The sequence below is a fragment of the Kitasatospora sp. NPDC015120 genome, from assembly GCF_043080305.1.
In the GTDB taxonomy this organism is placed as follows: Bacteria; Actinomycetota; Actinomycetes; order Streptomycetales; family Streptomycetaceae; genus Kitasatospora.
The window spans coordinates 1-56106 of the sequence record NZ_JBIBVJ010000006.1; the positions used below are offsets into that span (position 1 = coordinate 1).

Annotated in this window: 56 protein-coding genes and 1 riboswitch (1 of these 57 only partly in view); of the genes, 38 read left to right on the plus strand and 18 right to left on the minus strand. The window is 74.1% G+C overall.

Annotation, left to right across the window (positions count from 1 at the left end):
• Positions 1-187 precede the first annotated feature (187 nt).
• The 9 genes from mltG (ACF1AK_RS16565) (at position 188) to ACF1AK_RS16605 (ending at position 9649) form a co-directional block, all read left to right on the plus strand.
• Positions 188-1429 (plus strand): endolytic transglycosylase MltG, encoded by a 1242-nt coding sequence (mltG, locus tag ACF1AK_RS16565; RefSeq protein WP_391499471.1) that lies wholly within the window; start codon positions 188-190, stop codon positions 1427-1429.
• Between the two features lie 153 nt (positions 1430-1582).
• Positions 1583-3454 (plus strand): endolytic transglycosylase MltG, encoded by a 1872-nt coding sequence (gene mltG / locus ACF1AK_RS16570; protein ID WP_391499472.1) that lies wholly within the window; start codon positions 1583-1585, stop codon positions 3452-3454.
• A gap of 37 nt (positions 3455-3491) precedes the next feature.
• On the plus strand, positions 3492-4322 hold the full coding sequence (locus ACF1AK_RS16575) for a shikimate dehydrogenase (protein WP_391499473.1): 831 nt from the start codon (positions 3492-3494) through the stop codon (positions 4320-4322).
• Positions 4323-4508: 186 nt separating this feature from the next.
• On the plus strand, positions 4509-5693 hold the full coding sequence (gene aroC, locus ACF1AK_RS16580; protein WP_391499474.1) for a chorismate synthase: 1185 nt from the start codon (positions 4509-4511) through the stop codon (positions 5691-5693).
• Entirely contained in the window at positions 5690-6211 is a 522-nt protein-coding gene (locus ACF1AK_RS16585; RefSeq protein WP_391499475.1) for a shikimate kinase, read from the plus strand. The genes aroC and ACF1AK_RS16585 overlap by 4 nt, the downstream gene beginning before the upstream one ends.
• Positions 6204-7292 carry a 3-dehydroquinate synthase gene (aroB, locus tag ACF1AK_RS16590; protein ID WP_391499476.1) on the plus strand — a complete coding sequence of 363 codons (1089 nt, stop codon included), beginning with the start codon at positions 6204-6206 and terminating at the stop codon, positions 7290-7292. The genes ACF1AK_RS16585 and aroB overlap by 8 nt, the downstream gene beginning before the upstream one ends.
• Before the next feature lie 8 nt (positions 7293-7300).
• Positions 7301-7729, plus strand: coding sequence for a type II 3-dehydroquinate dehydratase (gene aroQ, locus ACF1AK_RS16595; RefSeq protein ID WP_391499768.1), 429 nt, complete (start codon positions 7301-7303; stop codon positions 7727-7729).
• A gap of 175 nt (positions 7730-7904) precedes the next feature.
• Positions 7905-8732, plus strand: coding sequence for an AAA family ATPase (locus ACF1AK_RS16600; RefSeq protein ID WP_391499477.1), 828 nt, complete (start codon positions 7905-7907; stop codon positions 8730-8732).
• A gap of 86 nt (positions 8733-8818) precedes the next feature.
• The gene (locus ACF1AK_RS16605; RefSeq protein WP_391499478.1) at positions 8819-9649 is read left to right on the plus strand and encodes an Fpg/Nei family DNA glycosylase; all 831 of its coding nucleotides are present in this window, start codon (positions 8819-8821) and stop codon (positions 9647-9649) included.
• 97 nt (positions 9650-9746) lie between these two features.
• On the opposite strand, the gene ACF1AK_RS16610 is transcribed toward ACF1AK_RS16605, so the two are convergent.
• Positions 9747-10121 (minus strand): ArsR/SmtB family transcription factor, encoded by a 375-nt coding sequence (locus tag ACF1AK_RS16610; RefSeq protein ID WP_391499479.1) that lies wholly within the window; start codon positions 10119-10121, stop codon positions 9747-9749.
• Positions 10122-10203: 82 nt separating this feature from the next.
• Positions 10204-10397, plus strand: a riboswitch (cobalamin riboswitch).
• Positions 10398-10428: 31 nt separating this feature from the next.
• On the opposite strand from ACF1AK_RS16610, the gene ACF1AK_RS16615 reads away from it, so the two are divergent.
• The 6 genes from ACF1AK_RS16615 (at position 10429) to ACF1AK_RS16640 (ending at position 15949) form a co-directional block, all read left to right on the plus strand.
• A complete protein-coding gene (locus ACF1AK_RS16615) occupies positions 10429-11541 on the plus strand; it encodes a HoxN/HupN/NixA family nickel/cobalt transporter (protein ID WP_391499480.1) in 1113 nt (370 codons plus the stop codon).
• A gap of 80 nt (positions 11542-11621) precedes the next feature.
• Entirely contained in the window at positions 11622-12728 is a 1107-nt protein-coding gene (locus tag ACF1AK_RS16620; protein ID WP_391499481.1) for a M24 family metallopeptidase, read from the plus strand.
• A 65-nt stretch (positions 12729-12793) separates the two neighbouring features.
• On the plus strand, positions 12794-13357 hold the full coding sequence (gene efp, locus ACF1AK_RS16625; RefSeq protein WP_380628305.1) for an elongation factor P: 564 nt from the start codon (positions 12794-12796) through the stop codon (positions 13355-13357).
• 4 nt (positions 13358-13361) lie between these two features.
• The gene (nusB, locus tag ACF1AK_RS16630; RefSeq protein ID WP_380294598.1) at positions 13362-13799 is read left to right on the plus strand and encodes a transcription antitermination factor NusB; all 438 of its coding nucleotides are present in this window, start codon (positions 13362-13364) and stop codon (positions 13797-13799) included.
• A gap of 166 nt (positions 13800-13965) precedes the next feature.
• A complete protein-coding gene (locus tag ACF1AK_RS16635) occupies positions 13966-14811 on the plus strand; it encodes a thioesterase family protein (RefSeq protein ID WP_391499482.1) in 846 nt (281 codons plus the stop codon).
• 217 nt (positions 14812-15028) lie between these two features.
• Positions 15029-15949 carry a hypothetical protein gene (locus ACF1AK_RS16640; RefSeq protein ID WP_391499483.1) on the plus strand — a complete coding sequence of 307 codons (921 nt, stop codon included), beginning with the start codon at positions 15029-15031 and terminating at the stop codon, positions 15947-15949.
• A 127-nt stretch (positions 15950-16076) separates the two neighbouring features.
• Here the strand turns inward: ACF1AK_RS16640 and ACF1AK_RS16645 are convergent, their stop codons facing one another.
• The gene (locus ACF1AK_RS16645; protein ID WP_031072501.1) at positions 16077-16580 is read right to left on the minus strand and encodes a transcriptional regulator; all 504 of its coding nucleotides are present in this window, start codon (positions 16578-16580) and stop codon (positions 16077-16079) included.
• Between the two features lie 328 nt (positions 16581-16908).
• Between ACF1AK_RS16645 and pyrR the strand changes: the two genes are divergently transcribed.
• The 14 genes from pyrR to ACF1AK_RS16715 all read left to right on the plus strand — a co-directional run bounded on the left by pyrR (position 16909) and on the right by ACF1AK_RS16715 (position 33445).
• A complete protein-coding gene (gene pyrR / locus ACF1AK_RS16650) occupies positions 16909-17532 on the plus strand; it encodes a bifunctional pyr operon transcriptional regulator/uracil phosphoribosyltransferase PyrR (RefSeq protein ID WP_380294595.1) in 624 nt (207 codons plus the stop codon).
• A 5-nt stretch (positions 17533-17537) separates the two neighbouring features.
• Positions 17538-18515, plus strand: coding sequence for an aspartate carbamoyltransferase catalytic subunit (locus ACF1AK_RS16655; RefSeq protein WP_391499484.1), 978 nt, complete (start codon positions 17538-17540; stop codon positions 18513-18515).
• Entirely contained in the window at positions 18512-19816 is a 1305-nt protein-coding gene (locus ACF1AK_RS16660) for a dihydroorotase (RefSeq protein WP_380294593.1), read from the plus strand. The genes ACF1AK_RS16655 and ACF1AK_RS16660 overlap by 4 nt, the downstream gene beginning before the upstream one ends.
• Positions 19813-20409 (plus strand): hypothetical protein, encoded by a 597-nt coding sequence (locus ACF1AK_RS16665; protein ID WP_391499485.1) that lies wholly within the window; start codon positions 19813-19815, stop codon positions 20407-20409. Before ACF1AK_RS16660 ends, ACF1AK_RS16665 begins: the two co-directional genes overlap by 4 nt.
• Positions 20406-21563 (plus strand): glutamine-hydrolyzing carbamoyl-phosphate synthase small subunit, encoded by a 1158-nt coding sequence (gene carA / locus ACF1AK_RS16670; protein ID WP_391499486.1) that lies wholly within the window; start codon positions 20406-20408, stop codon positions 21561-21563. Before ACF1AK_RS16665 ends, carA begins: the two co-directional genes overlap by 4 nt.
• Positions 21556-24864, plus strand: coding sequence for a carbamoyl-phosphate synthase large subunit (gene carB / locus ACF1AK_RS16675; protein WP_391499487.1), 3309 nt, complete (start codon positions 21556-21558; stop codon positions 24862-24864). Before carA ends, carB begins: the two co-directional genes overlap by 8 nt.
• A gap of 66 nt (positions 24865-24930) precedes the next feature.
• Positions 24931-26043 (plus strand): quinone-dependent dihydroorotate dehydrogenase, encoded by a 1113-nt coding sequence (locus ACF1AK_RS16680; protein WP_391499769.1) that lies wholly within the window; start codon positions 24931-24933, stop codon positions 26041-26043.
• 31 nt (positions 26044-26074) lie between these two features.
• A complete protein-coding gene (pyrF, locus tag ACF1AK_RS16685) occupies positions 26075-26908 on the plus strand; it encodes an orotidine-5'-phosphate decarboxylase (protein ID WP_391499488.1) in 834 nt (277 codons plus the stop codon).
• Between the two features lie 358 nt (positions 26909-27266).
• A complete protein-coding gene (gene mihF, locus ACF1AK_RS16690) occupies positions 27267-27593 on the plus strand; it encodes an integration host factor, actinobacterial type (protein ID WP_030056187.1) in 327 nt (108 codons plus the stop codon).
• Positions 27594-27642: 49 nt separating this feature from the next.
• On the plus strand, positions 27643-28200 hold the full coding sequence (gmk, locus tag ACF1AK_RS16695) for a guanylate kinase (protein WP_391499489.1): 558 nt from the start codon (positions 27643-27645) through the stop codon (positions 28198-28200).
• A 36-nt stretch (positions 28201-28236) separates the two neighbouring features.
• On the plus strand, positions 28237-28503 hold the full coding sequence (gene rpoZ / locus ACF1AK_RS16700; RefSeq protein WP_030056185.1) for a DNA-directed RNA polymerase subunit omega: 267 nt from the start codon (positions 28237-28239) through the stop codon (positions 28501-28503).
• Positions 28504-28660: 157 nt separating this feature from the next.
• A complete protein-coding gene (coaBC, locus tag ACF1AK_RS16705) occupies positions 28661-29896 on the plus strand; it encodes a bifunctional phosphopantothenoylcysteine decarboxylase/phosphopantothenate--cysteine ligase CoaBC (RefSeq protein ID WP_391499490.1) in 1236 nt (411 codons plus the stop codon).
• A gap of 152 nt (positions 29897-30048) precedes the next feature.
• The gene (metK, locus tag ACF1AK_RS16710) at positions 30049-31257 is read left to right on the plus strand and encodes a methionine adenosyltransferase (RefSeq protein ID WP_391499491.1); all 1209 of its coding nucleotides are present in this window, start codon (positions 30049-30051) and stop codon (positions 31255-31257) included.
• 100 nt (positions 31258-31357) lie between these two features.
• Complete coding sequence (locus ACF1AK_RS16715) at positions 31358-33445, plus strand: primosomal protein N' (RefSeq protein ID WP_391499492.1); 2088 nt, start codon at positions 31358-31360, stop codon at positions 33443-33445.
• 107 nt (positions 33446-33552) lie between these two features.
• Here the strand turns inward: ACF1AK_RS16715 and ACF1AK_RS16720 are convergent, their stop codons facing one another.
• Positions 33553-34215, minus strand: a complete 663-nt coding sequence (locus ACF1AK_RS16720; RefSeq protein ID WP_391499493.1) for a hypothetical protein — start codon at positions 34213-34215, stop codon at positions 33553-33555.
• A 255-nt stretch (positions 34216-34470) separates the two neighbouring features.
• Between ACF1AK_RS16720 and def the strand changes: the two genes are divergently transcribed.
• From def to ACF1AK_RS16735, 3 genes are all read left to right on the plus strand, one after another.
• Complete coding sequence (gene def, locus ACF1AK_RS16725; protein WP_391499494.1) at positions 34471-35016, plus strand: peptide deformylase; 546 nt, start codon at positions 34471-34473, stop codon at positions 35014-35016.
• Positions 35017-35059: 43 nt separating this feature from the next.
• Positions 35060-36001, plus strand: coding sequence for a methionyl-tRNA formyltransferase (fmt, locus tag ACF1AK_RS16730; RefSeq protein ID WP_391499495.1), 942 nt, complete (start codon positions 35060-35062; stop codon positions 35999-36001).
• A gap of 89 nt (positions 36002-36090) precedes the next feature.
• A complete protein-coding gene (locus ACF1AK_RS16735) occupies positions 36091-37563 on the plus strand; it encodes an RsmB/NOP family class I SAM-dependent RNA methyltransferase (protein WP_391499496.1) in 1473 nt (490 codons plus the stop codon).
• Between the two features lie 144 nt (positions 37564-37707).
• On the opposite strand, the gene ACF1AK_RS16740 is transcribed toward ACF1AK_RS16735, so the two are convergent.
• Entirely contained in the window at positions 37708-38688 is a 981-nt protein-coding gene (locus ACF1AK_RS16740; RefSeq protein WP_391499497.1) for a LysR family transcriptional regulator, read from the minus strand.
• Between the two features lie 267 nt (positions 38689-38955).
• Here ACF1AK_RS16740 and ACF1AK_RS16745 point away from each other — a divergent pair, with 267 nt between their 5' ends.
• Positions 38956-39792: a DUF6597 domain-containing transcriptional factor gene (locus ACF1AK_RS16745; RefSeq protein WP_391499498.1), complete on the plus strand. Its 837-nt coding sequence runs from the start codon at positions 38956-38958 to the stop codon at positions 39790-39792.
• Here ACF1AK_RS16745 and ACF1AK_RS16750 read toward each other — a convergent pair.
• The 8 genes from ACF1AK_RS16750 to ACF1AK_RS16785 form a co-directional block, all read right to left on the minus strand.
• Positions 39768-40706: a hypothetical protein gene (locus ACF1AK_RS16750; RefSeq protein ID WP_391499499.1), complete on the minus strand. Its 939-nt coding sequence runs from the start codon at positions 40704-40706 to the stop codon at positions 39768-39770. The two genes, ACF1AK_RS16745 and ACF1AK_RS16750, sit on opposite strands and share 25 nt — an antisense overlap.
• On the minus strand, positions 40703-41650 hold the full coding sequence (locus ACF1AK_RS16755; RefSeq protein WP_391499500.1) for a carbohydrate deacetylase: 948 nt from the start codon (positions 41648-41650) through the stop codon (positions 40703-40705). The genes ACF1AK_RS16750 and ACF1AK_RS16755 overlap by 4 nt, the downstream gene beginning before the upstream one ends.
• A 46-nt stretch (positions 41651-41696) precedes the next feature.
• Positions 41697-42050 (minus strand): DUF6204 family protein, encoded by a 354-nt coding sequence (locus ACF1AK_RS16760; RefSeq protein WP_391499501.1) that lies wholly within the window; start codon positions 42048-42050, stop codon positions 41697-41699.
• A 124-nt stretch (positions 42051-42174) separates the two neighbouring features.
• On the minus strand, positions 42175-43446 hold the full coding sequence (locus ACF1AK_RS16765; protein ID WP_391499770.1) for an MFS transporter: 1272 nt from the start codon (positions 43444-43446) through the stop codon (positions 42175-42177).
• An 88-nt stretch (positions 43447-43534) separates the two neighbouring features.
• Positions 43535-44149, minus strand: coding sequence for a GNAT family N-acetyltransferase (locus ACF1AK_RS16770; protein WP_391499502.1), 615 nt, complete (start codon positions 44147-44149; stop codon positions 43535-43537).
• On the minus strand, positions 44150-45355 hold the full coding sequence (locus ACF1AK_RS16775; RefSeq protein ID WP_391499503.1) for a type III PLP-dependent enzyme: 1206 nt from the start codon (positions 45353-45355) through the stop codon (positions 44150-44152). It abuts the gene before it with no gap.
• Complete coding sequence (locus tag ACF1AK_RS16780) at positions 45348-46751, minus strand: DUF6271 family protein (protein WP_391499771.1); 1404 nt, start codon at positions 46749-46751, stop codon at positions 45348-45350. Before ACF1AK_RS16780 ends, ACF1AK_RS16775 begins: the two co-directional genes overlap by 8 nt.
• A 14-nt stretch (positions 46752-46765) precedes the next feature.
• Positions 46766-47824, minus strand: a complete 1059-nt coding sequence (locus ACF1AK_RS16785) for a phytanoyl-CoA dioxygenase family protein (protein ID WP_391499504.1) — start codon at positions 47822-47824, stop codon at positions 46766-46768.
• Between the two features lie 827 nt (positions 47825-48651).
• Here ACF1AK_RS16785 and ACF1AK_RS16790 point away from each other — a divergent pair.
• A complete protein-coding gene (locus ACF1AK_RS16790; protein ID WP_391499505.1) occupies positions 48652-50016 on the plus strand; it encodes an FAD-dependent oxidoreductase in 1365 nt (454 codons plus the stop codon).
• Between the two features lie 9 nt (positions 50017-50025).
• Here ACF1AK_RS16790 and ACF1AK_RS16795 read toward each other — a convergent pair whose 3' ends face one another.
• The gene (locus ACF1AK_RS16795) at positions 50026-50484 is read right to left on the minus strand and encodes a hypothetical protein (RefSeq protein WP_391499506.1); all 459 of its coding nucleotides are present in this window, start codon (positions 50482-50484) and stop codon (positions 50026-50028) included.
• A gap of 109 nt (positions 50485-50593) precedes the next feature.
• A complete protein-coding gene (locus ACF1AK_RS16800; protein ID WP_391499507.1) occupies positions 50594-51652 on the minus strand; it encodes a threonine/serine dehydratase in 1059 nt (352 codons plus the stop codon).
• Positions 51653-51812: 160 nt separating this feature from the next.
• Between ACF1AK_RS16800 and ACF1AK_RS16805 the strand changes: the two genes are divergently transcribed.
• The gene (locus tag ACF1AK_RS16805; protein ID WP_391499508.1) at positions 51813-52025 is read left to right on the plus strand and encodes a hypothetical protein; all 213 of its coding nucleotides are present in this window, start codon (positions 51813-51815) and stop codon (positions 52023-52025) included.
• Positions 52026-52047: 22 nt separating this feature from the next.
• On the opposite strand, the gene ACF1AK_RS16810 is transcribed toward ACF1AK_RS16805, so the two are convergent.
• Both ACF1AK_RS16810 and ACF1AK_RS16815 read right to left on the minus strand, forming a co-directional pair.
• Positions 52048-52413 carry a hypothetical protein gene (locus tag ACF1AK_RS16810; protein WP_391499509.1) on the minus strand — a complete coding sequence of 122 codons (366 nt, stop codon included), beginning with the start codon at positions 52411-52413 and terminating at the stop codon, positions 52048-52050.
• An 83-nt stretch (positions 52414-52496) separates the two neighbouring features.
• Positions 52497-52907, minus strand: coding sequence for an SSI family serine proteinase inhibitor (locus ACF1AK_RS16815; RefSeq protein WP_391499510.1), 411 nt, complete (start codon positions 52905-52907; stop codon positions 52497-52499).
• Positions 52908-53061: 154 nt separating this feature from the next.
• On the opposite strand from ACF1AK_RS16815, the gene ACF1AK_RS16820 reads away from it, so the two are divergent.
• A complete protein-coding gene (locus ACF1AK_RS16820) occupies positions 53062-53988 on the plus strand; it encodes a GNAT family N-acetyltransferase (protein WP_391499511.1) in 927 nt (308 codons plus the stop codon).
• Positions 53989-54040: 52 nt separating this feature from the next.
• On the opposite strand, the gene ACF1AK_RS16825 is transcribed toward ACF1AK_RS16820, so the two are convergent.
• Both ACF1AK_RS16825 and ACF1AK_RS16830 read right to left on the minus strand, forming a co-directional pair.
• Entirely contained in the window at positions 54041-54274 is a 234-nt protein-coding gene (locus ACF1AK_RS16825) for a DUF397 domain-containing protein (RefSeq protein WP_391499512.1), read from the minus strand.
• Positions 54271-55125: a helix-turn-helix domain-containing protein gene (locus ACF1AK_RS16830; protein WP_391499513.1), complete on the minus strand. Its 855-nt coding sequence runs from the start codon at positions 55123-55125 to the stop codon at positions 54271-54273. Before ACF1AK_RS16830 ends, ACF1AK_RS16825 begins: the two co-directional genes overlap by 4 nt.
• 183 nt (positions 55126-55308) lie before the next feature.
• Here ACF1AK_RS16830 and ACF1AK_RS16835 point away from each other — a divergent pair, with 183 nt between their 5' ends.
• Together ACF1AK_RS16835 and ACF1AK_RS16840 are read left to right on the plus strand one after the other, a co-directional pair.
• Positions 55309-55743: an ATP-binding protein gene (locus ACF1AK_RS16835; protein ID WP_391499514.1), complete on the plus strand. Its 435-nt coding sequence runs from the start codon at positions 55309-55311 to the stop codon at positions 55741-55743.
• A 126-nt stretch (positions 55744-55869) separates the two neighbouring features.
• Positions 55870-56106, plus strand: partial view of an alpha/beta fold hydrolase gene (locus tag ACF1AK_RS16840; protein ID WP_391499515.1) — the beginning only. 573 nt of this gene lie beyond the right edge of the window; 237 of the gene's 810 nt are visible here — the first part of the coding sequence; its start codon is at positions 55870-55872; the stop codon falls past the right edge of the window.

Below are 56106 nucleotides of genomic sequence, written 5' to 3' on the forward strand. Positions count from 1 at the left end.
GGGGGGGGGGGGGGGGGGGGGGGGGGGGGGGGGGGGGCGGGGGGGGGGGGGGGGGCGGGGGGGGGGGGGGGGGGGGGGGCGCCCCGCCCCCCCCCCGGGGGGGGGGGGGGGGCGCCGGCCCCCCCCCCCACCCCTCTGCCGTTGCCGTCGTGCCGCGTGCCACGCGGACCGCCGAGGGGACGCCGCCGTGACCGACCTGGACCTCACACCCGGCCTGAGCCCCGGCCACCTCGGTGCGCCGGTGACCGAACCGGAGGGCCGCCCACCGGGCGCGCCCGCCCCGCGCCCCGATGCGCCCGATCCACGCCGACGGCGCAACGGGCTGGCCTGCCTGCTGACGGCGCTGTCGCTGTTCGGGGTGTTCGGCGGGATCGGGCTGGCCGGGTTCAGCTGGATCCAGGGGCAGCGCCGGCCGCCGGCCGCCGCCGACTACGCGGGCGACGGCTCCGGCTCGGTGCAGGTGTCGGTGCCCGAGGGCGCCGGGCTCAGCCAGATCGCCTCGGCCCTGGTGCGCAACGGCGTGGTGGCCAGCTCGCTGGCGTTCACCCGGGCCGCCCGGGGCAGCGCGGCGGCGGCCGGGCGGATCCAGCCCGGCACCTACACCCTGCGGCAGAAGATGTCGGCGGCCGCCGCGCTCGCCGTGCTGATCGACCCGGCCAACGCCAACGGCCTGACCATCCCCGAGGGCTGGCGCGGCAGCCAGATCTTCGCGGCGATCGACAAGAAGCTCCAGCTCCCGCCGGGCACCGCGGAGCAGACGGCCAAGGACCAGGCCGCCGAACTGGGCCTGCCGGAGACCGCCAACGGCGTCCCCGAGGGCTACCTGTTCCCCGCGACGTACGCCGTCACCGACGACACCACCGCCGCCGACCTGCTGAAGCAGATGGTCGAGCGGGCCGGCAAGGAGTTCGCCCGGGACGACGCGGAGGTGGTCGCGACCAACCTCGGGCAGTCCCTGTACGGGCTGGTGACCATCGCCAGCATGGTGCAGGGCGAGGCCGACAACCCCGAGGACATGGCGAAGGTCGCGCGGGTCATCTACAACCGGCTGGCCAAGAACATGCCGCTGCAGCTGGACTCCACCATCAACTACGCGATGGGGCGCTCCACCCTGAACACCAGCGTCACCGACACCCGGCTCGACTCCCCGTACAACACCTACAAGCACGCGGGGCTGCCGCCGACGCCGATCTCCAACCCGGGGCGGCAGGCGATCATGGCTGCGGTGGACCCGGCGCCGGGGGACTGGCTCTACTTCGTGACCGTGAAGCCGGGGGACACCCGCTTCACCGACAGCTTCGACGTGCAGCAGAAGAACGTCGCGGAGTTCAACGCGAACCGGGCGGCGGCCGGTGCCTCGGCCGCGGCGAGCGCCTCGGCGTCCGCCGCCGCGTCCGCCGCGGCCACGCCCTCGCCGGGGGCGCCGTAGCGGCGGTCGGCGCCCCGGCCGGGTGGTCGACTGCGGTACGGTAGCGTCTCCGTCCAGGTGTTGCGCTAGCACGCCGGTTCGACAAGCAGCCGGGACGCCGTCCCGGGCGACCGGGCCGATCCTCCGGTCGTCTCCGTCGGTATAAGGGGATCAATGACCGATCTGGGTCGGGGCTACGGCCCCCAGGGCTCCGAGCCGTGGCATCCGGGTGACCCCGGGTACGGCGGCCAGCAGCCGGTCCCCGGCCAGCAGGACGGGCAGTGGCAGCAGCATCCCCAGCAGCAGTACGGCGGTCAGCAGGGCTACCCGCAGCAGCAGATGCCGCAGCCGGGCATGGGTCAGCAGGCGATGGGCGGACAGCAGGGGTACCCGCAGGGCGGCCAGGGCGGACAGCAGTACGACGGCCAGCAGTACGACGGTCAGCAGGGGTACCCGCAGCAGATGCCCCCGCAGGGGTATCCGCAGCAGCAGGGTTACCCGCAGCAGGGCATGGGCGGCCAGCAGGGCTACCCCCAGCAGCAGATGCCGCAGCAGCAGATGCCCCAGCAGGACCTGGGCCGGCAGGACATGGGCGGGCAGGGCGGGGACCGGCAGCAGTACGGCGGCCGGCAGCAGGGGTATCCCCAGCAGGGCGTTCCGCAGCAGGGCGCCCCGGCGCAGCAGGCCCAGCGGCCGGCCGCCGGGCAGCAGCCCTCCGGTCCCGGCCCGGACGGCATCGACTGGGAGGCGGAGGCCGCCGCGCTGGAGGCCGGCGCCGGTCCGGCCGGGGCCGACGGCGGCGCTGAGCAGCACGCCGAGGACGAGTGGGACGGCCACGAGGGCGAGTACGCCGAGGACGAGTACCACGAGGACGGCGCGGACGACGACGGACGGGGCGGCTTCCTCGGCGAGGAGGACGACTCCCGCGAGGCGAAGAAGAAGCGCAAGGAGAAGGGCAAGAAGTCCGGCCGGCGCAACGGCGGCGCCTGCCTGGTGGTCGCCCTCGTGCTGCTCGGCGCCATGGGCGGCGCCGGCTACTGGGGCTACGGCTTCTACAAGGACCACTTCGGCCCGGCGCCGGACTTCCCCGGTCCGGGCACCGGCTCGGTCAACGTCGAGATCAAGCCGGGTGCGGCGGGCAGCCAGATGGGTGCGGCGCTGAAGGCGGCCGGCGTGGTCAAGAGCATCGACGCCTTCAACGCGGCGTGCGACAAGAACGCGAAGTGCTCCACCATCCAGCCCGGCGCCTACGCCATGCCCAAGGAGATGTCGGCCGAGGGGGCCGTGCAGTTCCTGGTGGAGGCCAACGGCGGCGAGAAGCTGATCATCCAGGAGGGCCTGACCTCCGTCGCCACCTACGTCAAGATCGACGAGAAGCTGGGCCTGCCCAAGGGCACCACCGCGAACGTCGCCAAGGAGCAGGTCAACAACCTGGGCCTGCCCGCGTACGCCAACGGCAACATCGAGGGCTTCCTCTGGCCGACCCGCTACTCGATCACCCCGGGCATGAAGCCCGAGGACCTGCTCAAGCAGATGGTGAAGAACGCCGCGGACCGCTACGCGGGCCTGGACGCGGAGGCGTCGAAGATCGGCCTCAAGTCCGGCTACGAGGTGGTCATCGAGGCGAGCATCCTCCAGGCGGAGGGCAACAACAAGGACGACTTCGCCAAGATGGCGAAGACCATCCAGAACCGGCTGGCCGACAAGGGCAAGGTCAACGGCAAGCTGGGCATGGACACCACGCTGCAGTACTCGCTGGGCCGCAAGAACCTCGACAAGCGGGACATCAACGACGGCTCCAACAAGTACAACACCTACATCAACCCGGGCCTGCCGCCGACGCCGATCTCCAACCCCGGTGACGACGCGCTCAAGGCGACGCTCAACCCGGCGGACGGCAAGTGGCTGTACTTCATCGCGATGTCGCCGACCCTGACCCTGTTCGCCGAGACGGACGCGGAGCACGCCAAGAACACCGAGGAGTACTGCAAGTCGATCGGCGCCAAGTTCGACGCGGCGGCCGTCCACTGCACCAGCAAGGGCTGACCGGCCGCCCGGCGGCAGCACAGGGAGAGACACCAGCGTGACCAGCAAGCACCGGGCGGCCGTCCTCGGCTCGCCGATCGCCCACTCGCTGTCGCCCGCCCTGCACCGGGCCGCCTTCGCGGCGCTCGGGCTGGACGGCTGGCGCTACGACCGCTTCGAGGTCGACGAGGCCGCGCTGCCCGGCTTCGTCGCCGGGCTGGACGAGGCCGAGTGGGCGGGCTGCTCGCTCACCATGCCGCTCAAGCGGGCGGTGATCCCGCTGCTCGACGAGGTGAGCGCCACCGCCCGGTCGGTCGAGGCGGTGAACACCCTGGTGTTCACCGCCGACGGACGCAGGGCCGGCCACAACACCGACGTCCCCGGCCTGGTCAACGCGCTGCGGGAGCGCGGCATCACCGAGGTGCCGGCCGCCGCGGTGCTCGGCGCCGGGGCCACCGCCTCCTCCGCGCTGGCCGCGCTGGCCCGGCTCGGGGCCCGCGAGGTCACCGTCTACGTCCGCAGCCCCGAGCGGGCCCGGGAGATGACCGGGCTCGGCGAGCGCCTCGGCGTGGTGGTGCGGACCGCGGACTGGGCGCGCGGCGCCGAGGCACTGACCCACCCGCTCACCGTGGCCACCACGCCGGCCGGGGCGACCGACGGCTTCGCCGACGGCCTCACCGCCGGGCCCGGCGCGCTGTTCGACGTGCTGTACCACCCGTGGCCGACCAGGCTGGCCGGCGCCTGCACCGAGCGCGGGGCGACCGTGCTGGGCGGGCTCGACCTGCTGGTGCACCAGGCGGTGCTGCAGAGCGAACTGTTCACCGGGCGCACCCCCGGCCCGCTGGCGGCCGTCCGCGCCGCCGGTGAGGCGGCCCTGGCCGCGGGCTGAGGGCGCCCCCGGGCGCGCTCCGGACCAGGGCCGTCCGGCCCGTGCCGTCCCGCCGGTCGGCCGCGGGCTGTCCGGTGACCGGACTCCGCGGCCGGTCGACCGGTCCGGCATGAAAGGATTCGGGGACAAGGCACGTCCGGTCGGGCGGCGGCAGCGCCGCTCCGGTCCGCTGATGAAGGAGCTCCGTTGGGTACGTTGCGCTGGCTGACGGCGGGGGAGTCGCACGGCCCCGCACTCGTCGCGACGCTGGAGGGCCTGCCCGCCGGTGTACCGGTCACCACCGCCCTGGTGGCCGACGCGCTGGCGCGCCGCCGGCTCGGCTACGGTCGCGGCGCACGGATGAAGTTCGAGCAGGACGAGGTGACCTTCCTCGGCGGTGTGCGGCACGGCCTCAGCATGGGCAGCCCGGTCGCCGTCATGGTGGGCAACACCGAGTGGCCGAAGTGGGAGCAGGTCATGTCGGCCGACCCGGTCGACCCCGAGGTGCTCGCCGGTCTCGCCCGCAACGAGGCGCTGACCCGTCCGCGCCCGGGCCACGCCGACCTGGCCGGCATGCAGAAGTACTCGATCGACGAGGCCCGCCCGATCCTGGAGCGCGCCAGCGCCCGGGAGACCGCCGCCCGCGTCGCGCTCGGCGCCGTCGCCCGCTCCTACCTCAAGGAGACCTGCGGCATCGAGATCGTCAGCCACGTGGTGGAGCTGGCCGCCGCCAAGGCCCCGGCCGGCGTGCTGCCGCTGCCCTCCGACGAGGCGAAGCTGGACGCCGACCCGGTGCGCTGCCTGGACGCCGACGCCTCGAAGGCGATGGTCGCCGAGATCGACCAGGCCCACAAGGACGGCGACACCCTCGGCGGCGTCGTCGAGGTGCTCGCCTACGGCGTCCCGGTCGGCCTCGGCTCGCACGTCCACTGGGACCGCCGGCTGGACGCCCGCCTCGCCGCCGCGCTGATGGGCATCCAGGCGATCAAGGGCGTCGAGGTCGGCGACGGCTTCGAACTGGCCCGTGTCCCCGGCTCGCAGGCCCACGACGAGATCGTGCCGACCCCCGAGGGCGCCAAGCGCGTCTCCGGCCGCTCCGGCGGCACCGAGGGCGGCCTGTCCACCGGCGAGCTGCTGCGGGTGCGCGCCGCGATGAAGCCGATCGCGACCGTGCCGCGCGCGCTGCGCACCCTGGACGTGCGCACCGGCGAGCCGGCCAAGGCGCACCACCAGCGCTCGGACGTCTGTGCGGTGCCGGCGGCCGGCATCGTCGCCGAGGCGATGGTCGCCCTGGTGCTCGCCGACGCGGTCAACGAGAAGTTCGGCGGCGACCACGTGTCGGAGACCCGGCGCAACGTGCAGAACTACCTCGACCACCTGATCGTCCGATGACCACGCCGGTCGTCGTGCTGGTCGGCCCGCCCGGCAGTGGCAAGTCCACCGTCGGGCGGGTCCTCGCCGAGCGCCTCGGCCTCGGCTTCCGCGACACCGACGCGGACATCGAGGCGCAGGCCGGCAAGCCGATCCCGGACATCTTCGTCGACGAGGGCGAGCCGCACTTCCGGGCCCTGGAGGCGGCCGCCGTGCGCGCCGCCGCCGGCAGCCACGGCGGCGTGCTGGCGCTCGGCGGCGGCGCGGTGATGGCCGGGCCCACCCGTGAGCTGCTGCGCGACCTGCCGGTGGTGTTCCTGGAGGTGCCGCTCGCCGACGCGGTCAAGCGGGTCGGCCTGGACGCCCCCCGCCCGCTGCTGGCGGTCAACCCGCGGGCCCGCTGGCGCGAGCTGATGGAGGCCCGCCGCCCCCTCTACCTGGAGGTGGCCACCGCCGTCGTCGACACCGCCGGCCGCACCCCCGAGCAGGTCGCGGACGCCGTACTGGAAGCACTGGAGCTGAAGACCCCCCATGACTGACATCGTCAGGATTCACGTCGGCGGCAGCGCCGGCCACGACCCGTACGACGTGCTGATCGGGCACCAGCTGCTCGGCGAGCTGGCGCCGCTGATCGGGAGCCGGGCCCGGCGGGTGGCGATCATCCACCCGGAGGCGCTGTCCGCCACCGCGGACGCGATCCGCGAGGACCTGTCCGGCGAGGGCTACGAGGCCATCGCCCTCCAGGTGCCCAACGCCGAGGAGGCGAAGAGCGCCGAGGTGGCCGCGTACTGCTGGTCCGTGCTCGGGCAGACCGGGTTCACCCGCACCGACGTGATCGTCGGCCTCGGCGGCGGCGCCACCACCGACCTGGCCGGCTTCGTCGCGGCCACCTGGCTGCGCGGGGTCCGCTGGATCTCCGTGCCCACCACGCTGCTCGGCATGGTCGACGCGGCGGTCGGCGGCAAGACCGGCATCAACATCGCCGAGGGCAAGAACATGGTGGGCGCCTTCCACCCCCCGGTGGGCGTGCTGGCCGACCTCGCGACCCTGGAGACGGTGCCCCGGCACGACTACGTCTCCGGCCTCGCCGAGGTCATCAAGTGCGGGTTCATCGCCGACCCGGCGATCCTCGACCTGGTCGAGGCCGACCCGGAGGGCGCCAGGACCCCGGCCGGGCCGCACACCGTCGAGCTGATCCGGCGGGCCGTCCAGGTCAAGGCCGACGTGGTCTCCGGCGACCTCAAGGAGGCCGGCCGGCGCGAGATCCTCAACTACGGCCACACCCTCGGCCACGCCATCGAGCGCAATGAGCGCTACAAGTGGCGGCACGGCGCGGCGATCTCGATCGGCATGGTGTTCGCCGCCGAACTCGGCCGCCTCGCCGGGCGGCTGGACGACGAGACCGCCGACCGGCACCGCACCGTGCTGGCCTCGGTCGGCCTGCCGCTCAGCTACCGGGCGGACGCCTGGCCCAAGCTGCTGGACGCCATGAAGACCGACAAGAAGTCGCGCGGCGACCTGATCCGCTTCATCGTCCTGGACGGCCTCGGCAGGACCTCCGTGCTGGAGGGCCCCGACCCGTCCCTGCTGGTGGCCGCCTACGCGGAGGTCTCCGCGTGACCCGGGTGATGGTGCTCAACGGCCCCAACCTCGGCCGCCTCGGCAGCCGCGAGCCCGACGTCTACGGCTCCACCTCCTACGCCGGGCTGGTCGAGCGCTGCACCGCGCTCGGCGGGGAGCTGGGCTTCGAGGTCGAGGTGCGCGAGACCAACTCCGAGCAGACCATGGTGGAGTGGCTGCACGAGGCCGCCGACGGCCGGGTACCGGTGGTGATCAACCCGGGTGCGTTCACGCACTACTCGTACGCGATGCGCGACGCCGCCTCGCAGCGCACCGCGCCGCTGATCGAGGTGCACATCTCCAACCCGTACGCCCGGGAGACCTTCCGGCACACCTCGGTGATCTCCGCGGTGGCCTCCGGCACCATCGCCGGGTTCGGGATCGGCTCGTACGAGCTGGCGCTGCGCGCGCTGGCCGACCGGCTCACCACGGGCTGACGGCCCGGCAGCGGGCCGCCCGGGCGACGCCGGGCCGGTGACCAGCGGCGGCGCGGCGGCGGACTGTGTCCACCGCCGCGCCGCCGTGTAGTGTCCCGCTGAAGGAAGTCGGGAGGTGACCGTGACGCAGTACCCCGGGGGCGGGCCGGTTCCCCCGCGTCCCGTCGCTCCGCCGGTGCCCGCGTATCCCGCCGCCGCGTCCGCCGGGCAGCCGGCCGGCCGGCCGGCCGGGCCGCCGACGGTGCCGGTGCCGGTCGTCCCGCCGGGGCCGCCCGCGCCCGCCCCGGCCACCGCTCCCGCGCCCGCTCCGGCGCCCGCGCCCGCTCCGGCGCCCGCGCCCGCTCCGGCGGCGCCGGTGCCCGCCGGATCCACCGGCCACTTCGTGCTGCCGTCCGGTGCGCCCGTCCAGCTGCCCGCCCGCCCGCCGCAGCGGCAGCACGCGGCCACCGGCCCGATCGCGGTGCTGCTGATCGGCCCGGCCGGCGCCGGCAAGACCACCGTCGCCCGCCACTGGGCCGAGCGGCGCCCCACCCCGACCGCGCACATCAGCCTCGACGACGTCCGCGAGTGGGTGCAGTCCGGCTTCGCCAACCCGCAGTCCGGCTGGAACAACGCCTCCGAGGCGCAGTACCGGCTGGCCCGCCGGACCTGCGGCTTCGCCTGCCGCAACTACCTCGCCAACGGCATCTCCTGCATCATCGACGACGCCGTCTTCCCCGACCGCCCCGCCATCGGGCTCGGCGGCTGGAAGCGGCACATCGGCCCCGGCATGATCCCGGTGGTGCTGCTGCCCAGCCTGGACTCGGTGCTCAGCCGCAACGCCCGGCGCAGCGGCAACCGCCGGCTCGACGACGAGGAAGTGGCCCGGATCCACGGCCGGATGGCCGGCTGGTACAACTCCGGGCTGCCGATCATCGACAACTCCCACCTCGACGTGGCCGCCACGGCCGCCGAACTCGACCGGGTGATCCTGGCCCGGCTGATGGGCATCCCGGTGCGCTGAGCGGCCACCGCCGGCCCGGCCGGACTGTCGGTGCCGGCTGCGATGATGGACGGGTCCTGAACGACCCACCGGGGGGAGCCGCGCCCGTGCCGGAAGGCCACATCATCCACCGCCTCGCCGCCGAGAGTCACCGCGCCTTCGGCGGCCGGCCGGTCCGCGCCAGCAGCCCGCAGGGCCGCTTCGCGGACGGCGCCAAGCTGATCGACGGACGGGAGCTGGTCGCGGCCGAGGCCACCGGCAAGCACCTCTTCCTCGGCTTCGGCGAGGACGCCTGGGTGCACGTCCACCTCGGCCTGTACGGCGGCTTCACCTTCGGCGACACCGCCGACGGCCCGGTGCCGGAGCCGGTCGGCCTGGTCCGGCTGCGCCTGGAGAACGACGAGCACTACGCCGACCTGCGCGGCCCCCACACCTGCGCCCTGATCACCGACGCCGAGAAGGCCGCCGTCGCCGCCCGCCTGGGCCCGGACCCGCTGCGCGCCGACGCCGACCCGGAAGCCGCCTGGCGGCGGATGGCCGGCAGCCGTACGACGGTGGCCGCCCTGCTGATGGACCAGAAGGTGCTGGCCGGCGTCGGCAACGTCTACCGCGCCGAGGTGCTGTTCCGCCACGGCATCGACCCCCGGCTGCCCGGCCGCTCCCTGCGCCGCGCCGAGTGGGACGCCCTCTGGGCCGACCTGGTCGCCCTGATGCGCGAGGGCACCGTCGCCGGCCGCATCGACACCGTCCGCCCCGAGCACACCCCCGAGGCGATGAACCGCCCCCCGCGCGTCGACGACCACGGCGGCGAGGTCTACGTCTACCGCCGCGCCGGCCAGCCCTGCCTGGTCTGCGCCACCGGCATCCGCACCGAGGAACACGCCTCCCGCAACCTCTTCTGGTGCCCCACCTGCCAGCCGTCCCGCACGACGGCCTGATCCGGCCCCGGCTGCGCCCGTGGGCCCGGCCCGGGGCGGCCGGCCCGGGCGCAGGGAGCGCACGGGCCGCGGGGGCGCCGAGCGGCCCGCCCGGCGGTCAGCCGGCCGCTGCGGCGGGGGTGTCACCGGCGCACTGGTCGAGGAGGGGGCGCAGGGTGGCGTCCACGAGCCGGTAGCGCACGACGCGGCCCTCCTTCTCGCCGGCCACCACGCCGGCGGTGCGCAGGAGGCGCAGGGCCTGGGAGACGGCGGGGTCGCGCATGCCGGTGGCGACGGCGAGGTCGGTGACGGCGAGGGGGCCGGTGCGGTGCAGGGCGAGCAGGAGGGCGAGCCTGCCGGGGTCCGCGAGCAGGGCGAAGCGCTCGGCCCAGGAGCGGACGTGGGCGGTGTCGCCGATCGCGGCGATGGCCTCGCAGACCCGGTGGCCGTCGATGGTGCGGTGGCCCGCGCGGTCGGCCGGTACGAGATGCATGCGGCCCATTCTGGCAGGCAGGGGGTTGTGATCCTGAACACCTGCGTAGGTGCGCAGCCTTGCATGGGTCGCCCCCGGCCCCTACGGTGTTGCCCGCCGTGGTGCTCGGGAAGACCGGTGACGGACCCTCAGGGGTCCCAGTCCGGAGCGGCCCTCGCCACTGTGATCGGGGGAGAGTGTCCGTACCCAGGACGCCACTGGGCGCTTCGCGCGCCTGGGAAGGCGGGTACGGGAGCCCCGTAAGCCAGGAGACCGGCCACGGCATCTCACGACGTCATTCCACGAGGTGCTGGAGCGTGATCCCCAGATGACCCTGCCCGAAACCGCCGCCGCCGCGGCGTCGCCCGCCGCCCTGCCCGCCTTCCGCTGGCGCCGGGAGGACACCCTGCGCACCGCCGGGCTGCTGGGCGTGATCCTCGCCATGCACGTGGTGGCGTTCGGCACGCTGATCTTCCTGGTGGCGCCGGAGGAGTACGAGGTGGGCACCCAGGTCTTCGGGGTGGGCCTGGGCATCACCGCCTACACCCTCGGCATGCGCCACGCCTTCGACGCCGACCACATCGCGGTGATCGACAACACCACCCGCAAGCTGATGGCGGACGGCAAGCGCCCGGTCTCGGTGGGCTTCTGGTTCGCGCTCGGGCACTCCTCGATGGTGGTGCTGATGGCCGCGCTGGTGGCGGGCGGAGCGCAGCTGGCCAACACGCTGATGGACGACGAGTCGTCCACCCACCAGTGGCTGGGCATGGTCGGCACCTCGGCCTCCGGCGTCTTCCTGTACCTGATCGGCGCGCTCAACCTGGCGGCGCTGTTCGGCATCCTCAGGGTGTTCCGCTCGATGCGCGCCGGCCGCTTCGACGAGGCCGAGCTGGAGGCGCACCTGAACGCGCGCGGCCTGCTGGCCCGGGTGCTGAACCGGGCGACCCGCTCGATCACCCGGCCCGGGCAGATGTTCCCGGTCGGCATGGTGCTGGGCCTGGGCTTCGACACCGCGACCGAGGTCACCCTGATGGTGATGGCCGGCTCGGGCGCGGCCTCCGGCCTGCCGTGGTACGCGATCGTCTGCCTGCCGCTGCTGTTCGCGGCCGGGATGAGCCTGTTCGACACGCTGGACGGCACCTTCATGAACTTCGCCTACCAGTGGGCGTTCTCCAACCCGGTGCGGAAGGTGTACTACAACCTGACGATCACCGGGCTGTCCATCGCGGTGGCCTTCGTCATCGGCACCATCGAGCTGGTCGGCGTGCTGCACGAGAAGCTGGACCTCACCGACCCGGTGACCGGCTGGATCGCGGACATCTCGCTGGACAACGTCGGCTACGCGATCGTCGCCCTGTTCGTGGTGGTCTGGGCCGCCGCCATCGCCTACTGGCGGCTGGCCGGGGTGGAGCGGAAGTGGAGTCCGGAGCCCGCGGAGTAGCGGTCCGGGCGGGCGGCCGGGGCTGCCCGGGTGGGGGCGTTCGGCGGGCGGATCGGGGGCCGGGTTCGTAGGCTCGACGCATGGCTGATGCGTACGCGGGCCGCCGGGAGCGGTTGCGGGAGCACTGCGGTGCCTCCGGGGCCGACGCGGCGCTGATCACCCGGGCGGCGAACGTGCGGTACCTGACCGGCTGCCCGCCGTGCGGGGCGACCCTGCTGCTGACCCGGGACCGGGCGCTGCTCGCGCTGCCGGACGACCTGCCGCCGGACGACACCGGCGAGCACCTGATCGCCCCCGACGTCACCCGGCTGCCGGTGACCGCCGGTTCGGACACCGCGCTGGCCGCGGCCTCCGCCGCGGCGCGGCTGGGGGCGGCCGGGCTGGCGGTGGAGGAGCACGACCTGACGGTCACCCGGCACCGGGCGGTGGCCGGGCTGGCCGAGGGGGTGCGGCTGGTGGACGTCGGCCAGGCGGTCGAGCGGCTGCGGGTGGTCAAGGACGAGCACGAGATCGCCGACCTGCGGATCGCCGCCGAGATCGCCGACCAGGCGCTCGGCGAGCTGCTGGAGTCGATCCTGGTCGGGCGCACCGAACGGCACCTGGCGATGGAGCTGGAGCGCCGGATGATCGACCACGGCGCGGACCGGGCGGCCTTCCCGGTCTCGGTCGGCACCGGCAGCCACTCCGGCCAGCCGGCCCACCAGCCCACCGACCGGCGGGTGGAGGAGGGCGACTTCCTGACCGTGGTGCTCGGCGCGCAGTACCGCGGTTACGGGGTGTCCACCGCCCGCACCTTCGTGATCGGAGCGGCCCCCGCGCCCTGGCAGGTCGAGCTGCACCGGCTGGTGTTCCGCGCCCAGCGGGCCGGGCGGGAGGCGCTCGGGCCGGGGGTCGAGCAGTGCGTACCCGACCGGGCGGCGCGGGACATCCTGCGGGCCGCCGGGCACACCGAGGGCTCCGTGCACCCGATCGGCCACGGCATCGGCCTGGAGATCCGGGAGGCCCCGCGCCTGGGCCCCACGGACATGGGTAAACTGGACAGCCGCGTACCGGTCACCGTCGGCCCGGGGGTCCACCTCCCGGGGCGGGGCGGGGTCCGGATCGAGGACACGCTCGTCGTGCGCCCCCTGGATGAGGGCGGGCCCGAGCTGCTCACCATCACCACCAAGGAGCTCCTCGCCCTGTGACGCAGGTGTGCCACAGGACGCGTCCCTTGGTTCCTTGACAGCTATATCCAGGAGTAAGTGCGCCCGTGGCTTCCACGAACGATCTCAAGAACGGCATGGTCCTCAAGCTGGAGGGCGGCAAGCTCTGGTCCGTCGTCGAGTTCCAGCACGTCAAGCCCGGCAAGGGCCCGGCCTTCGTGCGTACCAAGCTCAAGGAGGTCCTGACGGGCAAGGTCGTCGACAAGACCTTCAACGCGGGCACCAAGGTCGAGACCGCCAACGTCGACAAGCGCACCATGCAGTTCTCGTACAAGGACGGCGAGAACTTCGTGTTCATGGACATGGACACCTACGACCAGCTGGCCATCGAGCCGGCCGTCGTCGGCGACGCCGCCAAGTACCTGCTGGAGGGCTTCGACGCGCTCGTCGCCGTGAACGAGGGCTCGGTGCTCTACATCGAGCTCCCGGCCGCCGTCGAGCTGGTCATCGCCGAGACCGAGCCGGGCGTCCAGGGCGACCGCTCCACCGGTGGCACCAAGCCGGCGAAGCTGGAGACCGGCGCCGAGATCCAGGTGCCGCTGTTCATCACCACCGGCGAGAAGGTCAAGGTCGACACCCGCGACGGCAGCTACCTCGGCCGGGTGAAGTAAGTCCGTGTCGTCCGCACGCACCAAGGCCCGCACGCGAGCCTTCCAGATCCTGTTCGAGGCCGACCACCGCGGGGTCGACCCGCTGACGGTCCTCGCCGACTGGGTGGCCCGGGCCCGGGAGCCCAAGCCTGACGAGGGCACCCCGCAGGTCGGCGAGTACACCATGGAGCTGGTCGAGGGTTACGTCCAGCACGCCCGCCGGATCGACGAGCTGATCTCGCAGTACGCGGTCGGCTGGACGCTCGACCGGATGCCGATCGCGGACCGCAACGTCCTGCGGCTCGGCGCGTACGAGCTGATCTGGGAGGACCGCGTCCCCGACGCCGTCGTCCTGGACGAGGCCGTGGAGATCGCCAAGGAGTACTCCACCGACGACTCCCCGGCGTTCGTCAACGGCCTGCTGGCCCGCTTCCTGGAGCTGAAGCCCGGCATCCGCCGCTGACCCCCTGCGCACGGCGTGCACGACGGCCGCCGGACCGGAAACGGTCCGGCGGCCGTCGTGCGCGTTCACCCGGTCGGCGTATGGTGGCCTCTACTCGCCAGTAACCCGGCGTGCCGGCGGCCCCGTGCCCGTCGGCGACCCCCGCAGCGAAGGGCAGGCCACCTCCATGACCACGGCGATCCGCAGCGAGTTCGACCAGGGCATCGCGCTCACCCCGCATCCGGACGAGCCCGGCCGCTACGACGGCGAACTCGGCGCCGGCTGGCAGATCGGCGGCGGCGTCAACGGCGGACTGCTGCTGGCCGTGGCCGGCCACGCGCTCTCGCTCGCGCACACCGCCCGCCCGGAGAGCGCCGGCCACGCCGACCCGGTCTCGATCAGCGGCTACTACCTCTCCGCCGCCACCCCGGGCCCGGCCACCGTGCGCACGGAGGTGATCCGCACCGGCCGCTCGCTGTCCACCGGCACCGCCGCGCTCAGCCAGGACGGCGTGGAGCGGCTGCGGGTGGTCGCCACCCACGGCGACCTCGCCGCCCAGGACGGCGAGGTGCGCACCACCGCCGTCCCGCCGCAGCTGCCGCCGCCGGAGCAGTGCATCGGCGTCGAGCACGCGCCCAGGGAACTCCTCACCCAGGCCGCCCTGCTGGAGCGCTTCGACCTGCGGCTCGACCCGGCCACCGTCGGCTGGGCGCTCGGGCAGCCCTCCGGCACCGGACGGATCCAGGGCTGGTTCCGCCTCGCCGACGGCCGCGCCCCCGACCCGCTGCTGCTCCTGCTGGCCGCCGACGCGCTGCCGCCGGTCACCTTCGACCTCGGGATGCCCGGCTGGGCACCGACGGTGGAGCTGACCGTGCACCTGCGGGCCAGGCCCGCGGACGGCTGGCTGCGCCTGGTCCACGCCACCCGGAACCTGGCCGGCGGGTACTTCGAGGAGGACGCCGAGGTGTGGGACGAGTCCGGCCGGCTGGTCGCCCAGTCCCGCCAGCTGGCGAAGGCTCCGCGTCCGGCGTGAGCGGGCGTGCACGGCGAGTGACGGGCGCGCCGCGCGCAGGGCGGGCGCGCGGGGCGTGAGCGGCGGCCCGCACAACCGTGCGTGACTCCAAACATCCGATTCACCCTCGGTTACAGTCCTGTGACACGTCGTACGTGTGCGCCACGCGGGGCGGGGGAGGACAGGGGGCGACGGCACCACCCACCGCCGCCCCGTCCGCCCCGTCCGAGGAGCCCCGATGAGCCGCAACGGCCGCGCCCGCCGCACCCCCGACTGCACCGCCGCGGGTTCCCGCCCCCGGGCCCGCTCGCGCGCAGCCGCCGACCGCGAGGCCGCCTGCGAGCGGCAGCGCGCCGAGGGCGCCGGCCAGGCCTTCGTGATCGGCGTGCTCACCAGCCCCGCGGACTTCGAACGGGCCCGCGCCTGGGGCCTGTCCGACGCCCCGGACCACGAGCAGTACCTGAACGAGACCGCCGAACTGCTCGCCGACGCCCGGCGCCGTTTCGACACCGTCCGGGCCCGGATGTTCCACCCGCAGGACTTCGCCGAGTTCTGCCTGCTGCACGGCCTCGACCCGGCCGAGCCGGCCGCCCGCGACCGCTACCTGGTCAACCCGCCGCTGCGCACCCAGCTGCTCGCCTACCAGGGCGAGGAGCTGGCCGGCGACTTCGTCCCCCGCCTGGTCCGGGCCCGCGAGAACGGGCTGACCCTGCGCCACGCCGACCTGCTGCTCGAAGGCCGGCTCTCCGGGGAGCGCGACGACGCCGTGCGCGACGCCCACGAGCGCGGCGCCGAGGTGTTCCGCCGGATGCTGCTCGGCGCCGGCAGCGGGGTCTACGAGCTGCGCCTGTCGGTGCAGGCGCCCGGCGGGCGGCTGACCGCGGCGGCCCGGGTGCTCCAGTGGGAGGACGGCGTGGTGCGGATCAACGACGAGGACCTCGAACTGATCTGCGCGGTGCTCTGCACCGGGCTGGCCCGCGAGCTGCCCGGCCTCGCGGTGCTGCACGGAGCCCAGGGCTCCGCCGCGGCCTGCGGGGAGTACCGGCCGGCCGCCTGGGCCTGGGCCAGCGAGGGCCGGGTCTGGGCGCCCGCCGAGGGGCCGGTGCGGCTGGACGGGGTGGCCGCCGAGCCGGGCTACCGGCTGGAGACGGTCTGCTGACCGCCGGCGCACGCGCCGCGGCGCGGCACCCCTCGCGGGGGCCGCGCCGTGACGTTTCTGCTGTTGTCCGCCGTCCCCGCGGGCGGGAGGCCGGCGGGAGGACCGGCGGGAGCCGGTGCGGCGAGCCTCAGCTCGCCTCCTCCTCGCGCACCGCGCGGCGCGCGTCGGGGTTGAGCACGCCCCAGGAGATCAGCTGCTCGGTGAGGATCGACGGCGACTGGTCGTAGATCACGGCCAGGGTGCGCAGGTCGTCCTGGCGGATCGACAGCACCTTGCCGTTGTAGTCGCCGCGCTGGCTCTGGATGGTCGCCGCGTAGCGCTGCAGCGGGCCGGCCTTCTCGGACGGGACCTGGGTCAGTCTCTCCAGGTCGAGGACCAGGCGCGGCGGCGGCTCGGCCGCACCGCCGGGCGTCCCGCCGGGCAGCAGCTCCTGCACCGGGACCCCGTAGAACTCCGCCAGTTCGGCCAGCCGCTGCACGGTGACCGCACGGTCGCCGCGCTCGTACGAGCCGACGACGACTGCCTTCCAGCGCCCCTGGGACTTCTCCTCGACACCGTGCAGGGAGAGCCCCTGCTGAGTGCGGATGGCTCGGAGCTTGCCTCCGAGCTGCTTCGCGTAGTCGCTGGACATTGATCTCCCCGGACGAGATTGCTTCGCGTTCAGTGGTGGGTCACGGGCGATTGCCGACGCCGTTACCGGTGGGTCCGACGTCCGTCTCGTAACTCACTGTGAGGTTACGTAGAGTGAGGTAGTTGCGTCAAGCCGAATGGGGCAGTCGTGCGAATGGCCCGCATCACCGGTGCGTCCGGTGCGTGAACCCGGGGGAGCGGAATGATGGCCGTCGGTTGGCCGCGAATGACGCTGTAGGATGACCGGAGCCCGCGCCGCAGTCCGGCGGGGCTCCCCAGACATCCTTTAAGGCCCGTCCCGTGAGGCGGGGAAGGAGGTCCGCTTCGGCATGACCGCACACCAGGAATCCGCTCCGAGGCCGCCGCACCAGGTGCTGGACGGTACGGACATCGCCCGGGTCATCACCCGGATAGCGCACGAGATCGTCGAGCGCGCCAAGGGCGCCGAGGATGTCGTGCTGCTCGGCATCCACACCAGGGGCGTCCACCTCGCCCGCCGGCTGCACGCCAGGCTCGCCCAGATCACCGGCCGCGACATCCCGCTCGGCACCCTGGACATCACCATGTACCGGGACGACCTGCGGCTGAAGCCCGCCCGCGCCCTGGAACACACCGAGATCCCGCCCGGTGGCATCGACGGCAGGCTCGTCGTCCTCGTCGACGACGTGCTCTTCTCCGGCCGCACCATCCGCGCCGCGCTCGACGCCCTGAACGACATCGGCCGCCCCCGCGCCGTCCAGCTCGCCGTCCTCGTCGACCGGGGCCACCGCGAGCTGCCCATCCGTGCCGACTACGTGGGCAAGAACCTCCCCACCTCGCTGCGCGAAGCCGTCCAGGTGCGCCTGGCCGACCGCGACGGCGTCGACGCCGTGCTCGTCGGCGACCGCGACTACGCCGCGCGCTCCTCCCAGGCCCTGGCCGCCCAGCCCACCGAACCGCACCTCCCGGAGTAACCCGCGTGAAGCGCCACCTCGTGTCCGCAGCCGATCTCAGCCGCGACGACGCGCTGCTCATCCTGGACACCGCCGAGGAGCTCGCCCAGCTCTCCGGCCGGGCCGTCAAGAAGCTCCCCACCCTGCGCGGCCGGACCGTCGTCAACCTCTTCTTCGAGGACTCCACCCGCACCAAGACCTCCTTCGAGGTCGCCGAGAAGCGGCTCTCCGCCGACGTCATCAACTTCTCCGCCAAGGGCTCCTCGGTCTCCAAGGGCGAGAGCCTCAAGGACACCGCCCTCACCCTGCAGGCCATGGGCGCCGACGCCGTCGTCATCCGGCACCACGCCTCCGGCGCGCCGGCCCGCCTGGCGCAGTCCGACTGGCTGCACGGCAGCGTCATCAACGCCGGTGACGGCACCCACGAGCACCCCACCCAGGCGCTGCTCGACGCCTTCACCATGCGCCGCCACCTCAACCCGGGCGCCGGCCACGACCTCGCCGGGCGGCGGGTGACCATCGTCGGCGACATCCTGCACAGCCGGGTCGCCCGCTCCAACGTCCACCTGCTCACCACGCTCGGCGCCCAGGTCACCTTCGTCGCCCCGCCGACCCTGCTGCCGATCGGCATCGAGAACTGGCCCTGCGAGGTCAGCTACGACCTGGAGCGGGTGCTCCCGAAGACCGACGCGCTGATGATGCTCCGGGTCCAGCGGGAGCGGATGAACGCCGCGTTCTTCCCCACCGAGCGCGAGTACACCCGCCGCTACGGCCTCGATGCCGTCCGGATGGCCCAGCTGCCCGAGCACGCGGTCGTGCTGCACCCCGGCCCGATGGTCCGCGGCATGGAGATCACGGCCGAGGTCGCCGACTCCCCGCGCTGCACCGTGGTCGAGCAGGTCGCCAACGGCGTCTCCGTCCGGATGGCCGTGCTCTACCTGCTGCTCGGCGGAGCCACCCTCACCGACACCCCCCGCACCGACTCCGTGGAGACTGCTCAGTGACCACCTACCTGATCCGCAACGCCCAGATCCTCGGCGGTGCCCCGCAGGACCTCCACCTCGCCGACGGCGTGATCCGGGCGATCGGCACCGCGCTGGACGTCCGGGCCGACATCGAGATCGACGCCACCGGCCTGATCGCCCTGCCCGGCCTCGTCGACCTGCACACCCACCTGCGCGAGCCCGGCCGGGAGGACGCCGAGACCGTCCTCACCGGCACCCAGGCCGCCGCGAAGGGCGGCTTCACCGCCGTCCACGCCATGGCCAACACCTTCCCGGTGGCCGACACCGCCGGCGTGGTCGAGCAGGTCTGGCGCCTCGGCCAGGAGTCCGGCTACTGCGACGTGCAGCCGGTCGGCGCCGTCACCGTCGGCCTGGAGGGCAAGAAGCTCGCCGAGCTCGGCGCCATGCACGACTCCGCGGCCGGCGTGCGGGTCTTCTCCGACGACGGCAAGTGCGTCGACGACGCGGTGATCATGCGCCGCGCCCTGGAGTACGTGAAGGCCTTCGACGGCGTCGTCGCCCAGCACGCGCAGGAGCCGCGGCTGACCGAGGGCGCCCAGATGAACGAGGGCCAGGTCTCCGGCGAGCTCGGCCTGGGCGGCTGGCCGGCCGTCGCCGAGGAGGCGATCATCGCCCGCGACGTGCTGCTCGCCGCGCACGTCGGCTCCCGGCTGCACGTCTGCCACCTCTCCACCGCCGGCTCGGTGGAGATCGTCCGCTGGGCCAAGGCCAAGGGCTGGGACGTCACCGCCGAGGTCACCCCGCACCACCTGCTGCTGACCGACGAGCTGGTCCGCTCCTACGACCCGGTCTACAAGGTCAACCCGCCGCTGCGCACCGCCGAGGACGTCCAGGCGCTGCGCAAGGCGCTGGCCGACGGCACCATCGACGCCGTCGCCACCGACCACGCGCCGCACCCGGCCGAGGACAAGGACTGCGAGTGGGCCGTGGCCGCGATGGGCATGGTCGGCCTGGAGACCGCGCTGTCCGTGGTGCAGCAGACCATGGTCGACACCGGCCTGCTGAACTGGGAGGGCGTCGCCGACCGGATGTCGCACCGCCCGGCCCGGATCGGCCGGCTGGCCGGGCACGGCCGCCCGGTCTCGGTGGGTGAGCCCGCCAACCTGGTGCTGTTCGATCCCGCGTACCGTGGTGTCGTGAACCCCGACAGCTTCGCGACCCGCTCCCGCAACACCCCCTACAAGGGCCTCGACCTGCCCGGACGGGTGCACGCCACCTTCCTGCGCGGCACCGCGACCGTGCTGGCCGGCGAACTGGTCGACCAGGGCGGGCTCGCGTGAGCTCCGCCGTCCTGCTGGCCCAGGAGCAGGCCAGGGTCACCAACTGGCCCGGGTACCTCGGCTGGACGGTCGGGCTGGTGCTGGTCATCGGCCTGGTCTACTGGCTGATGCGCCAGGGCTGGAACTGGCGCCGCACCCTGCAGTCCGGCATCCCCCCGCTGCCGGCCGTGCCGCAGCGGGCCGGGCGGACCATCCTGGAGACCAGCGGCCGGTACCACGGCACCACCACCGCCGGGAACTGGCTGGACCGGGTCGTCGCGCACGGCCTGGGCACCCGCAGCCGCGCCGACCTGACCCTCGGCGAGCAGGGCCTGCTGGTGCAGCGCCCCGGCGACGTCGACTTCTGGATCCCCGCCGAGCACCTGACCGGGGCCCGCACGGACTCCGGGATCGCCGGCAAGGTCGTCCCTTCCGGGATCCTCGTCGTCACCTGGACGCTCCCCCAGCCTTCGGCCGGGGGGACCCCCATGGTCACCGAGCTGGACTCCGGCTTCCGGGCCGACCACCCCGATGAGCACACCGCCTGGGTCGAGGCGATCGCCCATCTCACCGCAACACGTACGACGAAGAAGACGGAAGAGGCCGCGTCATGACCGCACCTGTCCCCACCACGCAGCGCCAACGGCGGGAGCGCGTCCCTGCCGTGCTCGTCCTGGAGGACGGCCGGACCTTCCGCGGCCAGGCCTACGGCGCGACCGGCGAGACCTACGGCGAGGCGGTCTTCAACACCGGCATGTCCGGCTACCAGGAGACCCTCACCGACCCGTCGTACCACCGCCAGGTGGTCGTGATGACCGCCCCGCAGATCGGCAACACCGGCTGGAACGACGAGGACGACGAGTCCAAGCGGATCTGGGTCGCCGGGTACGTCGTGCGCGACCCCGCCCGGGTCGCCTCCAACTGGCGCTCCCGCCGCTCGCTGGACGACGAGCTGGTGAACCAGGGCATCGTCGGCATCAGCGGCATCGACACCCGGGCGCTCACCCGCCACCTGCGCGAGCGCGGCGCCATGCGCTGCGGCATCTTCTCCGGCGAGGCGCTGGCCGACCGGTCCGCGCTGCTCGCCAAGGTGCAGAACTCGCCCGAGATGAAGGGCGCCGACCTCTGCGCCGAGGTCGCCACCACCGAGCCGTACGTGGTGCCCGCGATCGGTGAGAAGCGCTTCACCGTCGCCGCCCTGGACCTCGGCATCAAGGCGATGACCCCGCAGCGGATGGCCGAGCGCGGCATCGAGGTGCACGTGCTGCCCGCCGACGCCACCCTGGAGGACGTCTACGCCGTCCGGCCCGACGGCGTGTTCTTCTCCAACGGCCCGGGCGACCCGGCCACCGCCGACCACCAGGTGGCCGTGGCGCAGGGCGTGCTGGAGCGCAGGACCCCGTTCTTCGGGATCTGCTTCGGCAACCAGATCCTCGGCCGGGCGCTGGGCTTCGGCACCTACAAGCTCAAGTACGGCCACCGCGGCATCAACCAGCCGGTCCAGGACCGCACCACCGGCAAGGTCGAGGTCACCGCGCACAACCACGGCTTCGCCGTCAACGCACCGCTCGACGAGGTCAGCGACACGCCCTACGGCCGGGTCGAGGTCTCCCACGTCTGCCTCAACGACGATGTGGTCGAGGGCCTCCAGGCGCTGGACGTGCCCGCCTTCTCGGTGCAGTACCACCCGGAGGCCGCCGCCGGCCCGCACGACGCGGCGTACCTCTTCGATCGTTTCGTGAAGCTCATGGAGGGCCAGCGTGCCTAAGCGCACTGACATCAAGTCCGTCCTGGTGATCGGGTCCGGCCCGATCGTGATCGGCCAGGCCGCCGAGTTCGACTACTCGGGCACGCAGGCGTGTCGGGTCCTGAAGGCCGAGGGCCTGCGGGTCGTGCTGGTGAACTCGAACCCGGCGACGATCATGACCGACCCGGAGATCGCCGACGCCACCTACGTGGAGCCGATCACCCCGGAGTTCGTCGAGAAGATCATCGCCAAGGAGCGCCCCGACGCGCTGCTGCCGACCCTCGGCGGCCAGACCGCGCTGAACACCGCGATCTCGCTGCACGCGGCCGGGACGCTGGAGAAGTACGGCGTCGAGCTGATCGGCGCGGACGTCGAGGCGATCAACAAGGGCGAGGACCGCGACCTGTTCAAGGGCGTCGTCGAGGCCGTCAACGCCAAGATCGGCCACGGCGAGTCCGCCCGCTCGGTCATCTGCCACACCATGGACGAGGTCCTCGCCGGGGTCGACACCCTGGGCGGCTACCCGGTCGTCGTCCGCCCCTCCTTCACCATGGGCGGCGCCGGCTCCGGCTTCGCCCACAACGAGGAGGACCTGCGCCGCATCGCCGGCCAGGGCCTGACGCTCTCCCCGACCACCGAGGTCCTCCTGGAGGAGTCCATCCTCGGCTGGAAGGAGTACGAGCTGGAGCTGATGCGCGACAAGAGCGACAACGTCGTGGTCGTCTGCTCCATCGAGAACTTCGACCCGATGGGCGTGCACACCGGTGACTCGATCACCGTCGCCCCGGCGATGACGCTCACCGACCGCGAGTACCAGATCCTGCGCGACATCGGCATCGCCGTGATCCGCGAGGTCGGCGTCGACACCGGCGGCTGCAACATCCAGTTCGCGGTCAACCCCGAGGACGGCCGGGTCATCGTCATCGAGATGAACCCGCGCGTCTCCCGCTCCTCCGCGCTCGCCTCCAAGGCCACCGGCTTCCCGATCGCCAAGATCGCGGCGAAGCTGGCCGTCGGCTACACGCTGGACGAGATCCCCAACGACATCACCGAGGAGACCCCGGCCTCCTTCGAGCCGACCCTCGACTACGTCGTGGTCAAGGTCCCGCGGTTCGCGTTCGAGAAGTTCCCGAGCGCCGACGCCACGCTGACCACCACCATGAAGTCGGTCGGCGAGGCGATGGCGCTGGGCCGCAACTTCCCCGAGGCGCTGCAGAAGGCGCTGCGCTCGCTGGAGAAGAAGGGCTCCCAGTTCACCTGGGCCGGCCCGGTGGGCGACAAGGCGGAACTGCTCGCCAAGGCGGTCGTGCCGACCGACGGGCGGATCAACACCGTCATGCAGGCGATCCGCGCCGGTGCCACCCCGGAGGAGGTGTTCGAGGCCACCAGGATCGACCCGTGGTTCGTCGACCAGCTCTTCCTGCTCGACGAGATCGCCGGCGAGCTGGCGCAGGCCGCCGAGCTGACCCCGGAGCTGCTGCGGCACGCCAAGCGGCACGGCTTCTCCGACCAGCAGGTCGGCGAGATCCGCGGGCTGCGGCCCGACGTGGTCCGTGAGGTGCGGCACGCGCTCGGCATCCGCCCGGTGTTCAAGACCGTCGACACCTGCGCGGCCGAGTTCGCGGCGAAGACCCCGTACTTCTACTCGTCCTACGACGAGGAGAACGAGGTCGCCCCGCGCACCAAGCCCGCGGTGATCATCCTCGGCTCCGGCCCGAACCGCATCGGCCAGGGCATCGAGTTCGACTACTCCTGCGTGCACGCCTCCTTCGCGCTCGCCGACGCCGGGTACGAGACCGTCATGGTCAACTGCAACCCGGAGACCGTCTCCACCGACTACGACACCTCCGACCGGCTCTACTTCGAGCCGCTCACCCTGGAGGACGTGCTGGAGATCGTCCACGCCGAGCAGCAGGCCGGCCCGCTGGCCGGTGTGATCGTCCAGCTCGGCGGCCAGACCCCGCTGGGCCTGGCCCAGGCGCTCAAGGACAACGGCGTGCCGATCGTCGGCACCCAGCCCGAGGCCATCGACCTCGCCGAGGAGCGCGGCGCCTTCGGCCGCGTGCTGCGCGACGCCGGCCTGCCCGCCCCCAAGCACGGCACCGCCTTCTCCTTCGCCGAGGCCAAGGCCATCGCCGACGAGATCGGCTACCCCGTGCTCGCCCGCCCGTCCTACGTGCTCGGCGGCCGCGGCATGGAGATCGTCTACGACGAGGCCTCGCTCGCCTCCTACCTGGAGCGCCACGCCGGCCTGATCTCCGAGCACCCGGTGCTGATCGACCGCTTCCTCGACGACGCGGTGGAGATCGACGTCGACGCCCTGTTCGACGGCACCGAGCTCTACCTCGGCGGCGTCATGGAGCACATCGAGGAAGCCGGCATCCACTCCGGCGACTCGGCCTGCGCCCTGCCCCCGATCACCCTCGGCGGCTACGACATCAAGCGGCTGCGCGCCTCCACCGAGGCCATCGCCCGCGGCGTCGGCGTGCGGGGCCTGATCAACATCCAGTTCGCGCTCTCCGGCGACATCCTGTACGTGCTGGAGGCCAACCCCCGCGCCTCCCGCACCGTGCCGTTCACCTCCAAGGCGACCGCTGTGCCGCTGGCCAAGGCCGCCGCCCGCATCTCGCTCGGCGCCACCATCGCCGAGCTGCGCGCCGAGGGCCTGCTGCCGGCCGAGGGCGACGGCGGCACCCTGCCCGCCGACGCGCCGATCGCGGTCAAGGAGGCCGTGATGCCGTGGAGCCGCTTCCGCGACGTCCACGGCCGCGGCGTGGACACCGTCCTCGGCCCGGAGATGCGCTCCACCGGCGAGGTCATGGGCCTGGACCGGGTCTTCGGCACCGCCTACGCGAAGTCCCAGACCGGGGCCTACGGCGCGCTGCCGACCAAGGGCAAGGTCTTCGTCTCGGTCGCCAACCGCGACAAGCGCAACCTGGTCTTCCCGGCCCGCGCGCTGGTCGGCCTCGGCTTCGAGCTGCTCGCCACCGCCGGCACCGCCGAGGTGCTCCAGCGCGGCGGCATCCCCGCCACCGTGGTGCGCAAGCACAGCGAGGGCGAGGGCCCGAACGGCGAGCGGACCATCGTCCAGCTGATCCACGAGGGCGAGGTCGACCTGATCATCAACACGCCGTACGGCACCGGCGGGCGCCTTGACGGCTACGAGATCCGCACCGCCGCCGTCGCCCGCGCCGTACCCTGCCTGACCACCGTCCAGGCCATGGGTGCCGCCGTCCAGGGCATCGACCGGCTGCTGCGCGACGAGGTCGGCGTCATGTCGCTCCAGGAGCACGCCGAGCTGATCAACGCAGGCCGCGCCTAGCACCACTCCAGTGGGGGGCACCAGTACCGTCGGGTGCCCCCCACTTCCATGCCCTGGGAGGACTTTGTGTACAAGCTGCTGTTCGACCTCGTCTTCAAGAAGATGGACCCCGAGAAGGCCCACCACCTGGCCTTCTTCTGGATCCGGCTGGCCTCCTCGGTGCCCGGGCTGCGCGGCCTGGTGCGGCTGGTGCTCGCCCCGCGCGACCGGGCGCTGCGCACCGACGCGCTCGGCCTGGCGCTGCCCGGCCCCTTCGGCCTGGCGGCCGGCTTCGACAAGAACGGCGTCGGCATCGACGGCCTGTCGATGCTCGGCTTCGACTACGTCGAGATCGGCACCGTGACCGGCGAGGCCCAGCCGGGCAACCCGCAGCCGCGGCTGTTCCGGCTGGTCGAGGACCGCGCCCTGATCAACCGGATGGGCTTCAACAACCAGGGCTCGGCCCGGGTCGCCGCCCGGCTCGCCGCCCGTCCGCACACCAGCTCCACCCCGGTGGTGGGCGTCAACATCGGCAAGACCAAGGTGGTCGAGGAGGCCGACGCGGTCGCCGACTACGTGAAGTCCACCGAGCGGCTGGCCCGCTACGCCGACTACCTGGTGGTCAACGTCAGCTCGCCGAACACCCCCGGGCTGCGCAACCTCCAGGCCGTCGAGCACCTGCGGCCGCTGCTGAGCGCGGTGCGCGAGGCCGCCGACCGGACCACCCCGCACCATGTGCCGCTGCTGGTCAAGATCGCCCCCGACCTGGCCGACGAGGACATCGACGAGGTCGCCGACCTGGCCCTGGAGCTGGGCCTGGACGGCATCATCGCCACCAACACCACGATCGGCCGCGAGGGCCTGCGCAGCGACGCCGCCCGGGTCCGGGAGATCGGCATGGGCGGCCTGTCCGGCGCCCCGCTCAAGGAGCGCGCGCTGGAGGTCCTCCAGCGGCTGCGGGCCCGCACCGGCGGCCGGCTGGTGCTGGTCTCGGTCGGCGGCATCGAGACCGCCGAGGACGCCTGGCAGCGGATCGTGCACGGCGCGGACCTGGTCCAGGGCTACAGCGCCTTCATCTATGAGGGCCCGTTCTGGTGCCGGCGCATCCACAAGGGCCTGTCCGCCCGTGTCCGGGCCGGCGGCTTCCGCAGCCTGGCCGCGGCCGTCGGCAGCGCGGTGGACGACCGCACGGCCGCCTGAACCCCTCCTCTCACGCCCCCGGAAGGACGTCATGACCCTCGCCCCCTTCGGCACCCGCCTGCGCCACGCCCTGGACACCCGCGGCCAGCTCTGCGTCGGCATCGACCCGCACGCCTCCCTGCTCGCCGCCTGGGGCCTGGAGGACAGCGTCGCGGGCCTGGAGACCTTCAGCCGCACCGTCGTCGAGGCGCTGGCCGGCCGGGTGGCCGTGCTCAAGCCGCAGGCCGCCTTCTTCGAGCGCTTCGGCTCGCGGGGCGTCGCCGTCCTGGAGAAGTCCGTGGAGGAGGCCCGGGCGGCCGGCGCGCTCGTCGTGATGGACGCCAAGCGCGGTGACATCGGCTCCACCATGGCGGCCTACGCCGAGGCCTTCCTGTCGCCCGGCAGTCCGCTGTTCTCGGACGCCGTGACGGTCAGCCCCTACCTGGGCTTCGGCTCGCTGCGCCCGGCGCTGGACCTCGCCACGGCCAACGGCGCGGGCGTCTTCGCGCTGGCGCTCACCTCCAACCCGGAGGGCGCCGAGGTGCAGCGCGCCGTGGGCGCGGACGGCGAGCCGGTGGCGGCCGCGGTGCTGCGGCAGCTGGCCGCCGAGAACGCCGGGGCCGAGCCGCTGGGCTCGTTCGGCGCGGTGGTCGGGGCGACGCTGGCGGACGCGGGCGTGGACCTGGCGATCAACGGCCCGCTGCTCGCCCCGGGGATCGGCGCCCAGGGCGCGACCATGGCGGACCTGCCGCGGGTCTTCGGCGCCTCGGTGCGCAACGTGGTGCCGAGCGTCAGCCGGGACGTGCTGAAGCACGGCCCCTCGGTGGAGGCGCTGAGCGCGGCCGCCGACCGTTTTGTCCAGGAGTACGCGCAGGCGGTCAAGTAACGGACGGGACGGTGGGGTTCGCTCCTGGCGAACGCTTCGCAGCACCGCCCTGACGGGCTGCGACGGTTGCCGGGAGCGGGGACTTGACGTGAGCGCCGTCACATCGATGCCGCCCAAGGTTCGCAATCACGGTCATTTTGCCCGGGAAAGTCCTGGTCGGCCTTGGCTGACCAGGACTTTTCGTGTTCTTTTCCTGACGTGGCGCCGCAATCCGGGTAGTGTCCGGCGATAGGTCACCGAGGAGCCGCGAAACCTGCTGCTCCCGCAGGTCAGGGCGGCGAGTTCGCCCTCTGACCGGTGTCCCTGGAAGCACAACAGTCCTAGTTCAATCCCTTCCATCCACCCTGAGGTGAACGGCGTGGCTCTTCCGCCCCTTACCCCTGAACAGCGCACCGCCGCGCTCGCCAAGGCCGCCGAGGCTCGCCGGGAGCGCGCCGAGGTCAAGAACCGGCTCAAGCACTCCGGCGCCTCCCTGCATGAGGTGATCAAGGCCGGCAAGGCCGACAACGACGTGATCGGCAAGATGAAGGTCTCGGCCCTGCTGGAGTCGCTTCCGGGCGTCGGCAAGGTGCGCGCCAAGCAGATCATGGAGCGGCTCGGCATCTCCGAGAGCCGCCGCGTCCGTGGTCTCGGAACGAACCAGATCGCCTCCCTGGAGCGGGAGTTCGGCGGCGGTGCCGCCTGACCGTGCCCCCGTGGTCCCGGGATCGTCCGCGATCCGGGATAATCGGTGCATGAGTGAGCGTCCGCGGCTGACCGTGCTCTCCGGCCCCTCGGGGGTCGGCAAGAGCACGGTCGTCGCTCATATGAGGAAGCAGTACCCCGAGGTCTGGCTCTCGGTGTCGGCGACGACCCGCCACCCGAGGCCGGGCGAGCAGGACGGGGTCCAGTACCACTTCGTCGACAACGACGAGTTCGACAAGCTGATCGCCAACGGTGAGCTGCTGGAGTGGGCGGTGTTCGCGGGCAACCGCTACGGCACCCCCCGGGCGGCGGTCCAGGAGAAGCTGGAGCGCGGCGAACCCGTGCTGCTGGAGATCGACCTCCAGGGCGCGCGCCAGGTGCGCGAGTCCATGCCCGAGGCGCAGCTGGTCTTCCTGGCCCCGCCGAGCTGGGACGAGCTGGTCCGTCGGCTCACCGGCCGGGGGACCGAGCCGCAGGACGTGATCGAGAAGCGGCTGGAGGCCGCGAAGGTCGAGCTGGCCGCCGAGCCGGAGTTCGACACGACCCTGGTCAACACCTCCGTCGAGCAGGTGGCGAGCGAACTGCTAGCCTTGCTCGGTGTAGGCTGACCTGTTGTCTTTTCCACCCTTTCGGAAGGTTTTCGCGTGTCCTCTTCCATGACCGCGCCCGAGGGCATCATCAACCCGCCGATCGACGAGCTGCTTGAGGCCACCGACTCCAAGTACAGCCTGGTCATCTACGCGGCCAAGCGTGCGCGCCAGATCAACGCGTACTACTCCCAGCTCGGCGAGGGCCTGCTGGAGTACGTCGGCCCGCTGGTCGACACCCACGTGCACGAGAAGCCGCTGTCGATCGCGCTGCGCGAGATCAACGCCGGCATGCTGACCGCCGAGGCGGTCGAGGCCGCCTGAGGCGAGCCCATGAGCGTTCGAAGGGCCCGTCGGAGTTCCGCTCCGACGGGCCCTTCGGCGTTGCGGCGCGTGTGGGGGGTGCCACAGTGCGGGTGATCACCGGCGCGCCGTAGGGTTGGCAGGCACCCGAGGACCGCCACGAGGAGAGCTGGGGAACATGAGCGGCAGCACGGAGCGGACGGACGCACCGCGCGTCGTGCTCGGCGTCAGCGGCGGCATCGCCGCGTACAAGGCGTGCGAGCTGCTGCGGCGGTTCACCGAGTCCGGCCACCAGGTGACCGTGGTGCCCACCGCGGCCGCGCTGCACTTCGTCGGCGAGGCCACCTGGGCGGCGCTGTCGGGCCGCCCGGCGGCCACCGAGACCTGGCAGAACGTGCACGAGGTCCCCCACGTGCGGATCGGGCAGAACGCCGACCTGGTGGTGGTCGCCCCGGCCACCGCCGACCTCATGGCCAAGGCCGCCCACGGGCTCGCCGACGACCTGCTGACCAACACCCTGCTCACCGCGCGCTGTCCGGTCGTGCTGGCGCCCGCGATGCACACCGAGATGTGGGAGCACCCGGCGACCCGCGAGAACGTCGCCACGCTGCGCCGCCGGGGCGTGATCGTGCTGGAGCCCGCCAGCGGGCGGCTGACCGGCAAGGACACCGGGAAGGGCCGGCTGCCCGAGCCGGCCGCGCTCTTCGACGCCTGCCGCGCGGTGCTGCGCCACGGCGGCGTGCGGACCGACCTGGCCGGCCGGCACGTGGTGGTCTCGGCCGGCGGCACCCGCGAGCCGCTGGACCCGGTGCGCTACCTCGGCAACCGCTCCTCCGGCAAGCAGGGCTACGCGCTCGCGGCGACCGCCGCCGCGCGCGGCGCCCGTGTGACGTTGGTCTCGGCCAATGCCGCGCTGCCCGATCCGGCCGGAGTGGACGTGGTCCGGGTGGCGACCGCGCTGGAGCTGCGGGAGGCGGCGCTGAAGGCGGCCCAGGACGCGGACGCCGTGGTCATGGCCGCCGCGGTGGCCGACTTCCGGCCCGCGGTCTACGCCGCGGGCAAGATCAAGAAGGTCGAGGGCGTCGAGCCGGCGCCGGTCGCGCTCGTCCGCAACCCCGACGTCCTGGCGGAGCTCTCCGCCCACCGCACCCGTTCGGGTCAAGTCGTCGTGGGTTTCGCGGCGGAGACCGACGAGGTGCTCGCGAACGGCCGCGCCAAGCTCGCCCGCAAGGGCTGCGACCTGCTGGTCGTCAACGAGGTCGGCGACGGCAAGGCCTTCGGCCAGGACGTCAACGAGGCCGTGGTGCTGGGCTCGGACGGCAGCGAGACGCCCGTCCCGGTGGGCCCGAAGGAGGCCCTGGCGGACGTCGTCTGGGACCTGGTCGCGGAACGGCTCGATCCTTCCGCCGGGTGATCTCGAAGGGTGGGCGGACGGTCTTCAATTGCGGAATCGCGTGACGTTCCTCGGTAGCTGACCGTTACACTCCAGGAATCAAGTCTTTCCGGAAGCCCCCGGATCCGTCCGGGGTCTTTCAGTCAGCAGCCGCTGCAACCCCAGGGAGCGCTGTGTCTCGCCGCCTGTTCACCTCGGAGTCCGTCACCGAGGGCCACCCCGACAAGATCGCTGACCAGATCAGCGACACCATTCTTGACGCTCTCCTCCGCGAGGACCCGGCCTCCCGGGTCGCGGTGGAGACGCTCATCACCACCGGCCAGGTGCACGTGGCCGGCGAGGTGACCACCAAGGCGTACGCCCCGATCGCCCAGCTCGTCCGGGACAAGATCCTGGAGATCGGCTACGACAGCTCCAAGAAGGGCTTCGACGGCGCATCCTGCGGCGTCTCGGTCTCGATCGGCGCCCAGTCGCCCGACATCGCCCAGGGCGTCGACACCGCGTACGAGGCCCGCGTCGAGGGCGACGAGGACGACCTGGACCGGCAGGGCGCCGGCGACCAGGGCCTGATGTTCGGCTACGCGTCCGACGAGACGCCCGAGCTGATGCCGCTGCCGATCACCCTGGCCCACCGCCTCTCGCGCCGCCTGACCGAGGTCCGCAAGAACGGGACCATCCCGTACCTGCGCCCCGACGGCAAGACCCAGGTCACCATCGAGTACGACGGCGACAAGGCCGTCCGCCTCGACACGGTGGTCGTCTCCACCCAGCACGCCAGTGACATCGACCTGGAGTCGCTGCTGACCCCGGACGTCCGCGAGTTCGTCGTGGAGCCGGAGCTGAAGGCGCTGGCCGACCAGGGCATCAAGCTCGTCACCGAGGGCTACCGCCTGCTGGTCAACCCGACCGGCCGCTTCGAGATCGGCGGCCCGATGGGCGACGCCGGCCTCACCGGCCGCAAGATCATCATCGACACCTACGGCGGCATGGCCCGCCACGGCGGCGGCGCCTTCTCCGGCAAGGACCCGTCCAAGGTGGACCGCTCGGCCGCGTACGCGATGCGCTGGGTGGCGAAGAACATCGTCGCCGCCGGCCTCGCCCGCCGCGCCGAGGTGCAGGTCGCGTACGCGATCGGCAAGGCCGAGCCGGTCGGCCTGTTCGTGGAGACCTTCGGCACCGAGACCGTGCCGGTCCTGTCGATCCAGAAGGCCGTCACCGAGGTCTTCGACCTGCGGCCGGCCGCGATCATCCGCGACCTGGACCTGCTGCGCCCGATCTACTCGCAGACCGCCGCGTACGGCCACTTCGGCCGTGAGCTGCCGGACTTCACCTGGGAGCGGACCGACCGCGTGGAGCAGCTGAAGAAGGCCGTCGAGGCCTGACCGGCCGAGCCCGGCGTTTGACGGCAGGTGGTGGCAGCCCGGTCCTCCGGGCGGCCGCCACCTGCTGTTTCGTCGGTGGGACCTGGTACTACTTGGGGCGATGAGCAGCACGCAGGGGAGTGACGAGGGCGGGGCGCCGGAGCAGCTGGCGTTCATCCGGGAGACGGTCCGCCGGGCCAAGCCGCGCACCTGGCGCGGTGCCAAGCGGGCCGAGCACCTGCCGGTCGCCCGGGTGGTCGTCGACAAGGGCGTGCTCACCATCGACAAGTTCTTCGACTACGAGGTGCCCGCCGCGATGGCCGAGGACGCCCGGCCCGGCGTGCGGGTGCGGGTGCGCTTCGGGGCGCGGGTGGTCAAGGGCCAGCGCGAGGGCGGGGAGCTGCACGACGGCTTCATCGTCGCCCGGCTGGAGAAGAGCGACTTCCCCGGCCCGCTCGCCCCGCTCGCCCAGGTCCTCTCGCCGGAGCCGGTGCTCACCCCGCAGCTGCTGCGGCTGTGCCGCACCGTCGCCGACCGGTACGCGGGCACCCTGGCCGACGTCCTGCAGCTGGCGGTGCCGCCCCGGCACGCCAAGGCGGAGGCCGAGCCCTCGCCGCCGCCCCGGCCCCGCCCGGCCGCGCCCGCGCCCGGCAGCTGGTCCCGCTACCCGGCCGGGCCGGACTTCCTCGCCGGGCTGGCCGCCGGCGGCTCGCCCCGGGCGGTCTGGACGGCCCTGCCCGGCCCCGGCTGGCCGTACGAGATCGCCCGCGCCGTTGCCGCCACCCTGGCGGGCGGGCGCGGCGCCCTGGTGGTGCTGCCGGACGGGCGCTCGGTGGCCCGGGTCGACCGGGCGCTGACCGAACTGCTCGGCGAGGGCATGCACGCGGTGCTGGCCGCCGACCTCGGCCCGCGCGAGCGCTACCGGCGCTGGCTCCAGGTCAGCCGGGGCTCGGTGCACGCCGCCGTCGGCACCCGCGCCGCGATGTTCGCGCCGGTGCACGACCTCGGCCTGGTGGTGGTCTGGTCCGACGGCGACTCCAGCCACAGCGATCCGCGCAACCCGCACCCGCACGTGCGGGAGGTGGCCCTGCTGCGCGCCGCCGAGGAGGGCGCGGCCGTCCTGCTCGGCGGCCACGCCGTCACTGTGGAGGGCGCGCAGCTGGTGCGCACCGGCTGGGCCCGGCCGCTGGCCGCCGACCGGGAGACCGTCCGGCACACCGCACCCCGGGTGCGCACCGTCACCGACCAGGACCAGCACCGGGACGCCGCCGCGCAGGCCGCCCGGCTGCCCTCGGTCGCCTGGGAGGCGGCCCGGGAGGGCCTGGCGGCCGGCGGGCCGGTGCTCGTCCAGGTGCCCCGGCGCGGCTACGTCCCCCGGCTGGCCTGCGGGCGCTGCCGCACACCCGCCCGCTGCCGGCGCTGCGAGGGCCCGCTGGAGGCGGCCGGGGCGGACGCGCCGCTGCGCTGCCAGTGGTGCGGCGAGGAGGAGCGGGACTGGCACTGCCCGGAGTGCGGCTCGTTCCGGCTGCGGGCCCAGGTGGTGGGGGCCCGGCGGACCGCCGAGGAGCTGGGCAAGGCGTTCCCGAGCGTCCCGGTGCGCACCTCCGGGCGGGACGCGGTGCTGCCGACCGTCCCGGACGAGCCGGCGCTGGTGATCTCCACGCCCGGCGCCGAGCCGGTCGTCGAGGGCGGCGGCGGGTACGCGGCGGCGCTGCTGCTGGACGGCTGGGCACTGCTGAGCCGGCCCGACCTGCGGGCCGGGGAGGAGACGCTGCGGCTCTGGCTGGCCGCCGCCGCGCTGGTGCGGTCGGCCGCCGAGGGCGGGACGGTGGTGGTGGTCGCCGAGCCCACGGCGCGCCCGGTGCAGGCGCTGGTGCGCTGGGACCCGCTCGGGCACGCCGGGCTGGAGCTGGACGAGCGCGCCCAGCTGCACTTCCCGCCGGTCGCCCGGATGGCCTCGGTGACCGGCAGCCCGGCAGCGGTGGCGGACCTGCTGAACCTGGTGCGGCTGCCGGAGGAGGCGGACGTGCTCGGGCCGGTGCCGGTCGCGGCGCTGCGGGGGGAGGAGCAGGAGCGCGCGCTGCTGCGGGTGCCGCCCGGGCAGGGCGCGGCGCTCGCGACGGCGCTGAAGGCGGCGCAGATCGCGCGGATCGCGCTGCGGACGCCGGAGGCGGTCAAGGTGCGGATCGATCCGACGGACATCGGGTGACGGGCGGCGTCGGGTGAGCCCGGTCGCGTGACGGGTGCGGGTTGCCGGGCGTCGGGTGAGGGGCGCGGTGTCCGTGACCGCGGCCCTCACCCGGCGTCCGGGGTGCGTCAGCCGCGCAGCGGGATGCCGGGGCGGTCGAGGGCGGTTCGCTCCAGCGTGCCGCGGTCGAGGGCGGGGCGGTCGAGGGTGCTGCGGTCCAGCGCGGGCCGGTCGAGGCTGCTGCGGTCCAGACCGCCCTGGCGGGCGGCCGGGACGGTGGTGGCCAGTCCGGTCGGGGCCGGGGAGCGGTCGCGCTCCGGCGCGAGGGCGGGGGTGTGGCCGGGCGCGTGCGCGACCGCCGGGGTGTGGCCCGGCAGCTCCTCGGAGCGGTCCGGCCGGCCGGGCCCCGGCACCGTTCCGGCCGCCGCCAGCAGCTCGCCGGCCGGCCGGCGCATCCCGTAGCGGCGGTGCACCGCCTGCTTGGTGACCCCGAGGGCCGAGCCCACCGAGTCCCAGGAGAAGCCCAGCGCGCGGTCGAACTCGACGGCCGCCGCCACCAGCGTCTCCACGCTCTCCCGCAGCTCCTGGGCCAGGCGCACGGTCGGCGCCGGGGCCCGCCCGTACACCACGAAGCCCGCGGAGGTGCTGGGGCGGCGCGGCCGGTAGACGTTGCCCAACTGGGCGGTGAGCGTCCGCAGGGCGTCGACCTGGCGCCGCACCCGCTCGATGTCCCGCACCAGCAGGTGCAGGCTCGCCCTCGCCCGGGCGTCGTGGTTGATCTGCTCGGCCATGGCTTACGTGCCGCCTTCCGTACGGTTCGGCTCGGCCGGAGCGCCCTTCCCGCGCGCTCCGGCCACGGTCAATCCCACTTGACCAACGCCGGACCGCCCGCCGGGGTCACGCAGGCGGGGCGAGCGGGATGTGCCGGACCCCGGTCCGGACGGATTGCATAGACTGGCCGACGGCCGCGCGCCCGCCGCCCGGCCCGCTCGTCGCCAGCAGCCCGACCCCCGCATCCCGGACCCGACGGACAGGAGCCCGCACCCGTGGCGATCCAGCCGATCCGCATCTTCGGAGACCCCGTCCTGCGCGCCACCGCCCGGCCCGTCACCACCTTCGACAAGGAGCTGCGCACCCTCGTCAAGGACCTCACCGACACCATGCTCGACGCCCCCGGCGCCGGGCTGGCCGCACCCCAACTCGGCATCTCCCTGCGGGTGTTCACCTATCACGTGGACGGCGTCACCGGGCACCTGGTCAACCCGGACCTCTCGCTCAGCGAGGAGGAGCAGGAGGGCCCGGAGGGCTGCCTCTCGCTGCCCGGGCTGCGCTACGACACCCGCCGCGCGCACGGCGTCGTCGCCAGGGGCTTCAACATGTACGGTGACCCGGTCACCATCGAGGGCACCCAGCTGCTCGCCCGCTGCATCCAGCACGAGACCGACCACCTCGACGGCATCATCTTCATCGACCGCCTCGACACCGAGCAGCGGAAGGCCGCGCTCAGGGCGATCCGCGAGGCGGACTGGGGCTCGGGCCCCGCGCCGGTGGTCAAGGTCTCCCCGCACAGCACCTTCGGTTCGGCGCGCTGAGCGCCGCCGGCCACGTCGACCCCGCACTGCAGAAAGGCACTTGATGCGCCTCGTGTTCGCCGGCACCCCCGAGGTCGCCGTTCCCGCCCTGGACGCCCTGCTCGCCTCCGACCGGCACGAGGTCGTCGCGGTGGTCACCCGCCCCGACGCCCCCTCCGGCCGCGGCCGCAAGCTCGTCGCCAGCCCCGTCGCCCAGCGCGCCGAGGAGGCCGGGATCGAGGTCCTCAAGCCGGCGAAGCCCAGCGACCCCGACTTCGTCGCCCGGCTCACCGAGCTCGCCCCCGACTGCTGCCCGGTCGTCGCCTACGGCGCCCTGCTGCGCCCCGGCACCCTGGAGATCCCCACGCACGGCTGGGTGAACCTGCACTTCTCGCTGCTCCCCGCCTGGCGCGGCGCCGCCCCCGTCCAGCACGCGGTGCTGGCGGGCGACGAGGTCACCGGCGCGTCCACCTTCCTCATCGAGCAGGGCCTCGACTCCGGTCCGGTCTTCGGCGTGATCACCGAGGAGGTCCGCCCGGCCGACACCAGCGGCGACCTGCTGGAGCGGCTCTCCCACTCCGGTGCCCGGCTGCTGGCCGCGACCATGGACGGCATCGCCGACGGCACCCTGCACGCCGTGCCGCAGCCCGCCGAGGGCGTCACCCTCGCCCCGAAGCTCGGCGTCGAGGACGCCCGGATCGACTGGACCGCGCCCGCGCTGCGGGTCGACCGGGTGGTGCGCGGCTGCGCCCCCGCCCCCGGCGCGTGGACGGAGTTCCGCGGCGAGCGGCTCAAGGTCACCGGCCCGGTGCGGCTGCTGCCCGGCTCCGCGGACCTCGCGCCGGGCGAGCTGGCCGTCGGCAAGAACAGCGTGCGCGTCGGCACCGGCAGCCACGAGGTCGAGCTCGGCGAGGTCCGGCCGCAGGGCAAGAAGGCCATGCGGGCGGCGGACTGGGCGCGCGGCGCGCGCATCGAGTCGGGCGAGCGGCTGGGCGGGTCCGCCTGAGTCCGGCCGGGCCCGGCCCGGCCCCCGCTTTCCGCGTTACTGTTCGAGAGATCCGGCAATAGCCCCCGCAGCACTTTGAGGCACATCCCATGAGCACGACCGGCAGTACCCACGGCACCTCCGGCACGCCCGGCGCGTCCGGCGGCAAGCGCGCCCCGCGCCCGCACCGGCGCCCGAAGAAGGACCCGGCGCGGATCGTCGCCTTCCGCGCCCTGCGCGCCGTCGACGAGCGCGACGCCTACGCCAACCTGATCCTCCCCTCCCTGCTCCGCGAGGCCGAGCAGAAGGGCATGGACCGGCGCGACGCCGCCCTCGCCACCGAGCTGGTCTACGGCACCCTCCGGCTCCAGGGCACCTACGACGCGATCATCGCCGCCTGCATCGACCGCCCGCTCGGCAAGGTCGACCCGCCCGTCCTCGACGTGCTGTCGCTCGGCGCCCACCAGCTGCTCACCACCCGCATCCCCAGCCACGCCGCCGTCTCGGCCACCGTCGAGCTGGCCCGGGTGGTGCTCGGCGACGGCAAGGCCAAGTTCGTCAACGCGGTGCTGCGCCGGATCAGCGCCCACGACCTGGACGCCTGGATCCAGCGGGTCGCCCCGCCGTACGACCAGGACGCCGAGGACCACCTCGCCGTCGTGCACTCCCACCCGCGCTGGGTGGTCGCCTCGCTGTGGGACTCGCTCGGCCGCTGGCAGCCCGACAACGCCGGGCGCACCGCCGTGGAGGAGCTGCTGCGCGCCGACAACGAGCGCCCCGAGGTCACCCTGGTGGCCCGCCCCGGCCGGGCCACCGTCGGCGAGCTGGCCGACGCGCTGCCCGAGGCCGAGCCGGGCCGCTGGTCCCCGTACGCGCTGCGGCTCGCCGAGGGCGGCGACCCGGGCGCGGTCGCGGCGGTGCAGGAGAACCGGGCCGGCGTCCAGGACGAGGGCAGCCAGCTGGTCGCGCTGGCCCTCGCCGCCGCCCCGCTGGACGGCCCGGACCGGCTCTGGCTGGACGGCTGCGCCGGCCCCGGCGGAAAGGCCGCGCTGCTCGGCGCGCTCGCCGCCGAGCGCGGCGCGGCGCTGGTCGCCAGCGAGAAGCAGCCGCACCGGGCCCGGCTGGTCGCCCGGGCCCTGGCCGGCAACCCCGGCCCGTACACCGTGATCGCCGCCGACGGCACCCGCCCGGCCTGGCGGGCCGGCGGCTTCGACCGGGTGCTCGTCGACGTCCCGTGCTCCGGCCTCGGCGCCCTGCGCCGCCGCCCCGAGGCCCGCTGGCGCCGCCGTCCGCAGGACGTCGCCGCCTTCGGCCCGCTCCAGCGCGACCTGCTGCGCTCGGCCATCGAGGCGACCCGGACCGGCGGCGTGGTCGGCTATGCCACCTGCTCCCCGCACCTGGCGGAGACGCGCGCGGTGGTGGACGACGTGCTGCGTACCGAGGGCGGCCGGGTGGAGTGGATCGACGCCCGGCCGCTGCTGGCGGGCGTCCCGGCTCTCGGTGAGGGCCCGGACGTCCAGCTGTGGCCGCACCTGCACGGCACGGACGCGATGTACCTGGCCCTGCTGCGCCGCACGGCGTAGGCGGGTGCCCTCCGGCGGCGCACCACGGGAGTCCGTGGTGCGCCGCCGTCCGTTCGGCCGGGCCCCGGCGGCGTGCGTGCCCCGGCGTGGCGGAGCCGGTCCGATCCGCCGGACACGCCCTGAGCGGGCGGTCCCGTCCGCGGGTCAGCGGGCGGAGAGGGCGGGGCGCGGGACCGTGAGCGCGGGGTCGGGGCGGGGGAAGGCCGGGGCGGGGCGTGGCGGGCCGGTGTGCGTGGAGACCACGCCGCGGACCAGGTCGCGCAGCCAGCGGTGCCCGGCGTCCTGGTCGTTGCGCGGGTGCCAGGCCATGCTCAGGACCACCTCGGGGAGGTCGACCGGCAGCGGGAAGGTGGTCAGGCCGAGCGCCTCGGCGGCCGGGGCGCCGAGGCGGGCCGGTGCCAGGCCGACGAGTTCGGTGTCGCGGAGCAGGAAGAGCGCCGCCGGGTAGCTCGGTACGCTGGCCACGATCCTCCGGGCGAGGCCGAGCTGGGCGAGGCGCTGGTCGACCTGCCCGGGGCCCCGGCCGTGCCGGGAGACGGTGAGGTGATCGGCGGCGGCGAACTCCTCCAGGGTGGGGGGTGCGCCGTGGGCCAGCGGGTGTCCGGTGCGGGCGACGCCCACCAGGCGGGTGGTGGTGAGGGGTTCGGTGCGGGTCTCGGGGTCGAGGTGGTCGGTGACGCCGACCTCCAGGTCGATCACGCCGTCGCGCATCGCGCTGGTGCCCTCCAGGTCGTCCCCGAGGAAGCGCAGGGTCACCGCCGGGGCCTGGGCGCGGACCGCCGCCAGCAGGGCCGCGCCGATCGTGGTCAGCAGGACGTCGCCGGTCTGCAGCGTGAACCGGCGGTTGAGCTCGGCGGGTTCGGCGGCCGCGGGCGGTATCAGCAGGGCCTGGCCCCGGCTGACCAGGGCGCGGACCTCGGAGCGCAGTTCCACCGCGCGGGGCGTCGGCACCAGTCCACGGCCGGCCCGGACCAGCAGGGGATCGCCGAGCACACGGCGCAGCCGCCCGAGCGTGCGGCTCATCGCCGGGGCCGAGGTGTGCAGCCGTTCGGCGGCACCGGTCACGCTGCCCTCCTCCAGCAGGGCGTCCAGGGCGACGAGCAGGTTGAGATCGAGGTCCGGCATGAGGTTCTCCGCTGGTGGTCGGTCGGCTGGTGTGGGGGGTGTGGGGATGACCGGAGGTGGAAAGTGTGCTGACCTGAGTTCCGCGGGAGCGCGCGACGACACTCGGCATCCGGCGTCGATCGCCACAACTCCCCTGGGGAGTAAAGGATCTGACGTGATGATTGACAATGGCATGTCGATCGGGACCTGCCAAGGAGGCCGTGTGCCGACCTTCCCGGTGCAGGACGGTGCACGCCGGCCCGGGCGGCCGGAAGCGGGGAGGTGACCGTGTCCGCGTACACGGAGTGGCGGCCGTCGGTGGCGCCCGGGCGGCAGGTGTCCTGCCTCTGGACGCGGCACCACGCCCCGGGGCCGTCGTACGAGCAGCTCGTCGTCCCGGACGGCTGTGTGGACCTGGTGTGGTCGGACGCGGGGCTGCAGGTGGTGGGCGCGGACCTCGCACCGCGCAGCGTCCCGGTGCGGGGCGGGGCGGAACTTGCGGGGCTGCGGTTCCGTCCCGGTGCGGCGGGCCTGCTGCTGGGGGCGAGGCCGGCGCGGGAGCTCCGCGACCTCCAGGTGCCGCTGGCCGAGGTGGTCGGCGCGGCGACGGCGGAGCGGCTCGGGGAGCGGCTGGCCGCGGCGCGCGGGCCGCGGGAGGCGGCGGCGGAGCTGGAGGCGTTCGTCGCGGCGCTCGTGCCCGGCTGGGAGCCGGACCGGGTGGTGGAGCGGGCGGTGGCCGCCCTGGGGCGCGCACAGGGGGCGCGACTGCCGGAGCTCGCGACCGAACTGGGGCTCTCGGAGCGGCAGTTGCGCCGACGGGTGACCGATGCGGTCGGCTACGGGCCGAAGACCCTGCACGCCGTGCTGCGCTTCCAGCGGGCGCTGGCCTGCGCGCGGCCGGGGCACGGGCGGGGGACGGGGGAGGGGCAGGGGGACGGTGGTGGGCCGGACGCCGGTGCGGGACCGGGGCTGGCGGAGGTGGCGGCGCTGGCCGGGTACGCCGACCAGGCGCACCTCACCAGGGAGGTGCGCCGGTGGGCGGGGGTGCCGCCGAGAGTGCTGCTGGGCCGCCGGGCGGCCGGGCCGGACGGGGCCCGGGGTCAGGCGTCCGGCGCGTCGTCGTAGGCGCGCAGCGTGAGCAGCGCCTGGAGGGTCACCCCGGGGCGGGCCTCCGACTCGGTGTTCGCCGACCAGCGCAGCCAGTTGATCGGCCAGCCGCCGTCCTTCTGCTGGGCGGCGGCGAGGTGGTCGAGGCCGAGGTCCAGCTCCTCGTCGGTGAACCAGGCACGGGCCAGGCTGTCGGGCGTGCGGGCGTAGTCGTGCGGCAGGTGGTGCTCGCCCGGCGCGTAGCCCGGGGCGGTCGGCGCCTCCTCGGGCCGGGCCGGGTCGAGCAGCACGAGCCGCTGCTCGCGGACGAGCGCGCCCAGCCGGGCCGCCTGGCTCCGGGCCCAGTCGGTGTCCGGGCAGGCGTCGAGGAAGCGCAGCGCGGCGCCCACCTCGTACGGGTGCGGCGCGTCGAGCTTCTCGACGGCGGCGCGGCAGAACGCGGTGGCGGCGGTGAGCCACGGGTGGTCGATGCCCTGGCGCAGCAGCGGGGCCACGATCTGGCCGGTGGACAGCAGTTCGCCGACCGGTTCGGCGCCCTCCTCGGGCACCGGCAGGAACGGCGGCCGCGGGTAGGGCCGCAGGCTCGGCAGGACGACGGGCACGCCGCCGTCGGGTGCGGAGACCTCGGCCAGCCATGTGCAGACCGGCCGGGCGCGGTCCTCGTCCAGGGCCCCGGCCTCCTCCAGGGCGAGCAGCGCGGCGGGCACGGCGATGGGCTGGGGGGCCGGTCCGCGGACGTCCGGTTCGAGTCCGTAGGCGAAGCCCCCGCCGGGGGCGCAGTGGGCGCCCAGGGCGGCGAGGACGCCGACGGAATCGGGCCGGGCGCCGAACAGGTGGGCGAAGCGGCGTTGTTCGAGGACGCGCCCCGAGGTCCAGAGGAAGTCGGCGGCGGCGTCGAGCCTGGTGGGCGTGAGGCGTGTGGTGCGGGTCATGACTCGACCGTAGGCGGCCCGGGGGCGGGGGTCTTGAACGATTCGGACACGGACGGCGCGGTGTCGCGGGGGACCGGCCCGGGCCAGTGGGCCCGCAGCGGGCGGTAGTCGGTCACCGTGATGCCGAGCTCGGCGAGCAGCTCGCGGGTGCGCGGGGCGAGGAGGAAGGCGTGGTCGGAGCGGCGCACCCGCCGGTCGCCGTCGCCGTCGCCGGGGCGGGTGCCGGGCGTGCCGAGGCCGGGGTGGACGGCCCACTCGGTCAGGCCCGGCGGCAGCGCGGCGAGCAGCCGGGCGTAGTGGGCCGGCTTGTCGTCGAGCGGGACGGCGAAGCTGTCCAGGAAGGGGTGGTCGACCACCGGCAGCCCGCGGGCGCGCAGGCGTTCCAGGGCGGGGGAGAGCCAGATGCGCACGGCCAGTCCGTATTCGGCGCCGAGCGCGAGCGCGAGGTCGAGGAGGTCGGGGCGGCCGGCGTCGGCCAGGCAGTGGAAGTCCAGGTGGGTCGGGTCGAGCCCGGGGCCGGTGGCGGCCTCGATCTGGGCGCGGAACTCCCGTTCCACTTCGGCCGTCCGGGCCCGTGCCAGCAGCCGGGCGCGGCCGTCGGGGGTGGCGGGGTGGAGCCGCCCGGTGGGGTCGAGCAGCGAGGGCACGGCGGCGGCCGGGGCGAGCGGGCCCCAGCGGGCGCCGGGCGCGTCGGTGCCGCAGACCAGAGTGAGGTGGATCCCGAACGGCAGCGCCGGCCGCTCGCGCAGCAGGCGCAGCGCGTGCGCGGATCCCGGGCAGCCGGTCATGAGGCTGCAGGAGGCGGCGACGCCGTGTTCGATCGCCTCGACGACGGCGAGGTTGACGCCCTCGTCGAGGCCGAAGTCGTCGCAGTTGAGCAGCAGCAGGCGGGTGCCCGGCGGGTGGCCGAGCAGCTCGGTGGCGAGGGGGGTCGGCCGGGTCACGCCCGCAGTCTGCCGGGGCGGTGGGCGCGGTGCAGCGGGTTTTCGCTCAGGCCCCGCGGGCGGCGCGGCGCCGGCGCTTGCCGAGCGGGGCCTGCGAGAGGTCCTCGGCCTGGGAGCGGAGGTTCTTGTAGCCGTAGCCGCGTTCGTCGAGCCAGGCGCGGGCGGACCGTTCGGCGCGCTCGGTGGCGTCGAGGATGTCCTCCTCGGCCTCGCCGGAGTCCTGGTAGCGGAAGGTGAAGACGGCGCGGGCGGTGAGGTCGTAGCTGAGGTGGCCCTCGGGGGTGAACGCGGCGAACAGGACGTCGTGCTCGGCGGCGCGGGACGCCAGCTCGGCGTGCTGCTCGGGGGTGAGGCCGTCGAAGACGCCGCGGACGGTGATGCGGAAGGTGCGCGTGGTCATCCGGTGAGCGTATGCCGGGCCGTGGTGGGCGGGCGACGGGTTTTCCGGGGAACGGGCGGCGCCCCCGCGCCGGGACGGGCGCGGGGGCGGGCAGCGGGCGAGGGTGGCGCCGGCGGCCGGGCCGTCAGGCCTCGCCGAGGGTGACGCCGGCGGGGGCCGGGCCGTCCGGGGCGGTGGCGCCGGCGGGCGGGGTGTCGGCGGGCCTGGTGTCGGGGGCCGTGTCGAGCGAGGGCCAGTGGATCCGGGTGGCGCAGAGCGCGACGACCAGCGCCGAGGCGGCGACCACGCCCATGCCCCAGACCAGGCTGCTCGCGTTGGCGATGAAGCCGATCAGGGCGGGGCCGGCGAGCAGGCCGGTGGTGCCGGTGGCGGCGACCAGGGCGAGCGCGTCGGAGCCCTGGCGGGCGGCCGCGACGTAGACGCACGGGGTGACGGCGGCGACGCCCAGGCCCACGCAGGCGAAGCCGATCAGGGTCGGCACCACGCCGCCGGCCAGCAGCGCGAGCGCCAGTCCGAGCCCGGCCACGGTGCTGCCGACGCGCACGATCCGGCCGTCGCCGAAGCGGGTGCGCCAGCCGTCGGCGAACAGCCGGGCGAGCACCATCATCACCGAGACCACGGCGATGCCCATCGGCGCCAGCTGGTGCGAGGCCCGGACGACGTTCTCCAGGTAGAGGGCGGACCAGTCGTTCATGGCGCCCTCGGTCACGGTGCCGAAGACCATGGCGAGGCCCATCCAGACGGTGATCCGGGAGGGGAGCGGGATGCCGCGGCGCTTCGCGGGCGCGTCGGCGGCGGGTTCCGGCGCGGTCTCGGCGGCCCCGGCGGGTTCGTCCGCCAGCATGCCGGTCTGGGCGAGGAGCAGCAGCAGGGCGAGGACGGCGGCGGCGATCGCGAAGTGGGCGGACAGCGTGGTGGTGACGGCGGTGACCCCGGAGGCGAGCAGGGCCGCGAGCAGGGACCCGGCGCTGAACGTGGCGTGCAGCCTGGACATCGCGGTGCGCTGGAAGCGGACCTCCATGGCGGCGCCCTGGGCGTTCATCGCGACGTTCAGGAAGCCGACCGCGACGCCGTCGAGGCAGGCCACCACCAGCAGGACGGGGTAGCTGGGCGCCAGGGTGAGGCCGGCCAGGACCAGCCCGAGGACGATCGCGGAGACGGTGGCGAGGACGCGTGAGCCGAACCGCTTCATCAGCGAGGCGACCAGCGGGAAGGAGACGGCGGCGCCGATGCCGCAGACCATCAGCAGCAGGCCGATCCGGCCGTCGTCCAGGTCGAGCCGGGTCTTCAGGGCGGGGAGGCGGGAGACCCAGGTCGCGTACTGGAAGCCGAGGAAGCAGAACAGCGCTGCGATGGCCAGGTGTGCTCGCAGGAAGTCATCGCGCACGCGGAGCATGTGCATCAGCCCGATCGTTGTGGGGGGAGGTCGTGGCGGGGAGGTCGTGGCGCGGAGGTCCGCCGCGGGGAGGTTCGCTGCCGGGGCCCTAGCGCAGGGACATCGCCATGTAGACGGCCCGCTCGCCGTAGCTCACGGGCAGCTCCACGCCGGGGTGGGGGCGGTAGCCGAGCGGGGCCCAGAGGACCTCGCTGCCGCGCACGGCGACCAGGGAGACGGTGGCGTAGCCGCGCGCGCGGGCGGTGTCGGCGAGGAAGGTGAGCAGGCGCGGGGCGAGGCCGCGGCCGCGCAGCCGCTCGGTGACGACCAGGTCGTGGGCGTGCAGGTTGGTGGAGGTGCGGGCGGCCGGGGACTCCGCGCGGGCGAGGTCGGGGCAGTGACCGAGCGGGTAGGGCAGCGCGAGCAGGTAGCCGCCGAACTCGCCCCCGTGCTCCACGGCGAAGCACCAGTCGGGGGCGGCCCGGTGACGCGAGCGCAGCACCCCGCCGCCCTCGGAGAGGCCGCTCCCGGCGTAGGCGCGGGCCTCCAGGGGGACGATCTCGGCCCAGTCGGGCTCGGCGAGGGGGCGCACGAACAGGCCCCCGCCGAGCCGGGTGCCGCCGAAGGGGCCGGCGCCGACGAGGTCCTCGTCGAGGAGGGGAGTGTCGAGGAGGGGGGTGTCGAGGAGGTCGGGGTGCTGCTCGGCGGTGTGGTGCGCGGACATCTACTGCGGGTCTCTCTCGGGGCCGGGTGCGCCGGACGGGCGGTCCGCCCGGACACAGCTGTGGGGCAGCGGTGGGAAGCCGTTGAATCCCCGTGTGGTGTAGGAGGTGGCGTAGGCGCCGCAGGAGAGGATCCACACCGGGTCGCCCGAGGCGGCGTCCCGGGGCACGGCCACGCCGGCGCCCTCGTCGTAGGCGTCGTCGCTGTCACAGGTGGGGCCGGCGATCACGGCGAGCACGGTCGGCGCCCCCGCGTGGGCGGGGAACTCCAGCCGGTAGCGCAGTCCGTCCATCTCGTACAGGCCGTTGAACTTGCCGCAGCTCAGGTAGAGCCAGTGCGACCGCTCCCCGCCGAGCTGCTGACGGTCCGTCAGTCGGGTGACGTGGGCCCGGATCGCGCCGTGGTCGGCGACCAGGTGGCGGCCCGGCTCCAGCAGGAACTCCAGCGGCCCGGCGGAGACCGTGCGCAGGTGCTCCATCCCCTCCCGGATCGCCGCGAACATCTTGTCGACCGGCGGGTGGAGCGGGTTCCCGAGCCGGTCGAGCACGCCGAGCGCGGGCAGGCCGCCGCCGAGGTTGACGTACTGCAGCGGGATCCCGTGCCGGCCGGTCTCCTCGATCACCGCGGCGAGCGTGTCCAGCGCGCTCTGCCAGGCCTCGACGGTGAGTTGCTGCGAGCCGACGTGCACCGACAGCCCGGCCGGGGTCAGTCCGGCGTCCCGGGCCGCGGTCAGCACCCGCACGGCGTCCTCGGGCGAGCAGCCGAACTTGCGGCTCAGCCCCCACAGGGCGCCCTCGCCGGTGGTGGCGAGCCGGCAGAACACCCGGGCGCCGGGAGCGTGTTGCGCGAGCGCGGCGACGTCGGCCAGGCTGTCGGTGGCGAAGTCGCGCACGCCGAGCCGGTACGCCTCGGCGATCTGCCGGTCGGACTTCACCGTGTTGCCGTAGTGGATCCGCCCGGCCGGCACGCCGGTGCGCAGCGCCTGGGTGATCTCCTGCGGCCCGGCCGCGTCGAAGCCCGCGCCCCGGGCGGCCAGGCAGTCGAGCACCTCGTCCACCGGGCAGGCCTTCATCGCGAACCGGACGTCGATGCCGGGCAGTTCGCGCAGCAGGGCGTCGTACTGGGCCTCGATGCCGTCGAGGTCGAAGATGATCCGGTCGTCCTCGCAGGCGGCGAGGGCGGCGCGCAGGCGTCCGTCGTCAGGCATGGGCGGCACTCCGGCCGGCGCCGTGGGCGGAGCGCCGGGCGGGCCCGGCCGAGGAGTCGGGCGGGAGGGGCGGGAGGGGCGGCGTGGCGCGGGCCGCGCGCACCAGCGGCGCCCAGGCGTCGACGAGCAGGGCGAAGGCCTCGATGTCGGCCTGCGCCTCGTCCAGCAGCCGGGCGCGCAGCGGCGCCAGGTGGTCGGCGAACGCCGCGTACCGGCCGCCGAGTCCGCGGTAGGCGCGGTCGAGGACGGCCAGCCGGCGGTGGTTCTCCGACCGGTCCGCTGCGGCCGCCCGCCGGGCGGCCCGCGCGACCGGCCCGGGGCGCAGGTGGTGCTCGGCGTCGAGCAGCGCCCCGCCCGCCTCCTCCAGCGCGTCGTACACCGGGTAGAGGTAGAGCATCGACAGCAGGAACTTGGTGAACCGCAGCTGGTAGGCGGTGAACCCGGCGTCGGTGCGCCGTTCGGGCGTGTAGTGGTTGATGACGTTGCGGTTGTGGGTGACCCCGGGCAGCGCGGCGTGCAGTACCAGGTGGTGCAGCAGGTAGTCGCTGCCGATGGTGTCGGTCGCGGGCGGCAGCGGCACCCGCTCGTACACCTCGCGGTCCAGGGCGATGTTGCACATGTCTATCCGCCAGATGTCCGGCAGGTCGAGCACCGCGCGGTCGTGCGTGAACGGGTCGGTGCCGCTGCCGACGAAGGAGTCCGCGACCAGCTCGCGGCGCTGCTCGGCGGTGGAGCCGGTGCGCGCCCACAGGCCGACGACCTCCTCGTAGCACGCCGGGTCGAGTTCGCGGATCTCGCCGAGGTCGACGGAGAGTTCACCGACGAAGGAGCTGCCGACCAGGGCGACGGGCTTGTGCGCGTGCACCGGGTCGAGGGTGTGATGGGTGACGCCGGGCGCGGCGTCGGCGGCCCGCCGGCCGATCGAGCGCAGTTCGTGGTGGACCGGGTACACCGGCTCGCCGTTCAGCCGCTGGTAGGCGCTGTCGGAGTCGCGGCGGTGCACGGAGGAGCAGCCGAGGGCGGCGGCGAGCAGGAACGCCCGGTTGGTGCAGGCACCGTAGGAGAGGGCGTCCGGCAGCATCAGGCCGAGCAGGCGGTCGGCGTCGGCGGCCGCGGCCAGGGCGGCGTCCTCGGCGCGGGCCCGGTCGACCGCGGCGCGCAGGAAGGCGCGCTGCTGCTCCTCGTCGAGGTGGTGGACGAGGACGCCGGGGGCCGCGGGCAGCTCGGCGGCCGCCTTGGCGTGCTCGGTGCGGTCGGCGGCGTCCGCCGAGTCGAGGATCAGCAGGTGGACCCGGACGCCGAACTCGCGGGCGGCCCAGACGGCTTCCTCGCCGACGGCGGTGATGGCCGGGACGCAGAACCGGTTGGTGGGCAGCGCGAGGCAGATGTCGCGCACGGTGGTCCCCGCGCTCACGCCTCGCCGCCCTCGACGGCGTCGGCCGCGTCGGCCCCGGCGCTGTGCCAGGACTCCAGGCCGAGCAGCCTGGCGCCGAGACCGGTGAGTTCGGCCGGGCCGTAGCGCAGCGACTCGTGCTTGCGGTGGTCGCCGACCAGGGTGCGGTTCCAGGTCGGCGTGGAGAGGTGCCGCCAGGAGTGGACGCGCGACTCCCGGAGCTCGTGGTGCTCCTCCAGCGCGGGCATCATCGACAGGTACTGGACCGAGCGCACCCCGCTCGCGGAGGTGTTGGCGGCGACGCCGTGGGCCAGCATGCCGTTCCAGATCAGCAGGTCACCGGCCTTCAACTCGGGCCGCACGACCGGGTATTCGGTGCGGTCGACGGCCGGGCGGATCGGGTCGCGACCGGCCGGCTGGGCGGCCTGCCAGGTGTTGAACCGGCGGAACAGCTCCGGGTTGCACTGGAAGCCGCCGTGGTCGGGCTCGGTGTCGGTGAGCGCGATGATGCCCTGGACGCGCTGCGGGAGCATGCCGGCCGTGGAGTCGACGTCCCAGTGCAGTTCGATGTCGAAGCCCTCGTCGGTGGGCTCGATCAGCGCGCGGTCGCGGTTCCCGGTGTTCGGCGGGTTGAGGTTGAGCCGGTCGAGGGTGACCCAGAGCTCCTCGCAGTCCCAGACGTCCACGAACGCGTCGTAGACCCGCCGGGTCTGCCGGTGGTCCCAGATGAGCTGGTGGTGATAGGCCTCGACGAAGCCGTAGATGTGCAGGTGGCGGTCCAGCTCGTCGCGGAACTCCCGCTCCTCGTACCAGGTTTCCGGGCGCTCGGGGTCGAGCCCCTGGAACTCCCAGGCGAAGTCGAGCAGCTTGCGGGCGGCCTCGGCGGGGATCGCCTCGGGAACGACGACGTAGCCGTAGGTCTGCCAGAAGGTGAACTGCTCCTCGGACAGCACGCGCAGCGGGCGCTGCTTGCGGATGTCCTTCAGCGCGGTGGCGGCGAGGTAGGACTCGCCGTCGTTGCTGAAGTAGGGGCGCTCCGAAGCGGCCCGGAAGAGGTATCCGTCGGGCTTCGGCATTTCACTCCAGGTTCGGGTCGGGGTGTGGGGTCGGCCGGGGGCCGTGCGCCGGGTGGGGGACGGGCCTCGGGGCACGGCGGTGCGGGGCCGGAGCCCCGGGGGAGAGGTGGGACGAGAGCGGGAGGTCCCGTCCGACAAGGAGTGCCGATGACTGTCCCGGCCTCGTCAAGTGCGGTGTGCCCCTACGGTGGACTAGACCAACTTCCGGTGTCAACCCTCGTCGGGCGGGCCCCCGCTGGCGGACCGTCGGTCGGTGGACGACCGGCCGTGACCTGCGCCGGAGCCCGTGGGGCGGGTGATCGGGGCGGTCCGGCCGAAGGGGCGGAGCGGCTGCCTCCAGGGGGCCCCGTTCCCTGCCCGAAAGGGCAGCCGAGGGGGGGCTTCCATGCCGGTTCGACGCACCCTCGGGATGCGGTGGGGGCAATCCCCCCGGGGGCGGCCGGTCCAAGGGGTGGCGGGCGCCTCGCCCCCGGTGCCGGCGGTGCCGGCGGCGCCGGGTCCGCGTCCGTGCGCCGGACGCGTCGGACGCGCCGGACGCGCCGGACGCGTCGGGCACGGTGGTCACGGCCGGCCGGCCACGGGGCGCCCGGGCGCCGTGCCTCGCCGCTTCCCGGGCCGCGTTCGGACGGGCCGGGTCTTGTTCCCGCTCCGGCCATAGGTCAGGCCTATGGGGTCATAGATCGCCACCACCTACAGTGGCAAGGTCCGGCCGGGTTGGGTGGGAGTGGGTCACCCTCGCCCGTCCGCCCCGACCGGTCCGGGCACCGCCCTGTTCCGGCCCGGTTCCGCCCTGTTTCGTTCGTCCACGTTCGGAGGATCGCCCCGCCATGACCCGCCCGATCCGCGTCGCGATCGTCGGCGCCGGCCCCGCCGGCATCTACGCCGCCGACGCCCTGCTGAAGTCCGACGCCGCCCAGCAGCCCGGGGTCTCCATCGACCTCTTCGAGCGGATGCCCGCGCCGTTCGGACTGATCCGGTACGGCGTGGCGCCCGACCACCCGCGGATCAAGGGGATCATCACCGCGCTCCACCAGGTGCTGGACAAGCCGCAGATACGCCTGTTCGGCAACGTCGACTACCCGTCCGACCTCACGCTGGACGACCTGCACCGCTTCTACGACGCCGTGGTCTTCTCCACCGGCGCGATGGCCGACCGCGCGCTCGACATCCCCGGTGTCGGGCTCGACGGCTCGTACGGTGCCGCCGACTTCGTCTCCTGGTACGACGGCCACCCCGACGTACCGCGCACCTGGCCGCTGGAGGCCGAGAAGGTCGCCGTGCTCGGCGCGGGCAACGTCGCCCTGGACGTCGCCCGCATCCTCGCCAAGACCGCCGACGAGCTGCTGCCCACCGAGATCCCGCCGAACGTGTACGAGGGCCTCCAGCGCAACCGGGCCCTGGAGGTGCACGTCTTCGGCCGCCGCGGCCCGGCCCAGGCGAAGTTCAGCCCGATGGAGCTGCGCGAGCTCGACCACTCGCCGAACATCGAGGTGATCGTCAACCCCGAGGACATCGAGTACGACGACGGCTCGATCGCCGAGCGGCGTGGCGCCAAGCACGTCGACATGGTCGCCTCGACCATCGAGAACTGGGCCATCCGCGACGTCGGCGACCGCCCGCACCGGCTCTACCTGCACTTCTTCGAGTCCCCGGTGGAGGTGCTGGGCGAGGACGGCCGGGTGAGCGGGCTGCGCACCGAGCGCACCGAGCTCGACGGCACCGGCAACGTGCGCGGCACCGGCCGGTTCACCGACTGGGACGTGCAGTCCGTCTACCGGGCGATCGGCTACTACTCCGACGAACTGCCCAAGCTGCCGTTCGACCCGGTCTCCGGCACCGTCCCCAACGCGGCCGGCCGGGTGCTCGCCGCCGACGGCTCGCACCAGGAGGCCGTCTACGTGACCGGCTGGATCAAGCGCGGGCCGGTCGGTCTCATCGGGCACACCAAGGGTGACGCCAACGAGACCGTCGCCTGCCTGCTCGCCGACCACACCGAGGGCCGGCTGCCCGGCGCCGCGGAGCCCGAGCCGCAGGCGGTCGTCGCACACCTGGAGGACCGCGGGGTGCGGTTCACCACCTGGCAGGGCTGGTACGAACTCGACGCCCACGAGCGCGCGCTGGGCGCGGCCGAGGGGCGCGAGCGGGTCAAGGTGGTGGAGCGGGAGGAGATGCTCCGGCGCAGCGGGGCCTGACCGGCTCCGTCAGGGCGCGGCGGGCGGCGGGGCGAGGACGAGCGGCCACGCGTCCTCGCCGGCCAGGACCTCGTCCAGCGCGAGCCCCGGGCCGGCGGTGAACACGGCGGTCGCGTCGTCGGCCCGGGCGTACGTCCCCGGGTCGACGACCGTCACCGCGCGCAGGACCAGCGCCGCCTCGGGGACGGTGTCCGAGCGCTCCGGGAAGGCCTCCGGATCGGCGCCGAGCTGCTTGAGCGTGAACGGGTACGCCGCCACCGTGACGGTCAGCCGGTCGCCGTCGAGGGTGCGCTCCGCCCAGCCGTCGGTGGGCAGCAGGTAGAACGCGCCGTCCCCCTCGTGCCCGTACCGGTCCAGCCTGGCGACGGCCCGCTCCCCGGGCGGGCCGCCCGGGTCGACGAGCAGCGCCACCACGGGCGCGTCCGGGTCGTCGGGGTTGATGCCGCTGTGGACGTGGAGCCGGGCCACGGGCGACCTCCGGTCGGGTGCGGGCGGGACGGGCGACACGCTGACGGGTGCCTACGACAGGCCGCGGCGTGGGTGGTTGTCCGGCGTATCGGTCGACATGGGCGCGACTCTAGCGGCCGGGCGAGGCGTCCGACAGAAGAGGCGCGCGCTCCGGATCGTGCGCCGGGCCGGCGTTCCGGGCGCCGGACGGCCCCCGGGGAGCCGCCGGGGTGGCGAGGGTGGCCGGGTCGGTGTTGGCGCCGCACAGGACGACGCAGACCCGCTCGTCGGCGGCGGGGCGGTAGCCGTGGGCGTCGTCCTGCCCGGTGAGCAGGGCGGCGAGGGCGGTGGCGGCGCCGTGTTCGACCGCGATCCGGCGCTCCTCCCACAGCGCCTGCCGGGCCCGCACGATCGCCGCGTCCGGGACGAGGACGGACCGGACGCCGTCGTGGCGCGCCGCGTCCACGGCGAGGGGGGTGGCGCGGCGGGCGCCGAGGGAGTCGGCGGCCACCGAGTCGACCGTGACGTCCACCGGCGCGCCCGCCGCCAGGGCGGCGTGCAGCGCGCGGGAGCCCTCCGGCTCGACCGCCACCACCCGGACGCCGTGCTCCCGGGCGGCCGCGGCCACCCCCGCGAACAGCCCGCCGCCGCCCACCGCGACCAGCACCGTGTCCAGTCCGGGCAGCCGCGCGTGGATCTCCTCCAGCAGGGTGCCCGCGCCCGCCGCGATCAGCGGGTGGTCGTAGGCGTGGCTCGCCAGCGCGCCGCTCGCGGCGGCGAACTGCTCGCAGGCGGCCAGCGCCTCGGCGTACTCCGCGCCGACCAGCCGGACGTCCGCCCCGTAGGAGCGCAGCCGGGCGACCTTCACGCCCGGCGCCTCGGCGGGCAGGAACACGGTGGCCCGCACGCCCTGCTGCCGCGCCGCCCACGCGCACGCCAGCCCGGCGTTGCCGCCGGAGGCGATGGTGACCCCGGCGTCCGGCAGGGTCCCGGCCTCCCGGTGGGCCTGGAGGAAGTTCTGCGCCCCGCGCGCCTTGAACGAGCCGGTGTGCTGCAGGTACTCCAGGGCCAGCCACCGCCGGTCGTCCCCGTCCCCGTCCCCGCCCGGTGCGAGCGCCACGGGCCGCACGCGGCCCGCGATCCGCTCCGCGGCCGCCCCGATGTCCTCGTAGCCGAGCTCGTGCCTCATCGTGCGCCGCCTCCACGTCCACGTCCCGCCGTGTTCGCACGGCGTCCCGTCCGTACCGTACGGAACACCGCGTCGGCCCGCCAGGGTGGTGGAACCGGCGCCCGACCTGGGAGCATCACCACCATCGACCGGACGAGAACGAGGAAGGGAGGCGGGCGACATGATCGGAGCCGTGCTGATCGGCATCCTGGCCCTCACTGTCGGGGGCTGCGTCTGCGTGGTGTGGGCCGACCGCGGCGGCCCCCGCTGGACCCGGGCCGTGGCCGCCGCCACCGTCGGCGCCGGGCGGGCCGTGCGGAGCTACCAGAAGTCCCAGCGCCGCCAGGTGAGCAGCGGCGGCAACGGCATCGACGGCGGTGGCGACGGTGGCTGACGGGGGGCGGTGACCGGTCTGCTCAGGGCCGGCCCCCGATCCGCTCCGGACGCCCGCCGGCCGTCCGCCGCAGCCGGACCACCGCGAGCGGCAGGGTCGCCAGCCCGACGGTGACCGCGTCCCGCATCCGGCCGTCCGTGACGGCGGCGCACTGGGCGTGCTCCCGGCCCCCGCGGGACTCGTGGAACACGGGCGGGCCGCAGTCCACCGCGGTGCCGTCCGGGAACTCGTGCGAGGCCGGCAGGAAGGCCAGCCCGACCGCCCACAGCCACGCGCCGAGCGCCAGCAGCCCCAGCAGGTGCGCGCTCCGGCCCCGCGCGCCCCCGGCCCGCCGCCACGCCCGCGCGTCCCGCTCCCGCAGGAGCGCCCCGATCTCCCCGTTCTCCATGCCCGTTCCCCCCGGTTCCCGTCCGATCGACGACCGGGGAGAGCATCCCAGGCCCGCTCCCCCCGGCTGTCGACGGGGTCGGGTCAGAAGTCGAAGAACGCGCCGGTGGTGCGCAGCAGGACGCAGTGGTTGCCGTAGGTGTGCTGGAAGGCGATGCGCCGGCCCTGGTAGGTGCCGCTGGCGGTGACGGTGTAGGGGTCGTACAGGTCGGTGCAGACACCCGGGTCGACGTTCAGCCGGGAGAGGTCGCCGTTGACGGAGTCGAGCAGCCGACAGGCGGTGAACGGGTCGGGGTGGGTGGTGACGGCGTCCGGCGGGCAGTCGAGGGTGACGACGTGCGGTGTGCCGGTGCCGGGGGTCGGGCCGTGCGCCACCGTGAGCCGCAGGCTGGCGGCGGGGACGGCGGGGACGGGGGTGAGGGCGTGGGCGGTGCCCGCGAGGCCGGAGGTGAACAGGGCGGTCGCGAGGAGGGCGAGGGCTCGGGTGGTCTTCACGCCCGGCGCAACGACCCGCCGGTGGGCAGGTCACGGCCGGTGGGTGCACCGGAGTGGGAAGTCGGCGGGGCCGACGTCCCGAGCGGACCCCGGATTCCGGGGGGATGCGGCAATCGGGTCGACAGCGCGTGAGCGGTTGGCACAGAGTCGGGTCATGGCTGATCTGTCTTCGTCCTTGTTCCCGGCCTCCTACGCGTGGCGGGCGGCGACCGTCGCGGACGCGCCCGCGATCTACGAGCTGGTTGCCGCCCGCGAGCGCGAGGTCCTGGGCTGTCCGGACACCGAACCCGATCGCATCGCCGCGGACCTCACCCTGCCCGGGCTCGACCCGGCCCTCGACACGGTGCTGGTGTACGACGCGGCCGAGCATCTGGCCGGCCGGGCCTGGGTGCACGGCGGCCGGCGCAGTGCGGTCGACGTCCACCCCGAGCACCGGGGGAGGGGGCTGGGGAGCGCCCTGCTCGGCTGGGCCGAGGCGCGGGCCCGGCAGATGGGCGGTGAACGGCTCAGCCAGACGGTCTCGGACGGCGATCGGGGAGCGGTGGAACTGTTGCGAGCGCGGGGGTACGAGCCGTTCGTCACCCAGTGGTTGCTGGAGATCGAGATGTCCGCCGAACCCGTGGTGTCCGGTCCGCCGCCCGGCATCACGCTGCGCTGCTTCCGGCCGGGGGACGAGCGGGACGCGTACGAGCTCACCGAGGACGCGTTCGACGAGTGGCAGAAGCGGCGGAAGTCCTACGAGGAGTGGGCCCGGCACACCGTCGAGCTGGACTCGTTCGCGCCGGAGCTCTCGCAGGTGGCGTTCGCCGACGGCCGGATGGTCGGCGCCGTGCTGGCGCTGGACGTCCCGGACACCGGGGAGGGATACGTCGAGCGGGTCGCGGTCCGCAAGGACCACCGCAACCGGGGGATCGCCCGCATGCTGCTGCAGGCGTCGTTCCGGGCCTTCTACCGCGAGGGCCGCCGCACGTGCACGTTGTGGACGCACTCGGAGACGGGGGCGCTGTCGCTGTACCAGCGGGTGGGCATGACGGTCCGTCGGAGCTCCGCGGTGTACGGCAAGGCGCTCGGCGTCGAGTAGGGCGGCCCGCGGGGGGAGTGGGAAGTCGGCGGGTCCGACTTCCCACTCCGGGTCAGGCGGTGAAGTCGGGGGAGCGGGACTCGATGGCCTTGACGAAGGCGGCCCACTCGGCGTGGTCGAAGGCGAGGTGGGGCCGGTCGGGGTTCTTGTCGTCGCCGAGCCAGACGTCGCCGTTGGGGAAGCGGGCGATGATCACGCAATTGCCGTTGCTCTCCCCGGAGAAGGGGGACTTGACCCAGGTCGCCTCGGCGGGGCTGTGGTCGTAGGGATTGCGCTTCTCGCTCACGTGATCTCTTCCAACTTGCGCTCAAGGGCAGTGATGGTGTCGTCCGGCGACAGGGCGAACCGCTTCAAGCGGCTGAAGGCCCGCTCGGCTCGTCGAACATCTCGTCCCGATCTACGCGGGAGCATACCTCCGACGGCCTCGGTGAAGACAAAGCCGCCGTCCGGCTCATCGGGGAAGCGCAGAAGCGTGAGTCCGGACACGAGAATTCCCGGTCTGCCCGCACTCAACGGCACCATGCGGGCTGTCACATTGGGGAATTCGGACACCTTGATGACATGGCGGATCTGCTCGGCGAGCACGTCCATGTCGCCGGCCACCAGCAGCGCGACCTCTCCGAAGTAGACCTCCAGATTGAGACGGGGGTCCTCGGTCAGGCGCCGCTGGCGCAGTATCCGGATCTCGGCGGCGGCCTCGTTCTGGTCCTCACTGAGACCGTCCAGCCCGGCAGAGATCATCTCGCGCGCGTAGTCCGGGGTCTGGAGGAGTCCCGGGAAGGCGGAGTGGTAGTAGTCGAGCATGTCCGTGGCGGCGGCTTCGAGGCCGAGGAACTCGCCGAACGCCGCGCTGATCGTGTCGGCGAACTCGTGGTCCTGCCACCAGTTCCGGTCAGGGCCGTCGCCGATGAGGTTCTCGATCTCCGCGCGGTCCGTTCCGGCGATGCCGCAGTGATCCAGCAGCCGGTTGAGATCGGCCGCGCTGACCGGCACCTTCCCGTGCTCGACTCTGCTCAAGCGCCCGGGGTTCCAGCCCTTCAGACCCTTCGTCATGTCGATCTGGGTCTTGTTGTTCTCCACTCTCCAGGCGCGCAACTCCTCCCCGAGCCGGATCCTTCGGAGCGTGGACCTGTCCATGGCCAACAGCCGTCCTCCCTCTGGGTCTTCGCGACCAGTCTCCTCACCGCAGGGAGGAGGCTCAAGCTGGATCCTTGATCAACTAATTTATTTTCTTCTTGCATAAGTTCGGCTTGCAAATTCGATTTCTCTTGCCCCACACTCAACGTGACCGAACGGACACGCTCCCGAAGGGGCCTCGCCATGTCCACCTTCCCCAGACCCGCCCTCCGCACCTGGGAGACCTCCCTCACCGAGCACGGGACCTCGGTGCGGGTCGCTCGCCGCCACGTCCGCGACCAGCTCACCTCCTGGGGCTGGACCGGGGGCCGGGTGGACGACCTCGTCCTCATCGCCTCCGAGCTGGTCACCAACGCCGTCGTGCACGCCTGCCGGGGGCACGGCGAAGTCCGGCTCTACCTCCAGGAGTTCGACGGCGACTGCCGGCTCGAAGTCTGGGACCCCCGGCACGACCTCCCGCTCCAGGAGCGCCGGCCGCGCCGCTTCAACGAAGGCGGCCGCGGCATCGAACTGGTCCGCCAACTCGCCCTCGACTTCGGCGTCATCGTCCGCCGGGGCACCGGCAAGCGGGTCTGGGCGCGGGTGCTGCTGGACCCTCTGCCCGATCACCCTCGGTGAAACCACCGGGAGGCCGCCGACGGCCCCGCCCGGTCCCCGGTCCGCTCATCCGACCGCCGTGACGGGGGTGTGTCACGCTGGTGGGTGGGGCTGTGCCGGTGCACGACCGAGGTCGGGAGGCTCGCGATGGCCGAGATCAGGGTGAACGGGGTGTCGCTGTACTACGAGACCCGGGGCGCCGGGCCGGGGCTGGTGCTGGTGCACGGCTCCTGGACCGACGCCGACAGCTGGGCGCGCGTCCTGCCGGGCCTCGCCGAGGAGACCACCGCCGTCGCCTACGACCGGCGCGGGCACAGCCGCAGCGAGGACCTCCTCACCCAGGGTTCCGTGTACGAGGACGCCGCCGACCTCGCCGCCCTGATC

Coding starts and splice junctions, on each gene's coding strand:
- mltG (WP_391499472.1), top strand. CDS start 1,583: ATGACCGATCTGGGTCGGGGCTACGGCCCCCAGGGCTCCGAGCCGTGG.
- ACF1AK_RS16585 (WP_391499475.1), top strand. CDS start 5,690: ATGACCACGCCGGTCGTCGTGCTGGTCGGCCCGCCCGGCAGTGGCAAG.
- aroB (WP_391499476.1), top strand. CDS start 6,204: ATGACTGACATCGTCAGGATTCACGTCGGCGGCAGCGCCGGCCACGAC.
- aroQ (WP_391499768.1), top strand. CDS start 7,301: ATGGTGCTCAACGGCCCCAACCTCGGCCGCCTCGGCAGCCGCGAGCCC.
- ACF1AK_RS16610 (WP_391499479.1), bottom strand. CDS start 10,121: ATGCATCTCGTACCGGCCGACCGCGCGGGCCACCGCACCATCGACGGC.
- ACF1AK_RS16615 (WP_391499480.1), top strand. CDS start 10,429: ATGACCCTGCCCGAAACCGCCGCCGCCGCGGCGTCGCCCGCCGCCCTG.
- ACF1AK_RS16620 (WP_391499481.1), top strand. CDS start 11,622: ATGGCTGATGCGTACGCGGGCCGCCGGGAGCGGTTGCGGGAGCACTGC.
- ACF1AK_RS16635 (WP_391499482.1), top strand. CDS start 13,966: ATGACCACGGCGATCCGCAGCGAGTTCGACCAGGGCATCGCGCTCACC.
- ACF1AK_RS16640 (WP_391499483.1), top strand. CDS start 15,029: ATGAGCCGCAACGGCCGCGCCCGCCGCACCCCCGACTGCACCGCCGCG.
- ACF1AK_RS16645 (WP_031072501.1), bottom strand. CDS start 16,580: ATGTCCAGCGACTACGCGAAGCAGCTCGGAGGCAAGCTCCGAGCCATC.
- pyrR (WP_380294595.1), top strand. CDS start 16,909: ATGACCGCACACCAGGAATCCGCTCCGAGGCCGCCGCACCAGGTGCTG.
- carA (WP_391499486.1), top strand. CDS start 20,406: ATGACCGCACCTGTCCCCACCACGCAGCGCCAACGGCGGGAGCGCGTC.
- pyrF (WP_391499488.1), top strand. CDS start 26,075: ATGACCCTCGCCCCCTTCGGCACCCGCCTGCGCCACGCCCTGGACACC.
- gmk (WP_391499489.1), top strand. CDS start 27,643: ATGAGTGAGCGTCCGCGGCTGACCGTGCTCTCCGGCCCCTCGGGGGTC.
- coaBC (WP_391499490.1), top strand. CDS start 28,661: ATGAGCGGCAGCACGGAGCGGACGGACGCACCGCGCGTCGTGCTCGGC.
- ACF1AK_RS16715 (WP_391499492.1), top strand. CDS start 31,358: ATGAGCAGCACGCAGGGGAGTGACGAGGGCGGGGCGCCGGAGCAGCTG.
- ACF1AK_RS16720 (WP_391499493.1), bottom strand. CDS start 34,215: ATGGCCGAGCAGATCAACCACGACGCCCGGGCGAGGGCGAGCCTGCAC.
- fmt (WP_391499495.1), top strand. CDS start 35,060: ATGCGCCTCGTGTTCGCCGGCACCCCCGAGGTCGCCGTTCCCGCCCTG.
- ACF1AK_RS16735 (WP_391499496.1), top strand. CDS start 36,091: ATGAGCACGACCGGCAGTACCCACGGCACCTCCGGCACGCCCGGCGCG.
- ACF1AK_RS16740 (WP_391499497.1), bottom strand. CDS start 38,688: ATGCCGGACCTCGATCTCAACCTGCTCGTCGCCCTGGACGCCCTGCTG.
- ACF1AK_RS16750 (WP_391499499.1), bottom strand. CDS start 40,706: ATGACCCGCACCACACGCCTCACGCCCACCAGGCTCGACGCCGCCGCC.
- ACF1AK_RS16760 (WP_391499501.1), bottom strand. CDS start 42,050: ATGACCACGCGCACCTTCCGCATCACCGTCCGCGGCGTCTTCGACGGC.
- ACF1AK_RS16765 (WP_391499770.1), bottom strand. CDS start 43,446: ATGCTCCGCGTGCGCGATGACTTCCTGCGAGCACACCTGGCCATCGCA.
- ACF1AK_RS16770 (WP_391499502.1), bottom strand. CDS start 44,149: ATGTCCGCGCACCACACCGCCGAGCAGCACCCCGACCTCCTCGACACC.
- ACF1AK_RS16775 (WP_391499503.1), bottom strand. CDS start 45,355: ATGCCTGACGACGGACGCCTGCGCGCCGCCCTCGCCGCCTGCGAGGAC.
- ACF1AK_RS16785 (WP_391499504.1), bottom strand. CDS start 47,824: ATGCCGAAGCCCGACGGATACCTCTTCCGGGCCGCTTCGGAGCGCCCC.
- ACF1AK_RS16790 (WP_391499505.1), top strand. CDS start 48,652: ATGACCCGCCCGATCCGCGTCGCGATCGTCGGCGCCGGCCCCGCCGGC.
- ACF1AK_RS16800 (WP_391499507.1), bottom strand. CDS start 51,652: ATGAGGCACGAGCTCGGCTACGAGGACATCGGGGCGGCCGCGGAGCGG.
- ACF1AK_RS16805 (WP_391499508.1), top strand. CDS start 51,813: ATGATCGGAGCCGTGCTGATCGGCATCCTGGCCCTCACTGTCGGGGGC.
- ACF1AK_RS16810 (WP_391499509.1), bottom strand. CDS start 52,413: ATGGAGAACGGGGAGATCGGGGCGCTCCTGCGGGAGCGGGACGCGCGG.
- ACF1AK_RS16820 (WP_391499511.1), top strand. CDS start 53,062: ATGGCTGATCTGTCTTCGTCCTTGTTCCCGGCCTCCTACGCGTGGCGG.
- ACF1AK_RS16830 (WP_391499513.1), bottom strand. CDS start 55,125: ATGGACAGGTCCACGCTCCGAAGGATCCGGCTCGGGGAGGAGTTGCGC.
- ACF1AK_RS16835 (WP_391499514.1), top strand. CDS start 55,309: ATGTCCACCTTCCCCAGACCCGCCCTCCGCACCTGGGAGACCTCCCTC.